This window comes from Microbacterium sp. MAH-37, from assembly GCF_009758255.1.
Taxonomy (GTDB): domain Bacteria; phylum Actinomycetota; class Actinomycetes; order Actinomycetales; family Microbacteriaceae; genus Microbacterium.
This window is the reverse complement of the sequence record NZ_WSEN01000008.1, coordinates 343,013-393,638: the sequence shown is the minus strand read 5'-3', so window position 1 is coordinate 393,638 and position 50,626 is coordinate 343,013. Positions and strand designations below refer to the sequence as shown.

The 50,626-nt window shown below is 70.6% G+C and carries 38 protein-coding genes, 1 tRNA gene and 2 pseudogenes (1 of these 41 only partly in view); 19 read left to right on the top strand and 22 right to left on the bottom strand.

Annotated elements, in window-relative coordinates; all coding sequences use genetic code 11:
• Positions 1-57: 57 nt before the first annotated feature.
• The 4 genes from GON06_RS12180 to GON06_RS12165 form a co-directional block, all read right to left on the bottom strand.
• On the bottom strand, positions 58-420 hold the full coding sequence (locus tag GON06_RS12180) for a GntR family transcriptional regulator (RefSeq protein WP_157312542.1): 363 nt from the start codon (positions 418-420) through the stop codon (positions 58-60).
• A gap of 23 nt (positions 421-443) precedes the next feature.
• Positions 444-1,847, bottom strand: coding sequence for a rhamnulokinase (locus tag GON06_RS12175; RefSeq protein ID WP_157312541.1), 1,404 nt, complete (start codon positions 1,845-1,847; stop codon positions 444-446).
• 292 nt (positions 1,848-2,139) lie between these two features.
• Positions 2,140-4,176 carry a bifunctional aldolase/short-chain dehydrogenase gene (locus GON06_RS12170; RefSeq protein ID WP_157312540.1) on the bottom strand — a complete coding sequence of 679 codons (2,037 nt, stop codon included), beginning with the start codon at positions 4,174-4,176 and terminating at the stop codon, positions 2,140-2,142.
• Between the two features lie 90 nt (positions 4,177-4,266).
• Positions 4,267-5,262 carry a LacI family DNA-binding transcriptional regulator gene (locus GON06_RS12165; RefSeq protein ID WP_157312539.1) on the bottom strand — a complete coding sequence of 332 codons (996 nt, stop codon included), beginning with the start codon at positions 5,260-5,262 and terminating at the stop codon, positions 4,267-4,269.
• An 86-nt stretch (positions 5,263-5,348) separates the two neighbouring features.
• Between GON06_RS12165 and GON06_RS12160 the strand changes: the two genes are divergently transcribed.
• The 3 genes from GON06_RS12160 to GON06_RS12150 are packed head-to-tail and all read left to right on the top strand — an operon-like array spanning position 5,349 to position 8,292.
• A complete protein-coding gene (locus tag GON06_RS12160) occupies positions 5,349-6,476 on the top strand; it encodes a Gfo/Idh/MocA family protein (protein WP_157312538.1) in 1,128 nt (375 codons plus the stop codon).
• A complete protein-coding gene (locus GON06_RS12155; protein WP_332837473.1) occupies positions 6,473-7,213 on the top strand; it encodes a cupin domain-containing protein in 741 nt (246 codons plus the stop codon). Before GON06_RS12160 ends, GON06_RS12155 begins: the two co-directional genes overlap by 4 nt.
• Positions 7,210-8,292, top strand: coding sequence for a Gfo/Idh/MocA family protein (locus tag GON06_RS12150; protein ID WP_157312537.1), 1,083 nt, complete (start codon positions 7,210-7,212; stop codon positions 8,290-8,292). The genes GON06_RS12155 and GON06_RS12150 overlap by 4 nt, the downstream gene beginning before the upstream one ends.
• 66 nt (positions 8,293-8,358) lie before the next feature.
• On the opposite strand, the gene GON06_RS18995 is transcribed toward GON06_RS12150, so the two are convergent.
• From GON06_RS18995 to rhaI, 3 genes are read right to left on the bottom strand one after another with little or no spacing between them, the layout of a single operon-like run.
• Positions 8,359-9,999 carry an acyltransferase gene (locus GON06_RS18995; protein ID WP_157312536.1) on the bottom strand — a complete coding sequence of 547 codons (1,641 nt, stop codon included), beginning with the start codon at positions 9,997-9,999 and terminating at the stop codon, positions 8,359-8,361.
• 18 nt (positions 10,000-10,017) lie between these two features.
• A complete protein-coding gene (locus tag GON06_RS12140; RefSeq protein WP_157312535.1) occupies positions 10,018-10,869 on the bottom strand; it encodes an alpha/beta hydrolase in 852 nt (283 codons plus the stop codon).
• Complete coding sequence (rhaI, locus tag GON06_RS12135) at positions 10,866-12,029, bottom strand: L-rhamnose isomerase (RefSeq protein WP_157312592.1); 1,164 nt, start codon at positions 12,027-12,029, stop codon at positions 10,866-10,868. Before rhaI ends, GON06_RS12140 begins: the two co-directional genes overlap by 4 nt.
• Positions 12,030-12,115: 86 nt before the next feature.
• Between rhaI and GON06_RS12130 the strand changes: the two genes are divergently transcribed.
• Positions 12,116-13,090 (top strand): LacI family DNA-binding transcriptional regulator, encoded by a 975-nt coding sequence (locus GON06_RS12130; protein WP_332837472.1) that lies wholly within the window; start codon positions 12,116-12,118, stop codon positions 13,088-13,090.
• Positions 13,091-13,190: 100 nt separating this feature from the next.
• Here the strand turns inward: GON06_RS12130 and GON06_RS12125 are convergent, their stop codons facing one another.
• From GON06_RS12125 to GON06_RS12075, 12 genes and pseudogenes are all read right to left on the bottom strand, one after another.
• Positions 13,191-13,544: an L-rhamnose mutarotase gene (locus GON06_RS12125; protein ID WP_157312534.1), complete on the bottom strand. Its 354-nt coding sequence runs from the start codon at positions 13,542-13,544 to the stop codon at positions 13,191-13,193.
• Positions 13,545-14,513: 969 nt separating this feature from the next.
• A pseudogene (locus GON06_RS19170) lies at positions 14,514-16,430 on the bottom strand (rhamnogalacturonan lyase); the annotation flags it as partial.
• A gap of 555 nt (positions 16,431-16,985) precedes the next feature.
• Positions 16,986-19,910, bottom strand: a pseudogene (locus tag GON06_RS19165) (fibronectin type III domain-containing protein); the annotation flags it as partial.
• A 621-nt stretch (positions 19,911-20,531) separates the two neighbouring features.
• On the bottom strand, positions 20,532-22,829 hold the full coding sequence (locus GON06_RS12115) for a beta-galactosidase (RefSeq protein ID WP_157312533.1): 2,298 nt from the start codon (positions 22,827-22,829) through the stop codon (positions 20,532-20,534).
• A gap of 253 nt (positions 22,830-23,082) precedes the next feature.
• The gene (locus tag GON06_RS12110; RefSeq protein WP_157312532.1) at positions 23,083-24,054 is read right to left on the bottom strand and encodes a serine hydrolase domain-containing protein; all 972 of its coding nucleotides are present in this window, start codon (positions 24,052-24,054) and stop codon (positions 23,083-23,085) included.
• A 2-nt stretch (positions 24,055-24,056) separates the two neighbouring features.
• Positions 24,057-25,802: a glycoside hydrolase family 35 protein gene (locus GON06_RS12105; RefSeq protein ID WP_157312531.1), complete on the bottom strand. Its 1,746-nt coding sequence runs from the start codon at positions 25,800-25,802 to the stop codon at positions 24,057-24,059.
• A gap of 139 nt (positions 25,803-25,941) precedes the next feature.
• The gene (locus GON06_RS12100) at positions 25,942-26,637 is read right to left on the bottom strand and encodes a rhamnogalacturonan acetylesterase (RefSeq protein ID WP_157312530.1); all 696 of its coding nucleotides are present in this window, start codon (positions 26,635-26,637) and stop codon (positions 25,942-25,944) included.
• On the bottom strand, positions 26,634-28,082 hold the full coding sequence (locus tag GON06_RS12095; RefSeq protein ID WP_157312529.1) for an aldehyde dehydrogenase (NADP(+)): 1,449 nt from the start codon (positions 28,080-28,082) through the stop codon (positions 26,634-26,636). The genes GON06_RS12100 and GON06_RS12095 overlap by 4 nt, the downstream gene beginning before the upstream one ends.
• 115 nt (positions 28,083-28,197) lie before the next feature.
• Positions 28,198-29,340 carry a mandelate racemase/muconate lactonizing enzyme family protein gene (locus GON06_RS12090; RefSeq protein WP_157312528.1) on the bottom strand — a complete coding sequence of 381 codons (1,143 nt, stop codon included), beginning with the start codon at positions 29,338-29,340 and terminating at the stop codon, positions 28,198-28,200.
• Between the two features lie 227 nt (positions 29,341-29,567).
• On the bottom strand, positions 29,568-30,467 hold the full coding sequence (locus GON06_RS12085) for a 5-dehydro-4-deoxyglucarate dehydratase (RefSeq protein ID WP_157312527.1): 900 nt from the start codon (positions 30,465-30,467) through the stop codon (positions 29,568-29,570).
• Positions 30,468-30,510: 43 nt separating this feature from the next.
• Positions 30,511-31,446, bottom strand: coding sequence for an NAD-dependent epimerase/dehydratase family protein (locus GON06_RS12080; protein WP_157312526.1), 936 nt, complete (start codon positions 31,444-31,446; stop codon positions 30,511-30,513).
• Positions 31,443-32,780, bottom strand: a complete 1,338-nt coding sequence (locus GON06_RS12075; RefSeq protein ID WP_157312525.1) for a Gfo/Idh/MocA family protein — start codon at positions 32,778-32,780, stop codon at positions 31,443-31,445. The genes GON06_RS12080 and GON06_RS12075 overlap by 4 nt, the downstream gene beginning before the upstream one ends.
• A 267-nt stretch (positions 32,781-33,047) precedes the next feature.
• Between GON06_RS12075 and GON06_RS12070 the strand changes: the two genes are divergently transcribed.
• The 5 genes from GON06_RS12070 to GON06_RS12050 are packed head-to-tail and all read left to right on the top strand — an operon-like array spanning position 33,048 to position 38,295.
• Positions 33,048-34,343 (top strand): ABC transporter substrate-binding protein, encoded by a 1,296-nt coding sequence (locus tag GON06_RS12070; protein ID WP_157312524.1) that lies wholly within the window; start codon positions 33,048-33,050, stop codon positions 34,341-34,343.
• A 60-nt stretch (positions 34,344-34,403) separates the two neighbouring features.
• Complete coding sequence (locus GON06_RS12065; protein WP_332837470.1) at positions 34,404-35,399, top strand: carbohydrate ABC transporter permease; 996 nt, start codon at positions 34,404-34,406, stop codon at positions 35,397-35,399.
• Complete coding sequence (locus GON06_RS12060) at positions 35,396-36,319, top strand: carbohydrate ABC transporter permease (RefSeq protein WP_157312523.1); 924 nt, start codon at positions 35,396-35,398, stop codon at positions 36,317-36,319. The genes GON06_RS12065 and GON06_RS12060 overlap by 4 nt, the downstream gene beginning before the upstream one ends.
• Positions 36,320-36,321: 2 nt before the next feature.
• Positions 36,322-36,969 (top strand): hypothetical protein, encoded by a 648-nt coding sequence (locus tag GON06_RS12055; protein WP_157312522.1) that lies wholly within the window; start codon positions 36,322-36,324, stop codon positions 36,967-36,969.
• 39 nt (positions 36,970-37,008) lie between these two features.
• A complete protein-coding gene (locus GON06_RS12050) occupies positions 37,009-38,295 on the top strand; it encodes an ABC transporter substrate-binding protein (protein WP_157312521.1) in 1,287 nt (428 codons plus the stop codon).
• Positions 38,296-38,643: 348 nt separating this feature from the next.
• Here the strand turns inward: GON06_RS12050 and GON06_RS12045 are convergent, their stop codons facing one another.
• Complete coding sequence (locus tag GON06_RS12045) at positions 38,644-39,645, bottom strand: LacI family DNA-binding transcriptional regulator (protein WP_157312520.1); 1,002 nt, start codon at positions 39,643-39,645, stop codon at positions 38,644-38,646.
• 71 nt (positions 39,646-39,716) lie between these two features.
• On the opposite strand from GON06_RS12045, the gene GON06_RS12040 reads away from it, so the two are divergent.
• A complete protein-coding gene (locus GON06_RS12040; RefSeq protein WP_232528430.1) occupies positions 39,717-40,757 on the top strand; it encodes a M24 family metallopeptidase in 1,041 nt (346 codons plus the stop codon).
• Positions 40,758-41,013: 256 nt separating this feature from the next.
• Here the strand turns inward: GON06_RS12040 and GON06_RS12035 are convergent, their stop codons facing one another.
• Entirely contained in the window at positions 41,014-42,942 is a 1,929-nt protein-coding gene (locus GON06_RS12035) for a DUF6807 family protein (RefSeq protein WP_157312519.1), read from the bottom strand.
• Positions 42,943-43,051: 109 nt separating this feature from the next.
• Between GON06_RS12035 and GON06_RS12030 the strand changes: the two genes are divergently transcribed.
• The 6 genes from GON06_RS12030 (at position 43,052) to GON06_RS12005 (ending at position 48,629) form a co-directional block, all read left to right on the top strand.
• Positions 43,052-43,143 (top strand) — tRNA-Ser (locus GON06_RS12030).
• A 136-nt stretch (positions 43,144-43,279) separates the two neighbouring features.
• The gene (locus GON06_RS12025; protein ID WP_157312518.1) at positions 43,280-43,576 is read left to right on the top strand and encodes a hypothetical protein; all 297 of its coding nucleotides are present in this window, start codon (positions 43,280-43,282) and stop codon (positions 43,574-43,576) included.
• Between the two features lie 64 nt (positions 43,577-43,640).
• Positions 43,641-45,941: a glycosyl hydrolase family 95 catalytic domain-containing protein gene (locus GON06_RS12020; RefSeq protein ID WP_157312517.1), complete on the top strand. Its 2,301-nt coding sequence runs from the start codon at positions 43,641-43,643 to the stop codon at positions 45,939-45,941.
• Entirely contained in the window at positions 45,938-46,648 is a 711-nt protein-coding gene (locus GON06_RS12015; protein ID WP_332837469.1) for a lysophospholipid acyltransferase family protein, read from the top strand. Before GON06_RS12020 ends, GON06_RS12015 begins: the two co-directional genes overlap by 4 nt.
• Positions 46,649-47,137: 489 nt before the next feature.
• The gene (locus tag GON06_RS12010; protein ID WP_116242632.1) at positions 47,138-47,341 is read left to right on the top strand and encodes a cold-shock protein; all 204 of its coding nucleotides are present in this window, start codon (positions 47,138-47,140) and stop codon (positions 47,339-47,341) included.
• Positions 47,342-47,519: 178 nt separating this feature from the next.
• Complete coding sequence (locus tag GON06_RS12005) at positions 47,520-48,629, top strand: fatty acid desaturase family protein (protein WP_332837475.1); 1,110 nt, start codon at positions 47,520-47,522, stop codon at positions 48,627-48,629.
• Between the two features lie 15 nt (positions 48,630-48,644).
• Here GON06_RS12005 and GON06_RS12000 read toward each other — a convergent pair whose 3' ends face one another.
• A complete protein-coding gene (locus tag GON06_RS12000) occupies positions 48,645-49,298 on the bottom strand; it encodes a TetR/AcrR family transcriptional regulator (RefSeq protein ID WP_157312516.1) in 654 nt (217 codons plus the stop codon).
• A gap of 65 nt (positions 49,299-49,363) precedes the next feature.
• Here GON06_RS12000 and GON06_RS11995 point away from each other — a divergent pair, with 65 nt between their 5' ends.
• The 3 genes from GON06_RS11995 to GON06_RS11985 all read left to right on the top strand — a co-directional run.
• Entirely contained in the window at positions 49,364-49,759 is a 396-nt protein-coding gene (locus GON06_RS11995) for a DUF1761 domain-containing protein (protein ID WP_157312515.1), read from the top strand.
• A 27-nt stretch (positions 49,760-49,786) separates the two neighbouring features.
• Positions 49,787-50,077: a DUF1905 domain-containing protein gene (locus GON06_RS11990; protein ID WP_157312514.1), complete on the top strand. Its 291-nt coding sequence runs from the start codon at positions 49,787-49,789 to the stop codon at positions 50,075-50,077.
• Positions 50,078-50,143: 66 nt separating this feature from the next.
• Positions 50,144-50,626, top strand: the start of a protein-coding gene (locus tag GON06_RS11985; protein WP_157312513.1) for a helix-turn-helix transcriptional regulator. Its footprint extends 612 nt past the window's final position; only the first 483 of its 1,095 coding nucleotides appear in the window; it begins with the start codon at positions 50,144-50,146; the stop codon falls past the right edge of the window.

The following is a 50,626-nucleotide window of genomic DNA, read 5'->3' as shown; positions in this document are numbered from 1 at the left end:
CGCGCTCGAAGGCTCAACACCCATCCAACGCGTTCACAACCTCACGGGGAAGAACAGCTAGACCCGGCCCACGTACCCCGGGATCTCCGCGCGGTCCACGCCGAGCGCATCGACTGCGGCGACGTACTCGCGCGTGAGTTCCAGCATCCGCTGGTGGCGGTGCGGCGCATCCAGGCGCGGCGCCACCACCGTACCGCCTCGTCCCCGCGTCTCGACGAAGCCGTCGGACTCGAGCTCACGGTAGCTGCGCGCCACCGTGTTGGCGGCGAGGCCCAGCGACGCCGCCAGGGTACGGACCGGTGGCAGCTTCGTGCCCGGCCGCAGCGCACCGCTCGCGATCCGCTCGCGCAGGCCCTCGCGGAGCTGCTCGAACGGCGGAGTCGCCGACCGGGTGTCGGTGACGATGTCGAGCTCAGGCATGGGGACCTCCTGAAGCGACGGTATCAGCGCGGGTCGTAGCGGCGCGGACGGTGCGTGCGGGCGACGAGGTCGCGCAGGCCCTCGAGCGCTGCGGGGGCGGCGCCGGCCGCCCGCGCCTGCACAAGCACGTTGCCCAGTGCGGTCGCCTCGACCGGTCCCGCGAGCACCGGGAGCGCTGCGCGATCTGCTGTCACCTGGCAGAGCAGGTCGTTCAGCGAGCCGCCGCCGACCAGCTGGATCGCGTCCACGCGCCGACCGGTCAGTTCTGTGGCCGTGGCGACGGCGTCGGCGAATGCCGCGGCGATCGACTCGACGATCGTGCGCACCAGCGCCGGCCGGTCCCGCGGCACCGGGCGCCCGGCCGCTCTCAGCACGGCGGCGATGCGATCCGGCATCCCGCCCGGTGCTGCGAGGCTCGGGTCGTTCGCGTCGAACAGGGGGAGCGCGTCATCGACGGATGCCGCCTGCGCGAGCAGGGAAGGCAGGTCGATCGGTGCGCCGTCCTCCGCCTCCCAGGCCCGCACGCTCTCGCTGAGCAGCCAGAGACCCGTCACGTTGTGCAGGAAGCGGATGCGGCGGTCGACGCCGAGCTCGTTGGTGAAGTTCGCGGCACGAGCGGCGTAGGTCACGACGGGCGCGTCGAGCTCCAGCCCGACCAATCCCCATGTGCCGCACGAGATGTAGGCCGATGACGGCGAGGGCAGGGGCGCCGCGACGACCGCGGACGCGGTGTCGTGCGAGCCGACCGCGACGACGGGCAGGTCCGCGCCGACCCGCGCGGCGACTGAGGGCACCAGATGCCCGGTCACCGTCCCGGCATCGACGAGCGGCGGCAGGATGCCGGGATCCACGCCGATCTGCTCGGCGAGATCGCGGTCCCACTCCCCGGTGCGCACCGAGAGCAGTCCGGTCGTGGAGGCGTTCGTGCGCTCGGCGACCCGGGCCCCCGTGAGCAGGAAGGCGAGCAGATCGGGGATCAGCAGTGCGGTGTCGGCCTCCGGCGTCCGCTCGTTTGCAGCGAACTGGTACAGCGTGTTGAACGGGAGGAACTGCAGGCCGTTGCGGGCGTACAGGTCCTCGAACGGGACGACCGCGTGCACCTTCGCGACGCCGCGCGCGGTGCGCGCGTCGCGGTAGTGGAACGGCTCGGCCAGCAGCTCGCCGTCTCGGAGCAGGCCGTAGTCGACCGCCCACGAGTCGATGCCGATGCTCTCGATCTCCGGCTCGCGCCGCACCGCCTCGGCGAGACCGTCGAGGACGTGTTCGAGCAGGACGCCGAAGTCCCAGTGCAGGCCGTCTTCGCGCTGCACGGGCCCGTTCGGGAACCGTGCGACCTGCTCGAGCTCGAGCACGTCGGCGTCGACACGGCCGATCATGACCCGGCCGCTCGTCGCCCCGAGATCGACGGCGGCGAAGGCCCGGATCATCGCTGGTGTCCTACGTCTCGTCGCTGCGGGTCTCCGGGTCCTGAGCGAGCGGAGCGAGACGAAGGGCGCTCAGGAGCCGGATGCGGGGAGCGTGGAGCCGGATGCGCGGCGTGGTTCCCGGATCCTGAGCGAGCGGAGCGAGCGCCGTGCTGAGCGAGCGAAGCGAGTCGAAGTGACGAAGGGCGGTGGCGTCCTTCGTCTCGTCGCTGCGGGTCTCCGGGTCCTGAGCGAGCGGAGCGAGACGAAGGGCGCTCAGGAGCCGGGTGGGATGGCCGAGCCGGTACGGCGGCGCTCATCGGAGGAACGCGGCGGCGACGCCGGAGTCGACCGGGATGTGCAGTCCGGTGGTGCGCGACAGCTCGGGGCCGGTGAGCACGTACACGGCGTCTGCGACGTTCTCGGGAACGACCTCGCGCTTGAGGATGGTGCGGTTGGCGTAGAACTGGCCGAGGTCCTCCTCGGCGACGCCGTAGGTAGCGGCGCGGTTCGCACCCCAGCCGCTGGCGAAGATGCCCGAGCCGCGGACGACGCCGTCGGGGTTGATGCCGTTCACGCGCACGCCGTGCTCGCCCAGCTCGACCGCCAGCAGTCGCACCTGGTGCGCCTGGTCGGCCTTGGTCGCCGAGTAGGCGATGTTGTTCGGGCCGGCGAAGACGGAGTTCTTCGAGGAGATGTAGATGATGTCGCCGCCGAGCTTCTGGTCGATGAGCACGCGCGCGGCGGCTTTGGAGACGAGGAACGAGCCCTTCGCCATGACGTCGTGCTGCAGGTCCCAGTCCTTCTCGGTGGTCTCCAGCAGCGGCTTGGACAGTGAGAGTCCGGCGTTGTTCACGACCAGGTCCACGCCCCCGAAGGCCAGCACCGCCTCGTCGAGCGCCGCCTGCACGGCATCCGCGTCGGCGACGTTCGCGGCGACGCCGATCGCGACGTCCGCGTTCCCGAGTTCGGATGCCGCGGCCTGCGCCTTCTCGAGATCGAGGTCGGCGACCACGACGCAGGCGCCCTCGGAGGCGAGGCGGGTGGCGATGGCCTTGCCGATGCCGGATGCGGCGCCGGTGACGAGGGCGACCCGGCCCTGGTGCGACTTCGGCTTCGGCATCCGCTGCAGCTTGGCCTCCTCCAGCGCCCAGTACTCGATGCGGAACTTCTCGGCATCCGAGATCGGCGCGTAGCTGGAGAGCGCCTCGGCGCCGCGCATCACATTGATGGCGTTGACGTAGAACTCGCCCGCGACCCGCGCGGTCTGCTTGTTCGCGCCGTAGGAGAACATGCCCACGCCGGGGATGAGGACGATCAGCGGATCGGCGCCGCGGATCGCAGGGGAGTCGGCCGTCGCATGCGCGTCGTAGTAGGCCTGGTAGTCGGCGCGGTACTCGGCGTGCAGCTCGTGCAGGCGCGCGATCTGCTCCTCGAGCGACGCCGTGGCGGGCAGGTCGAGGATGAGGGGCTTCACCTTCGTGCGCAGGAAGTGGTCAGGGCAGCTCGTACCGAGAGCCGCGAGCGCGGGAGCCTTCTCGGATGCCAGGAACTCCAGCACCGCGCCGGAGTCGGTGAAGTGCCCGAGCATCGGCTTGTCGGTCGACGCGATGCCGCGGATCGTCGGGGCGAGGGCGGCTGCACGTGCGCGCCGTTCCGCCGACGGCAGGGCCTCGTAGCCGGCGCGCACACCGCCGAACGGCTGCTCCGCTCCGTTCGACGCGATGTAGGCGGCGGCGGTGTCGATGATCCACAGCGAGTTCGCCTCGGCCTCGTCGCTCGTGTCGCCCCAGGCGGTGATGCCGTGACCGCCCAGGATGCAGCCGACGGCCTGCGGGTTCTGCTTCTTGATCTCCGCGATGTCGAGCCCGAGCTGGAAGCCGGGGCGGCGCCACGGCACCCACACGACCTTCTCGTCGAAGATGGCCGTCGTGAGCGCCTCGCCGTCGACGGCCGTGGCGATCGCGATGCCGCTGTCGGGGTGCAGGTGGTCCACGTGCGCGGCATCCACCAGACCGTGCATGGCGGTGTCGATCGACGGGGCGGCCCCGCCCTTGCCGTGCAGGCAGTAGTCGAAGGCGGCGACCATCTCATCCTCGCGGTCCACGCCGGGGTAGACGTCGACGAGCGCGCGCATGCGGTCCAGACGCAGCACCGCGAGACCGGGCTCGGTGAGCGTGCCCAGGTCGCCTCCGGAGCCCTTGACCCACAGCAGCTCGACGGGCTGTCCGGTGACCGGGTCGGTCTCAGCGCCCTTCGCCGAGGTGTTGCCGCCGGCGTAGTTCGTGTTCTTCGGGTCGGCGCCGAGGCGGTTCGAGCGCGCGATCAGGGCGGCGGCGGTGGGGTTGGTCATGACAGCTCCGTCGATCTCTCTTGAAGAGTGCGAGTTATGAATCGTTTCAAGAATACGGCGGACGGACGCCGGAATGCAAGACCCCTCAGGTCAGGGTGTCGGGCCGCCGGGGGCCGCCGTCGACTCCCGCCACTGGATCGCGTGCAGATCGGCGGGCCGCGACGGTGCCTCCTCGCCGCGCACGGCCGCGATGAGTCGCTGCATCGAGTAGGCGCCGAGGCGCTCCCGGTCCTGGGTGACGCTGGTGAGCGAGGGGGAGAGGAACGCGCTCTGCGGGTGGTCGTCCCAGCCGGTGATGCTCATGTCGTCGGGCAGGGTCCAACCGCGACGAAGGGCGGCCCGGATCGCACCGGTGGCTATCACGTCGTTCGCCGCGATCAGCGCGAGCGGCCGTGCGTCGTCGGGGAGGGCGGCGACGGCCATCTCGCCGGATCCGCCGCCCCAGTCGCCGTCGACGACGCCGAGCGAGGTCAGGCCGAGTCTTTCGACGGTCGCCCGATAGGCGTCGCGGCGTGCCCGCGCCGACGGGAAACGCGGGTCGCCGGCGACGTGCAGGAAGCGGCGATGCCCCAGGGTGGCGAGCCGTTCCATCAGGGTGACGATCGGCTGCGCATCGGCGAACTCGCCGGCCGCGTGCATCTCGTCGTCGAACTCGCCGACGGCGAGGATCGCGGGGGCGTCGGCGGGGGAGTCCGCCGTCGGCAGCGGCGTGAAGGCGAGCACCCCCTCGTACTGCCCCGAGTCGCGCACCTCGGCGACGCGCTCCGCGCGGGCGGCCGGTTCCTGGGGCAGGCTCACGACCTCGACGACGTACCCGGCTTCCTCCGCTGCGGCTGCGGCGCCGGGGATCAGGGAGAGAGGGATGGCGCTGGCGATCGGCACGACGATCGCCAGCCGCCCGGTGCGCCGGGTGCGCATGGCGCGCGCGGCGAGGTTCGGCCGATAGCCGAGATCGGATGCCGCGCGCAGCACCTTGTCTCGCGTGGCATCCGAGATGCCGGCGCGGCCGGTGAACACGAACGAGACCGTCGACTGCGAGACGCCCGCCGCCCGGGCGACGTCGTGGCTGGTGGGGCGCTCGCCCATCGGCATCCTCCTCTTGACGGACTCGGGATCTGTCCGCCATGCTATCCATACGATTTAGTAATACGTAGTAGTGGATGGAGGAGACCATGCTCAGGATCGGGATCATCGGCACGGGCGGGATCGCGGACGCGCACATCAGCGGCTACCGCGCCTTCCCCGAGCAGTGCGAGATCGTGGCGCTCGCCGACGTGCTGCCGGGCCGCGCCGCGCAGAAGGCCGAGGCGTTCGGCCTCGCCGCCGCGGCATACGACGACCCGGCGGCGATGATCGCCGAGGCCGGACTCGACGTGGTGAGCATCTGCACGCCGCCCTCGACGCACGCCGCGCTCGCGATCGCCGCACTGGATGCCGGCATCCATGTGCTGGTCGAGAAGCCGATGGCGCCCTCGCTCGAGGAGTGCGACGCGATGCTCGCGGCGCAGGAGCGCTCGGGTCGCATCCTCTCCGTCGTCGCGCAGAACCGGTTCCGCGACGACCTCGCCACGCTCAAGCACGTCGTGGACTCGGGGCTGCTCGGCTCGATCTCGCACGTGCGCGTGGACTCCGCGTGGTGGCGCGGGCTGCCCTACTACGACCTGTGGTGGCGCGGCACCTGGGAGAAGGAGGGCGGCGGCTGCACGCTGAACCACGCCATCCACCACATCGACCTGCTGCTCTGGCTGCTCGGCCGGCCCACCGAGATCACGGCGATGCTCGCCAACACCCAGCACGACAACGCCGAGGTCGAGGACCTGTCGGTGGCCGTGCTGCGCTACGACGACGGACTCGCCCAGCTGACCAGTTCGGTGGTGCACCACGGCGAGGAGCAGGAGATCGTGATCCAGGGCGCGAACGCCCGCATCTCGCAGCCCTGGAAGGTCGCAGCCGAGCGGTCCGCCCCGAACGGCTTCCCGGTGCCGGGCGGCGACGTCGATGTGGTCGCACGCATCGAGGCGCTGGTCGCGGAGCGCGAGCCGCTCGCGCACCTCGGCCACGAGGGGCAGATCGGCGATCTGCTCACCGCGATCCGCGACGGGCGAGCACCGATCGCTGACGGGCAGGACGGCCGCAACGCTGTCGAGGTCGTCGCCGCGATCTACCAGGCCGGGTTCGAACGGCGTCATGTCGCGCTGCCGCTCTCGTCGGCGGACCCGTACTACCGGGCGGGACAGCTCGTGGAGAACGCACCGCACTTCCACGAGAAGCAGCGCTCCCTGATCGAGGCCGCGTCGTGAGCGCCACGAGTTTCCCCGGCGGCACCTCGGTGTCGCACCTGGACGTGTACGCCGACGCTGCGGGCGACGGCGTGTGCGGCGGCAGCCCGCACCTGCATCTCGTCTCGACGGAGGCGTACCTCGTCGTCTCGGGCGAGGGAGCGCTGCAGACCATCGACGGCGAGGGATACCGCGAGACCCCGCTCACCGCAGGGTCGGTCGTGTGGTTCACCCCGGGCACCATCCACCGTGCGGTGAACCTCGGCGACCTGCGCGTGGTCGTGCTGATGAGCAACGCCGGACTGCCCGAGGCCGGCGATGCCGTGATGACCTTCCCGGCCGAGATCGTGGCGGATGCCGCGGCCTACGCCTCAGCCGTGTCATTGGGCGCCCCGGAGGAGCATGCCGAGCGTGCGGCGCGACGCCGCGACCTCGCGGTCGCCGGATTCGAGACCCTGCGCGACGCCGTGCGCGCCGGCGACCGGGCGCCGCTGGAGGCCTTCCACGCAGCGGCGGGTGCGCTCGTCCGAGAGCGCGCGGCGGAGTGGGTCGACCTGGTCAGCGCCGGACCGCTCGCCCAGGCGCAGGAGTCCCTGTCGCGGGCATCCGCCGTCGCCGTCGGCGATGTCTCCCACCTCTCGTCCGCCCGCGTGCACGAGGCGACCGCCTCGGCCGGCGAGCGGCGCTTCGGAATGTGCGGCCGCCTCCGCACCTACGACGTCACAGATGTTCCCACTGATCAGGAGTCCTCACGATGACCTTCACCTTCGACCCCCTTCCCACTCCTGTCGTGGGGCCCGGCGAGTTCGTCTTCGCCGCCGTCGGTCTCGATCACGGGCACATCTTCGGCATGGTCGAGGGGCTGATCGGCGCCGGTGGGACGCTCTCGCTCGTGCACGACTCCGATCCCGAGCGGGCGGCCGCATTCGCCGCGCGCTATCCGGGTGCGCGGGTCGCGGCATCCGAGCACGAGGTGCTCGACGACCCCGATGTGCGGCTGGTCGCCAGCGCGTCGATCGCGGGCGACCGTGCACCGCTCGGCGTGCGGGTGCTCGACGCGGGCAAGGACTTCTTCGGCGACAAGCCCGCCATCACGAGCTCCGCTCAGCTCGCCGCCGCGCGCGCGGCCGTGGAGCGCACTGGCGGGATCTTCGCGGTCTACTACGGTGAGCGACTCCACTCCGAGGCCGCGCTGCTCGCCGGCCAGCTCATCGACCAGGGCGCGATCGGGCGAGTGCTGCAGGTCGCCTCCTTCGGGCCGCACCGCGTCGGCACCGGTCGGCCGGACTGGTTCTTCGAGCCCGACCGCTACGGCGGCATCCTCTGCGACATCGGCAGCCACAACTTCGAGCAGATGCTGCACTTCACGGGCGCAACCGGCGGTGAGATCGTCAGCGCGACCGTCGCCAACTACGCGCATCCCGAGACGCCGGGTCTGCAGGACTTCGGCGACGCCCACGTCGTGCTCGACAACGGCACCACCGGGTACGTCCGCGTGGACTGGTTCACCCCCGACGGACTCGGCATGTGGGGCGACGGGCGCACGCTCATCCTCGGCACCGACGGATACATCGAGCTGCGCAAGTACATCGACATCACCACCGACAACGGGGGCGACCAGGTTCTGATGGTGAACCAGGACGGCCAGTACCGGTTCGACGCCGCAGGGAAGACCGGGGCGCCGTTCTTCGGCCGGCTGATCCGCGACAGCCTGGACCGCACCGAGACCGCGATGACACAGGCGCACGCGTTCATGGCCGCGGAGCTGAGCATCCAGGCGCAGGAGCAGGCGCGGGTGCTGGCGGGAGCGCCGGAGGCGGTGGCATCCGCCCACTGAGCGCATCACGCGAGGACAGGACGGATACCAGGATCGTCCTGTCCTCGTGTGCGGGGGCGAAGAGCTTCAGCGCCCCACGGCGGTGATGTCGATCAACGGCTCGGGACGGTGCACGCCGCGAGGGCGGTAGCCCAGCTCTGCGGAGAGTCCCAGGTGGTCGGCCAGCAGCCAGGTGATCGCCGACCACATCTCGGTGCCCTGCAGCCCTGCGACGCCGTCGGGGCCGTCGCTGAGCGGGGCGAACGCGAAGCCCTGCCCGTCGCGCCACTGCTTCAGTGCGCGCGCGAGCTGTGCACGAGCCCAGGCCTCACCCTCGGCGCGCCGGTGACCGGTCTGCTTCGCGGCGAGCCAGAGCGGATGGATGACGTCGAGGATGTTGCAGGCCGTGTACCCGTCCGGCGTCTCGAGCATCGGATCCGCGGCGTGCGCCAGCACCGTGTCGATCGTCGCTTCGGGGTGCGGCAGCGGCACGCCGAACTGCGCGTACGCGCCGCGGGTCAGCCGGTAGAAGCCGTTCACGGCCTGCAGCCGCAGCGCGCCGGAATCGACCCGCCCCCACATTCCCGTCCCGGGATCCGCGTGCGCGGTGAGCCAGCCCAGCATCCCGAAGTACGGACCGAAGCCGCCGTCGGCGAGGCGATCGCCGTGGTCGGCGACGGTGAGCGCACAGGCGGTCGCGAGGTGGTCGACGGCCGCACCGTCGCCCCACGCGCCGTCGCTCCAGCCGCGCTGTCCGAGTGCGGCGGCCGCGGCGTCGCCGCTCAGGGACTGCACGGCGGCGATCGGATGCGGGATCGCGCCGCCGAGCAGGCGGATCGCGTAGCCCACGCTCAGCACGTGATAACCGGGGTCGGTGCCGCTGTCGGCCGGGTCGAACAGGCCCGTCTCCGGATCCTGCAGCGCCGTCAGTCGGCCGAGAAGTTCGCCGGCCTCGAACCCGGGCGGTGGACCGCCGAGGAACAGGTCTGCGATCTCGACCGCGTCGCACCAGGGGCGCACGGCCGTGGCATCCGTCTCCGCTGACGCCGAGGGACGGTCGACGAAGCCGCCGTCCTCGAGGCACCGGGTGAGCACGGCGGGCGCCTGCGCGCGGGCCGTGTCGCCGAAGGCGCGCAGCGCCGTACGCAGGTCGTCATCGCTCTCGCCGGGAGCGGCTCCGCGCCGGTCGCGGATGATCCGCGCCGGATTGCCCGCGGCCACCGCCCAGTCCGGCACGTCCTTCGTCACCACCGCTCCGGCGCCGATGACGACGTGGTCGCCGATCGCGACGCCGTCGAGGATCGTCACGCCCGAGCCGATCCAGACGTCGTCGCCGATCGTGATCCCCTTGGCCCAGGTGCCCTGCGTGAACACCGGGGAATCCGTCTCCATGCGGTGGTTGAAGCCCAGGATCGAGGTGTGGGCGCCGATCCGCACGCCGTCGCCCATCGCGACCTCGCCCCGCACCACGGCGAACGGGTTCACCGTGCAGTCCGCGCCGATCCTCAGGTCGCCGGTGAGGTACGCGAGCGCGGCGACGTAGCTGCGGTCGCCGATGACCAGGCTGTCGCAGAAGACGGCGGCGTTCGAGGCGATCATGACACCCTCGCCGAAGGTCGCGCCGTGCGTCGCCAGCTCGCGCTGACGCGCGCGCTGCGCCTCGCCCTCATCGGATGCCGGATCGTACTCCCAGGGCAGGAAGTCCAGCCGCTGCGGGGTCTCGGCCATCACATGAGTCCTCGCGGCTCAGGCGACGAGGGCGGCGATGCGGGTGGCGAAGCGCTCGATCGTGAGGCCGGCGGCATCCTCCTCGGGACGATTGAGGTGGCCGTGGCGGGTGCCGATCTCGGTGTGCACCTGGACGTCGCGGCCGGCATCCTTCAATGTCGCGGCGAACTGCTCGCCCGACGGTCGCAGCCCGTCGACCTCGCTGTTGACGATGATGGTCGGCGGGAAGTCCGCGAGCTCGGATGCCGTGGCGAGGCCGGGAACCGCCGGCAGCGGCGCGTTCTCGACGGGGCCACCGAGGTAGTTCTCATACATGTTGAGGATCACGTCCGGCGGGAATCCGCCGCGATCCGCGTCGGCGTCGAGCACCGCGAGGGTCTCCGCGGACGGCTCGCCCTGGATCGCGTGCAGCGTCGGGTAGGCGAGCACCGCGAGCGCGACGCCCTCGTCGGTGCCGGCGAGGCGCAGCGCAGCGCCGGTCGCGAGATTCGCGCCCGCGCTCGCGCCGCCGACGGCGATCGCGTCGGGGCGGATGCCGAGATCGCCGGCGTGCGCGCGCATCCAGCGGATGGCGCTGACCATGTCGTCGGAGCCGGCCGGGTAGATGTGGCCGGGCTCTTCCTTCACGCCGGGGTGGAAGTCCTCCGGCTTCGGCGCGAGCCGGTAGTCCACCGAGACGACCGTCGTGCCCCGGGCGGCGAGCTGCTGGGCGACCCAGTCGCCCTCGGGCATGTCGATGTCACCGAACAGGAAACCCCCGCCGTGCGCCCAGACGAGTCCGGTGCCGTTCGGATCCGTGGCCGGATAGACGCGCACGAGCCCGTCGGCGGCGAGGTAGGGCGCGGTGGATTCCGCAGTGAGGTCGCTCATGCACCCCATCCTGCCTGAACTCCGCCGACGCGATCGGCCGCGATGCGCTGCTGATAGCCGGATGCCGCATACGCGGCCATCGGGTCGGCGGGCAGCCCGCGCGACTCGCGCCACTGGGCCAGGGCCGGACGGACGTCGGTGTAGAACGCGTCCATGAACACGGCGTTCGCGGCCAGCACGTCATTCGCGGTCTGCGCGGCGGCAAGGGCATCGCGATCCACGAGCAGGGCCCGAGCGGTCATCTCCTGCACGTTCAGCACCGAGCGGATCTGACCGGGGATCTTGTCCTCGATGTTGTGGCACTGGTCGAGCATGAAGGCGACGTCGGGGTTGTTCAGTCCGCCGCCGCGGACCACCTCGAACAGGATGCGGAACAGCTGGAACGGGTCGGCCGCGCCGACGATCAGGTCGTCGTCGGCGTAGAAGCGCGAGTTGAAGTCGAACGAGCCCAGTTTGCCCAGGCGCAGCAGCTGCATGACGATGAACTCGATGTTGGTGCCGGGGGCGTGGTGGCCGGTGTCCAGGCACACCATGGCCTTGTCGCCGAGGGCGCTTACCTGCGCGTAGCTCGTCCCCCAGTCGGGAACGTCGGTGTGGTAGAACGCCGGCTCGAAGAACTTGTACTCCAGCACCAGGCGCTGATCGTCGCCGAGGCGCGCGTAGATCTGCTGCAGCGAGTCCTGCAGGCGGTCCTGGCGGGCGCGCATGTCGTTCTGGCCGGGGTAGTTCGACCCCTCGGCGAGCCAGATCTTCAGATCACGCGATCCGCTGGCGTGCATCACGTCGATGCAGGCGAAGTGGTGGTCGATCGCCTTCTGCCGGATCTCGTCGTCCTCGTGCGTCAGCGCGCCGAACTTGTAGTCCTCGTCCTGGAAGGTGTTCGAGTTGATGGTGCCCAGTGCGACGCCGTGGTCCTCGGCGTGCTTCCGCAGGTCGTCGAAGTCGCACATGTCCCACGGGATGTGCAGGGCGACCGTCGGCGCCAGTGCGGTGTATGCGTGCACCTGCGCGGCATCCGCGATCTTCTCGAACGGGTCGCGCGGCGTGCCGGGCGTGCCGAACACGCGGAAGCGGGTGCCGGAGTTGCCGAAGGCCCACGAGGGGAGCTCGATCGCCTGGCGTTCCAGCGCGGTGCGGATGTCGGGGGACAGCTCTGTCATCATCACTCGATCCATGAATCGTTTCATAAAAGCTGATTCGAGGATAGGATGCCCCTGATGATCTCGTCAAGCTCCGGGGGTGCGCAGTGGTCAGCGTGAAGGACGTCGCGGCCGCGGCGCAGGTGTCGGTCGGCACCGTGTCGAACGTGCTCAACCGGCCCGACCGCGTCGCACCGGGCACCGTCGAGCGGGTGCGCCGCGCCATCGACGAGCTCGGCTTCGTGCGCAACGACGCCGCCCGCCAGCTGCGCGCCGGCCGCAGCCGCAGCCTCGGGCTCATCGTGCACGACCTGGCCAACCCGTTCTTCGCCGCGATCGCCCGCAGCGCCGAGGCGCGCGCCGCGCAGGAGGGGCTCTCCCTGCTCGTGGCCGGCAGCGACGGCGACGCCGAGCGCGAGGCGCGCTACCTGTCGCTGTTCGCCGAGCAGCGCGCCTCCGGAGTGCTCGTGGCACCGATCGGCGGCGAGGAGGCGATCATCGAGCACCTCGAGCACAGCGGCATCCCCGCCGTGCTCGTCGACCGCGACGCCGAGACCGCAGCGCTGTCGTCGGTGTCCGTCGACGACGTCGAGGGCGGCAGGCTCGCCGTGGCGCACCTGATCGCCCAGGGGCGAGGCCGCATCGCCTTCGCCGGCGGCCCGGATGCGGTGCATCAGGTGCGCGATCGTCATCTCGGCGCGCAGGCCGCGGTCGCGGCATCCGGTGCCACGCTCGAGCGCCTGCCCAGCCCGACCCTGACCGTCGAGGACGGCCGCCGGATCGGTGAGGACCTGCTCGCGCGCCCTGCCGCCGAGCGGCCGGACGGCGTGTTCGCTGCGAACGACCTGGTCGCCCTCGGACTGATCCAGTCGCTCGTGATGTCGGGCAGTGTGCGGATGCCGCAGGACATGGCGCTGGTCGGCTACGACGACATCGACTTCGCGCCGGCCGCCGTCGTGCCGCTCACCTCGGTGCGTCAGCCGGCCGTCGACATCGGCGCCAGTGCGGTGGAGCTGCTGCTCGGCGGCGAGCCGCGCCACGTGCGATTCGTGCCCGAGCTCGTGCTGCGCGCGTCGGCGTGAGTGCTGTCGTCTCTGTCGCGTCGGTTCGCCGACTGAACCGGCTGCCGACGAGTGCACCACCTATTGACGTCCACAGGTGGTGCACTCGTCGCGAGGTGGTTCACTCAGCGGGATCTGGTGCACCCGCGGCGAGCTGATCGGCGACGTTGAAGACCTCCGTGAGCCGCACGGCGGCCTGGTCCGGGCGGCCCTCCAGGCCGACGAAGAAGCGCGCCATCTCGGCCTCCCACCGCGAGGCGACCTCGGATGCCGCGAGGTACGCCTGCGCGGCATCGTCGTCGTCGGTCTCGTAGTAGCCGACCAGGCGACCGCCGTCGGCCAGGAACAGCGAGTAGTTCCGCCGTCCGGATGCCGCGATCTCGGCGAGCATCTCCGGCCAGACCGGGGAGTGCCGCTCCAGGTACTCGTCGAGCAGTTCGGGGCGGACCTGCAGTTCGAAGCAGACGCGGGTCATGGGGCTCCTTCTTCCGGGGTGTCTCTCATCATGCATCCGGATCGCAGTTCGTCCCGCTCTCGCGACCGGAGAGCGGGACGAACTGCGACCTGAGCGGGGTCAGCGCACGGTCACCGTGACCGGCTTGGACTTCGTGGCGCCGGCGGCGTTCACCAGCTCCGCGACGTACACGTACGAACCGGGCGCGCGACCGGTGACCTGGGTCACCGCGTGCTGGGCGTTCGGCGAGGCGGCGACGAGCTGCTGCTCGTCGATCAGCTCGCCGTTCTCGTACAGCCGGTACGTCTGGCCGTTCGTGCCCCACCACAGGTCGGTCGATACCGCGTAGGATCCGTCCCTGTCCTTGTTGTCGTGGCTCACGACGGGCACCGCAGGCGCGGCATCCTTCACGACCACCGTGACCGACGACGTCTGCGTGACGCCGGCGGCATTGATGAGCTCACCGGTGTACTCGTACGTGCCGTTGGCCAGCCCCGACACCTGCACGGTCGCGGTCTGCGCGTTCGGCGAGTCCGGAGTCAGCGGCTTCGAGGAGATCAGCTCGCCGTTCTGGTAGAGCCGGAACAACGATCCGTTGGTGCCCCACCACAGGTTCATCGTGACGTCGTACACGCCGTCGGAGAGGCCGTTCGCCCATCCGCTGGTGGTCGACAGCACCGCCCGGCCCGGAGCCGTCTTCGAGCCGTCGTCGACGATCACGGTCACCTCGGCACTCGCCCTCGTGACCAGCCCCGCGTGGTTGACCGCGTTGACCGTGACCGTGTGCACCCCGGCGAGCCCGTCGAGGTCGATCGCGGCATCCGGCGACACCGGGGTGCCATCGAAGGTCACGTCGAGGTTGCGCACACCGGACTCCGGGTCGGCCGCCGTGATGCCGAGTTGCAGCGTCGCGGAGTCGGCCAGCACCGAGCCGTCCTCTGGCAGGCCGGACACGACCGGAGCGGACTCGTCCGCCGAGCCGGTGGGGGAGCCGGTGACCGCGATGTGCGGGGCGGCCGGCATCTCCATGCCCTCTCCGAGGAAGAAGCTCGTCTGGGTGGGCTGGTTGTAGCCGGTGTTCTGCCATGCGACCGACAGCCGGTAGACCGGGTCGTGCATCAGCGTGCGGATGCGCAGATCGGTCTCATCGGTCGTGGAGTAGATGCGCAGCTCGGAGGAGTCCTCCGAACGCCACGCGATCTCCTCGCGCCAGTCGCCGAACAGATCGGCCTGCAGGTTCGGGTTGCCCTTCGTGTCGTTGTTCGACAGGGCCCCGTCGGCCTTCAGGATCACGTCGGACTGCTCGGTCTCCCAGTTCCACTTCGACACCGTCGGCACGCCCGTGCGGGTCGTCTCGTCGAAGTCGTGGTCGACGATCTCGCGGAGCGGATCGCCGTCGAACCAGGCGAGGAAGTTCGCCGCCGGGATCTTCTCGGAGATCAGCTCGCCGGTCGACGACTTCAGCTGGCCGACGGGGGAGTTCCACGCGGCGTCGCCGCCGATGGCCCACCCCTCGGCCCCCTCGTACCGCGGATCGATGTCGCCGGATGCGGCACGGCCGGTGTCCTTCGTCGCGGGGATCGACCACAGCACCTCGCCCGTGCGGGCGTCGCGCATCGTGGCCCCGCGGTTGCCGGAGGCGTGCATCTCCTCGTGGGCGGCGAACACCTCGAGGCCCGGTCGTGACGGCACGAGATCGGAAACGTGCAGCGCGTCGCCATGGCCGAGTCCGGTCGAGTACAGCAGCTCGCCGTCGTCGTCCACCGTGGCCGAGCCGTACACGATCTCGTCCTTGCCGTCGCCGTCCACGTCGGCCACCGACAGGTTGTGGTTGCCCATCCCGTAGAAGCCCTCGTTGCCCGCGTCGTTCGAGTCGAGCACCCAGCGCTGCATCAGCTTCGTGCCGTCGAAGTCGTACGCGGCCATCACCGCGCGGGTGTAGTACCCGCGGCTGAAGATCGCGCTCGGGTGCTCTCCGTCGAGATACGCAGTGGCGGCGAGGAACCGGTCGACCCGATTGCCGTAGGTGTCACCCCAGGCGCCGACATCGCCCCGCGGGGGCACGTAGTCGATCGTGTCGATCGCCTTGCCGGTGAGCCCGTCGAACACCGAGAGGTACTCGGGGCCGGTGAGCACGTAACCGGAGCTGTTGCGGTGGTCGGCGCTGGCGTTGCCGATCGGCTGCCCGGTGCCGTCGATGGTGCCGTCTCCGGTCTTCATCATGACCTCGGCGCGGCCGTCGCCGTCGTAGTCGAACACCTGGAACTGCGTGTAGTGCGCGCCGGCGCGGATGTTCACGCCGAGGTCGATCCGCCACAGCCGGGTGCCGTCGAGACGGTAGGCGTCGAGGTACACGTTGCCGGTGTAGCCCGCCTGCGAGTTGTCCTTCGAGCGGGACGGATCCCACTTCACGATCAGCTCGTACTGGCCGTCCCCGTCGACGTCTCCGACGCTGGTGTCGTTGGCGCGGTAGGTGTACGGCTGGCCGTCCTTCGTGTAGGCGTCGGCCGGCTTGTCCAGAGGCACGGACAGGTAGTCCCCGTCCTGCGGCGTGAACTCCTTCGTCTCGGTGGTCTCCTTGCCGTCCAGCACCTTGGTGATGAAGTACACGGATGCCGCATCGCCGGTCTTGTCGAGGTAGTTCGTCGAGTCCGTGATGGGCTTGTCGGTCAGTCGCTTGCCGTCGCGGTAGACGTGGAACGCCGCCGCATCCGGGTCGGTGCCCAGCATCCTCCATGAGATCAGGTTGCCGTCATCCGTCTTCACCGCCAGCGGTGCGCGGTCGAGGTACTCGGCCTGCCGCTGCAGCACGGTCGCGGCATCCGTCTTCAGCTGCGCGGATGCCGCGCCGGCGCCGCCGGCGTTCACTGCGACGACCGTGTAGAAGTACGGGATGGTGGTCAGCACGTCGGTGTCCGTGTAGTGGTTGCCGGTGGCGATGCCGACCAGGTCGCCCTGCTCGCCCTTCACCTCGGAGCGGAACACCAGGTCGTACAGCGCCGTGGACGGCTGAGCCCAGGAGATCTCGATCTCGCGCTTCTCCAGCCGCTCGACCGCGAGAGCGGTCGGGGCCGCAGGCACGGCGACATCCGGGTCGACGAACGAGACCTCGACCGCCTTCGACGGCACCGACTCCAGGCCGGTCTGGTCGACGGCCGTCACGGAGTAGGTGTAGTCGAGGCCGACGCGGGCGCCGGTGTCGGCGAACGACGGCTCGGTCGCGGTGCCGACGAGCACCGGCTTCGCGTCGAACGCGGACTTCCGATACACGTTCCAGCTGACGCCGGACTCGGTGTCCCAACCGAGCTGGACCTTCGGAGCTGTGGGGTCGGCGTCGATATCGGTCGCCTTCAGCCCGGTGGGTCCGAGCAGGATCGGTGTCACCTCGAGACCGTTGAGCCGGGTGCCGGCCGCGGGGCCGTAGACGCGCACGTTCAGCTGCCCGTCGGTGACCAGCACCGGACCGCGCACCGACTCGTTGACGGAGCCCTTGCCGGCGTTGCCGCTGCCGAAGGCACGGCCCTCCAGATCGAAACTCGTCTTCGTCGAGCCGATCCAGTCGCCCGAGTAGGTCTTCACCGAGTACGTGCCGTTCGGCACGTCGAGCAGGAACTCGCTCGAGTCACCCGGCAGCACGAAGTCGCGCTGCAGGTCGTCGGCCGCGTCGCCGCGGTCGCGTCCGGCGTTCGCCGGCAGCGGGGTGGCGAAGCCGAACCCGGTCTCCTTCGTGTACCCGTCATCCGGGTTCACCTCGGTGTACCCGGCCATCAGCGGGTTGCCGGCGAGCTGGAAGTCGAACTTCCACTTCGCCTGCTTGGTGGTGAAGGTCACGGCATCCGACGGGGCGGAGTCGCCGCGGCCGTTGGTCGCGATCACCCGGTACCGGTAGGCGGTGCCCTCCGCCAGGCCCTGCACGATCGCGGAGTTCTGGGTGGTCGTGGTGACCAGGCTCCAGGTCTGCTCCGGGTCGGCGACGGCCTGCCGCTGGATCTTGTAGATGTCGGCAGTGGCGGATGCCTGCCACTGCAGCACGGCCCCGGCGTTCGAGATCGATCCGGCGACCAGCTGCTGCGGTGCGTCCGGAACGGCGGCCGGCGGCTCGATGTCCGTCACCTTCGTGGCGAGCGGGTCGGCGAGGTCGACGACGTCCTGCGCGATCAGGCGGGCCATCTGGATGGCGCCGTACTCCTGGAAGTGCGTGTCGTCCTGCGTGCCGGAGGGGCGGTTCGGGAAGATGCCCGGGTCGACCCAGAGGAACACGGCCTTGGCCGCCTCCGGACCGATCTCATCGAGGTAGGCGCGGCTGGAGGCCGAAAGATCGACCAGGAGCACGTTCTCCTCGACGGCGAGCTCCTTCATCTTCTCGACGTACTCGGGGAAGCTCACGTTCGCGAGCCCGGTCTCGGCGTTGAAGCTGCGCCGCGAGACCGGGGTGACCAGCACCGGGGTGGCGCCGCGCTGGCGCGCGCCGTTCACGTAGGTGCGCAGGTACTCCTTGTAGTCCGCCGGGCTGGCGTACCGGTCGTCCACACCCTGGGTGGCGTCGTTGTGCCCGAACTGGGTGAACAGGTAGTCGCCGGGGCGGATGCCGCGCAGGATGTCGTCGAGCCGGCCCTGAGTGATGAAGTTCTTCGAGGAGCGGCCGCCGATCGCCTGGTTGCTGAAGGCGATGTCGTCGGCGAAGAACCGGTCGATCATCTGGCCCCAGCCCGCCTGCGGGGCGTAGGCGGCGGCGTCGTAGGTCTGCACGGTCGAGTCGCCGGCGATGTAGACCGTCGGGATGGCGCCGGCGAGTCGCTTCGGCTGGCGGATGACGGTGAGCGCGTCGAGGGCGGCGGCGTCGCCGGTGACGGCCAGCGTGAGGCGTCCGTCGACGAGGGCGATCGGGAACGCCATCTCGAGGTGCTCGCCGGCGGGCTTGTCGGTGGCCTGCACCTTGGCGATGCCCTCCGCCGTGATGGCGATGTTCGTGGCGGCGGAGTCGTCGCCCGCGATCAGCTGCACGGTGTAGTCGCCGGCGCCCAGCTGCACCTCGAAGGTGCCGCCCTGCGCGGCGACGAAGTCGGACCGCAGCGGGTCGTCGCCACCCCGGTCGACATCGGCGGGGGACGCGGTGGGCGCGGTGCTGAAGCCGTAGCCCCAGGCATCGTCGAACGCGGTGCTCGAGAGCACCGGGAGGGCGCCGTCGGCCACGGCGCCCGGGCCGAAGTCGAAGGTCACGGAGTCGCCGGCCGGCAGCGGTGCGGGGGCCGTGTAGACCGCGGAGGTGACGGTTTCGGAGGCGGGGGAGGTGCCGGCGGCGTTGCGTGCCAGCACGCGGTACGACCACTGCAGGGACGTGTCTGCGGCATCCGTGTATGCCGGGGTGGTGACCGTCGCGATGTCGGCGAAGGCGCCGTCGGCGCCCGCGCGCTGCACGACGTACTCGTCGGCGTTCGGCGTGAGCGACCAGGTCAGTGCGACCCCGGAGTCGGTGACGCGGGCGACGGCGAGGTCGGCGGGGGCGGCGGGGATCTCGAGCTTCGGGATGACGCCGCTGAGCACCTGCTCGGCGCGAGGGGAGACGCGGTCGTAGGCGCTGACCGCCTCGACCGTGTACGCGTACGAGCCGCCCGCGGCGACGTCCTTGTCGGAGTACGTCGTGCCGTCGGTCTCGGCGATCTGCGTGAAGTCGCCGGCTGCGCCGTCGGTCACCGGCGCGCGCAGCACGCGGTAGGTCGCGGCGGCGTCGGATGCCGTCCAGCCGAGGTCCACGGTGTTCCAGGCGACGCGGGTGACGGCGAGACCGGCGGGAGCGGCCGGTGTCACCGGCGCGACGACCAGGCCGTTCACGTAGGCGCCGAGCCCGCTGCCGGTGAAGCCCACGTTCAGCTGGCCGTCGGTGACGACGACGCGGAAGGTCTGCGTGGTGGTGGCCGCCTTGTCTGTGGTCATGCGCGGCTGCGCGGTGCCCTCGAGTGACATCGTGGCGTTCGTGCCGGAGGTGCCGGCGAGTGCATCGCCGATCGACACGGTCACGTCGTACTCGCCGGTGGCGACGTCATCGATCGTGAAGGCCCAGTCGGTGCCGGCGACGAAATCCTCGGCGACGGGGTCGGCGGGCGTGCGGTTGCCGGTGCGGTCGCGGTCGAACAGCGTGACGCCGTCGGGGGCGGTGATGCCCCAGCCGATCTCGGCGGTGTACAGCGAGGTCGTGAGCACCTGCTGGTAGCCCTCGGCGACGGGGCTGGTCTTCGTCCCGAAGTCGAAGCGCCACTCCTCCGGTGCCGCGGCGGCGGCGGGGAAGGCCGTCAGCGCGGTGCCTATCACGGCGGTGGTGGCGACCAGGGCGAAGGCGCGGATGCCGCGCCGCCGCCGTTCTGGTCTGGGGGTTCGGTCGGGGTGCATGGACAGGTCCACGGTTCCTCCTCGGACAGCACTGGCAAGGGAGTCGGCCCGCTCCGCATCGCTGCGGGGCGGGCTCGGAACCGGGGCGCGTACGGACTCGGCCGCGGTGTGCGCGGACTGGAAAACGTATTCCTGTCCGCGTCGTGACCGATCCTGGCACGGTGCGGGAGCGACGCGCAAGAAGAAGTTGTTACGTTTCAATCTCGGCGGCTTGGTGCTAGGGTCTGGATCGGTAATCGTTTACCCGCCGCGGGCGCGGCGCCCCCAGACCCCCGCCGCCGGGACGAATACGGACCGTTCCGGCGGCGGGTCCATGGCGCGCCGGTCAGGTGCGGCGAGGCGCGCGGCGCGGCGGTCAGCCGCGGTGCCGGTCAGCCGTGGTGCCGGTCAGCCGCGGGTCGGTTGCGTCCAGGTCGCAGTTTCCGTCGCTTTCCCGTGCTGAGAGCGACGCGTATTGCGACCTGGACTGCTGGGGCGCGGGTGGTCCGCTCTCAGCTCGCTGTCTCCCTCTGCTGCGGTCGCACTGGTTGCGGGTGCGCGGCACAGCAGACCCGCAACCAGTGAGACCGGAAGCGACGAGTATTGCGATCAGGTCGTGCCCGGCGTGGCCCGTGCCGCGCCTCAGCCCACGGGCATCCATTCGCCTCGCGTGCGCAGCGTCACAGCCGTGACCGCGCAGAGCGCGGCGTCGGATGCCTGCAGTGCAGCGCGAGCGGACGGCGGCAGCCAGACCGTGCTGCGTGCGGACAGCGGCAGCACGTGCAGCGCGACGCGGCTGTCCGGAATGGCTCCGACGTCGCGGAGCGACACCGACCAGCGGGTGCCGTCCCAGTAACGGTCGTCGACAGTTCTGCCGTCCACGCGCAGCTGACCGACGTCGCCGGCCCAGTCGATGTCGAGCACCGCATCACCAGACCAGTCGCCGAGGTCGAGAGTGAAGACGGCGGCGAGGTCGTCGAAGACCTCGGGGGCGGGTGCGCGATGCCGCGCGCCTCCGAAACCGTAGTCGGCCGGTGGCGCACCGCCGTCCCGCATCCGCCGGATCTCGACGTGCCGGGGCGGGTCGGATGCCGGCACCGGCAACTCCTGCCAGCCGGCATCCGGGTCGAAGCGTCGCAGTCGCGATGCGTCGCGGACGCGCACATCGCGGCCGTCCCAGGTCAGCTGCCCGTCGCAGTCCCAGAGGGTGTCGCCCAGCAGCCAGGCATCCGTCGCGTCTGCCAGCAGCAGCACGGTCGCGGAGCCGATCCGGTGGATGCCGGGCTCGATCACCCGCGGGGGCTCGTCATCGATCGCGATCTCGGCGGGGATGCCGGGATCGGCGATCAGCACGAGGACGTCGCCCGGCAGCAGGGCATACGCCGACGCCGTCGCCCAGCGCAGTCTGGTCCACCCGAGCCGCAGCCCGATCGGCCATCGTGCGAGCGTGCCCGGCGGGATGTCGACGGGCCGCGACGGCAGCACGATCGTCCCACCGCCCTCCCCCTGGGGGATGTCCCTGTTTGCCGTATCCGGCGTGCTGATGCGACCAATTGCGACATTCCCCGGGAGCGGGGACGCGAGCTTCACCTGCAGCTGCACGTCGCGCACGGGGGAGACCTGCTCATGCGGGCGGTGGTGCGAGATCACCACGAACCCGGACTCGCCGTCGGAGCGCAGCGCCCAGCGCAGCGTCTCGAGGTCGTCGGCGTCGCGGGGACGGTCATCGGGCAGCGACGACGACATGCCGCCCAGCTGCGCCCCGAACGACGCCAGGAACGCGTGCTGCGCACGTAGCTCCGCGGCGGACGGATGCAGGTCGCCGGACTCTCCGATCGGGGCGTGGAAGTCGTAGCCCCACTCGGGCAGATCGTTCGGATACCCGGTGTCCTGGGTCTCCTGCATCCGCAGCACCGGGTTCCGGCCGCCGGCGAACATGTAGTAGCCCTGCCAGGCCGAGCCGTTGCCGATCTTCACATGCGCGAGTGCGGCGACGTCGCGCGCGGACAGCACGGGACGGCGGTGATAGGCCGCGGCCATGCCGGAGCCGAGCTCGCAGGTCGCGGGCGGGAAGCCGTGCAGCTCGGCGGTGCCGGAGGATGCCGCGAACCCCTGTGACGCGCGCACATCGGCGCCGACGCCGGGGTCGTCCCACTCGTGCGAGGGCAGGAAGTGCGCGCGGAACGACGGGTCCCAGTCGTCTCCCGGGTCGGCCCAGAAGCCGTCGGCGTAGCCGCCGAACAGCGGCACCACCTCGCCCGCCGGCAGCTGTGCGCCGCCCCAGGCGGTCGCGGTCCACAGGGGTGCCGACATCCCGGCCTCGCGCGCGAGCCTCTTGAGGGTGACGAGGTGCTCCGGCCGGTCGTAGAGCTCGTTCTCGAGCTGGATCGCCACGATCGGGCCACCGGGGCGTGCCCGTCCGTCCAGCGCCGCGGCGAGCTGCCCGAACCACTCGCGCACCAGTTCCAGATAGGCCGGGTCGTCGCTGCGGTGCTGCACGGGCTGTTGCTGCACCCAGTCCGGGAAGCCACCGTTGCGCGACTCACCGTGCGCCCACGGGCCGATGCGCAGCACGAGCTCGAGTCCGGCATCCGCGACCTCGTCGACGAACGCGCCCACGTCGAGCGCGCCGTCGAAGCGCGCCTCGCCGCGGGCGGTGGAGTGGTGATTCCAGAACACGTACGTCGAGGCGAGCGTGACGCCCGCAGCGCGCAGCTGTCCCAGCCGCTCGGCCCAGCGCTCGCGTGGCATCCGGCTGAAATGCAGCTCGCCAGAGACCGGCACGAACGGCACGCCGTCGCGCAGCACGGCGCGGTCGGTGAGCGCGAGTCCGCGGGCGGCATCGCCGGGCGCCGGCAGCGCACTCGGCACGGCCGGGCCGGCGAAGGGACGATGCGTCACGGTCAGGATGCCGGTGGGGCAGCTGCTCTCGATGGTCATTCCGCCCGCTCCGTCTTCACTGCGCCGCCCTCAGGTCGCACTTCGTTCCGCTTCCGGGCGCTCGGCGCGGGACGTACTGCGACCCGAGTAGGGAGCGCACGCTCGAAGCGGGCCGAACTGCGACGTGAGCGGATCGTGCCCGCCGCCGAGCAGCCGCTCGTCGCGCACCGCGCTCGCCGCATCCGTCCGCCGAGCGAACCGGATGCCGCCGACCGAACTCCCTGCCGACGTCGCTCGAGGCGCGCCGCGCCACTCACAGCGCCGCCACGATCGCGTTGTCGAGCTGGTCGGCGTCGATGCCGGGTCGCTGCGCCTGCGCGGTCAGCAGCACCCAGCACACGCCAGCGGTCGGATGCACCCAGAACTCCGTGCCCGACCAGCCGCCGTGCCCGTACACGTCGCGGTCGATCAGCCCCGGCGCACGCGTGCGCAGGTTGAACGTGAAGCCCCAGTCCTGGCCGCGCTCGGCGAGGTAGGGCTCCAGCCGCGGGATGTCGCCGGTGAGCGGACGTCGCATCATCGCCAGCGTCGACGGCGACAGGATGCCGGGCTCGCCCCGCCCGATGCGCAGCAGATCGCTTCCCACGGCCAGCAGGTCGGCGGCGGTGCCGGCGAGACCGGCGCCGGGCGCCCGCGTGGCGAGGAACCGGTCGAGGTCGACGCCCGCGGCCGCCGCGTCCCGGATCGGCACGTACTGCTCCGGATCGAGCGTCAGCCCGCCGGCGCCGACCTCTCCCGCCCACTCGCGCACGCCGGCATCCCAGCTGTGACCTGTCGCATGCTCGATCAGCGCGGCGACGCCCTCGAACGCCAGAGTGGAGTAGCGCGACGCGGCACCGGCGACGAAGTCGCGGCCTCGGGTGAGCAGCTCGGTGCGCAGCGGCACGGCCGTGTCGAGGTCGGGCTCGGAGATGCCGGAGGTGTGCGAAACCAGGTGCCACAGCCGCACGACGTCGTCGCGGTTGGCGCCGAACTCCGGCAGGGCGTCGGTCAGCGGCGTGTTCGGCGTCAGCAGCCCCCGCTCGATCGCCCGTGCGGCGGTGATGCCGGTGAGCACCTTCGTGATGGAGAACAGCAGGAACGAGTCATCCACGCTCACGTCGCCGACTGCGTCGAGCGCGACGACACCGTCCGCCGTGGCCACGCCCAGCACAGCGTGCGGCAGCCGGTCGGCGTCCACGTGCCTGCGCACCCAGTCGAACGCGGCGTCGAATTCGGAGGCCATGGTCACTCCACCTCGTGACCGAGATCCGGTCGCGCGACGAACCGCACGGTCGGGTCGGTCATGGTCTCCAGCTCGACGACGATCACCTCGTTCGTCCCTGCCCTGGTCGCCGGTCCCGGCACGAACAGGGTGCGCTGCGGCCCCCGGCGCCAGTAGCGGCCCAGGAAGAACCCGTTAACCCAGGCGTATCCCTTGCCCCAGCCCGCGGTGTCGAGGAACAGGTCCGCCGGGGCGTCGAGATCGAAGGATGCCCGAAGGCCCGCGGGCCCGGCGACGCGGGCGCCGGCCGGCTCGGCCGCGGCATCCGACACCGCCTGCGTGAGCGCAGGAACGTCGAACGTCCGCACCCGCCAGGGGCCGGGCAGAGGCTCGCCGTCCAGCATCGGGGCGCCGATCAGGCCCTTCGCCTCACCGAGCTTGTGGTCGTAGTTCACCCGGCCGGTCTCCTCGACCAGCATCCGCAGTTCGGCGCCGGCGGGGATCGCGAGCGACAGATCGCCGATCGTGCGCTGCAGGATGCCGGCGGCGCGGTCGTCGACCGCGACCCAGGCGTAGTCGCGCACTTCGGCGTCGAGCACGCCGGCCGTGCCAGGCAGCGCGGCCGAATACTCAGCGAGCACCAGGTCGGAGCCGAGCTCGTCGAAGGTCGGCGGCGTGTCGAAGAGGCCGCGATCGGTCGCGACGGCCTCCAGTGGGTCGCCCGTCGTGAGCAGCGGAACCGTCAGCTCCGGGGCCTCCGCCGGCTCCGGCAGCGGCTCGTCGGGCACCGGCGCATGCTTCGCGATCACGTCGCGGAACGCGCGGAACTTCTCGGTCACGTCACCTGACTCGGTGATCGGGGCGTCGTAGTCGTAGCTCGTCACCATCGGCAGGTAGCGGCCGGAGTCGTTCGCCCCGTTCGTCAGACCGAAGTTCGTGCCGCCGTGCACCATGTAGATGTTCACGGATGCCCCGGCCTCCAGCAGCCGGTCGAGGTCGGCGGCGCTGTCGGCGAAGGTCGTGGTGTGGTGCTTCTCGCCCCAGTGGTCGAACCAGCCGCACCAGAACTCCATGCACATCAGCGGGCCCGTCGGCTGGTGCTCGCGCAGGGTGGCGAGGCGTTCGTCGACACGCGATCCGAACGATCCGGTCTTGTGCAGCTCGGGGTGCGCGCCGTTCTCGAGCATGTGCGGGATCGGCTGGTCGACCTGTGTGAGCGGCACGGTGATGCCCTTCTCGCGCGTGACGCGGATGAGCTCGGACAGGTACTCCTTGTCGCTGCCGTAGGCGCCGTACTCGTTCTCGATCTGCACCAGGATGACGCTGCCACCGCGGTCGATCTGCCGCGGCGCGACGATCGCGTTGACCCTCTCGAGGTACGGGATGACCTCGGCGAGGTAGCGCGGATCGCTGCTGCGCAGTCGCATGCCCGCGCTGGTCAGCCAGGTGGGAAGGCCGCCGTTGTGCCACTCCGCGCAGATGTACGGACCGGGACGCACGATGGCGTGCATGCCCTCCTCGGCGATGAGATCGAGGAAGCGGCCGAGGTCGACGTCGCCGTCCTCGCGCCACTGGCCCTTCACCGGTTCGTGGGCGTTCCAGGCGACGTACGTCTCGATCGCGTTCAGCCCCATCAGGCGGGCTTTGCGGATGCGGTCGCGCCACTGCTCGGGGTGGATCCGCGGGTAGTGCATCGCGCCGGAGATGATGCGGTGCGGCTGCCCGTCGAGCAGGAAATCGGTCTCGCCGATGGCGAAGCGGGAGGTCATGGCGTCAGCCTACCGGGAAGCGCTTTCCCGAGTCGACCCTCTCGCGGGTGGCGGACCGATCTGCAGATGGCGGCAGAGATGGCGGCGTGTTCGCCGCCATCCGTCGGATCGTCCGCCAGGTGCAAGGGCACGCGCAACCTTACGGTGCGGGTGCGGGTGCCGATACAGCTGCGCCGGCGCCGCGGGGCGGCGCGTCGCCGTCGCGACGCTCGATCGCGCGCAGCGAGCGGGCGACGAACGCCGCCACGCGTCGTGCGCCCTCGAACCGGAAGTGCGTGTCATCGGCGAGACCGTCGGGCCAGGCCTCCGTCTCGCCGGGCGCGTAGTGCGACAGCAGCAGAGCGGATGCCGCATCCCCGAGGTCCTCGTACAGCCAGGTCGTGAACACCGTGAGGTCGATCAGCGGCGCGTCCAGCTCATGCGCGAGGTCGCGGACCGCGTTCGGATAGTCGCCGTGACTCGGTACGACGTGGTCGCCGTCGAACCAGCGCCGCTCGACCGAGGTGCACAGCACCGCCGTCGCCCCGCGTTCCCGGGTTTCGGTGACGAAGCCGCGCAGCCGGTCGATGTACCCGCCGCGCGAGGCGAGGAGCTCCGGATGCTTCTGATCGTTGTGCCCGAACTGGATCACGACGGTGTCGCCGGGAACGACCTCGTCGATCAGGCGCCCCCACGAACCGGACTCGATGAATGTCTCGGTGGTGGCCCCGCCGAAGGCGAGGTTGCGCACCGGCGCGTCGACGAACGCGTCGAGGGCGTGCCCCCACCCCGACATAGGCTCCTCGCTCGGCTTCATCGGAGCGACGGTCGAGTCGCCGGCGAGGTGGTACGTCATCGGGATGCCGCCGGCACGATGAGCACGCCGTTGCGGCGGTGCGGCAGCCGGGCGAGCGACTCGTCGCGCAGCTCCGGAGGCAGCAGCCGCGCCGGGGCGTCCTGGAACACGACCGGCCGAAGGAACCGGCGGATGGCGGTTGCTCCCACAGAGGTGTGCAGCGAGGTGGTCGCCGGCCACGGGCCGCCGTGCTGCTGCGACCAGGTGACGGCGACGCCGGTCGGCCATCCCGAGAACAGCACGCGCCCGGCGCGCGACTGCAGCAGCTCGAGCGTCTCGCCCACCTCGTCGGATGCCTCAGCGTGCAACGTCGCGGTGAGGCTGCCCGGCACCGCGCGCAGCGCTGCGTGCAGCTCGGCCTCGTCGGCATATCGCACCAGCAGCGTGGCGGGGCCGAAGACCTCCTCGAGCAGCACCTGCGGGCGGGCGGCGACAGCCGCGGCATCCGTCGACAGCACGACCGGCCGAGCGCCGTCGGCTGTCTCCGCGCCATAGCCGACGACGGCGACGGACGGGTCGGAGGTCAGCGCGCCGACCCCCGCCGGGAAGGCATCGGTGATCCGCTCGGTGAGCAGCGGGCCGCCGGAGGTATCGGCCGCGGCTGCCGCGAGGGATGCCTCGAATCCGGCATCCGCCGGCACGAAGACCACGCCGGGCTTGGTGCAGAACTGCCCGCTGCCGAGGGTGAACGAGGCGGCGAGGCCGGCCGCCAGCTCCGCGCCGCGCGCGGCGACGGCGGCAGGGGTCAGCACGACCGGGTTGATCGAGCCGAGCTCCCCGTAGAACGGGATGGGGTCCGGTCGCCCGACCGCCAGGTCGAACAGGGCGCGGCCGCCGGTCAGCGATCCGGTGAAGCCAGCGGCCTGCACGACCGGATGCTGCACGAGCGCGTTCCCGGCATCGCGGCCCTCCACCAGAGCGAGCGAGCCGGCCGGAGCGCCCGCCGCGCGCAGCGACTCGGCGGCGATCGCGGCCGTGCGGCGGGACAGCTCCGGGTGCCCGGAGTGCGCCTTCACGATCACCGGGTTGCCCGCCGCGAGTGCCGAGGCCGTGTCGCCGCCGCACACCGAGAACGCGAACGGGAAGTTCGAGGCCGAGAACACCGCGACGGGGCCTACGCCGGTGAGCAGCCGGCGCAGCTCGGGGCGCGCTGCCGCAGCATCCGCGTCGTCGACGGTCAGCTCGAGGTACGAGCCCTCTTCGACGACCGTCGCGAACAGGCGGAGCTGCCCGGTGGTACGGGCGACCTCGCCGCGCAGCCGCGTCTCGCCGAGCCGGGTCTCGCGGTCGGCGATCGGCACGAGCTCGTCGGCCGCGGCGTCGAGGCCGTCCGCGATCGCCCGCAGCCAGGCCGCGCGCGTGTCGGCCGCGGAGGTGCGCCAGACCGGAGCAGCGGCGGATGCTGCCGCGACGAGTGCTTCGAGTTCTTCGGGAGTCGTGGTCATGAGGAGGGGAGTCCTTTCAATGTGCGGAGGAGGCCGGGTCCTGAGCGAGCGCAGCGAGACGAAGGGACGAAGGGTCTGAGGTGGGCGTCCTTCGTCTCGTCGCTGCGCTCCTCGCTCAGGAGCCGGGGGAGGAGAGCCGCGCGTCGGGGGTGGGCGCCGGGCTCGCACGGAACCGCATTCCGAGTCCGGCGTGCGGCATCTCGGTCAGCCGCCCGTCCGCGATGCGCACGGGCGAGGGGGCGTTCAAGGCGCCGAGAGTTCCGAACCCGGCATCCTCCACGTCCTCGACCAGTACGTCGGTCTCGAGCGTCATGGCGAGCTGCCCAGACAGTTCGGGCAGCAGGTGGGGGTGCAGCGCCGCGCCGTGCGCTGTGGCGAGTGAGGCGATCTCGAGGAACGGGGTGATGCCGCCCACTCGCACGATGTTCGGCTGCACGATCTGCGCCGCTCCTGCGCGCAGGAAGTCGGCGAACCTGTACACGGTGTGAAGGTTCTCTCCGACCGCGATCGGCACCCCGCTGGATGCCTGGAGCCGGCGCGCGAGCTCGGCGTGCCCCGCGAGATCGTCGGCCCGCAGCGGCTCTTCGATCCAGGCGGGATCGGCGGCGGCGAGCACCTCCATCGACGCCGTCGCGCGCTCCAGCGACCAGCGCTGGTTGGCGTCGATCATCAGCTCGCGGCCCGCGCCGAGCACGGAGCGCACGGCCATCAGCCGGTCGAGGTCCTCGGCGACATCCGGCTTGCCGACCTTCACCTTCACGGCGTCGAAGCCGGCATCCACCCAGCGCCGCACCTGCGCGACGAGCTCGTCCTGCGTGTAGTGCAGGTTCACTCCGCTGCCGTAGGAGCGCACCGAGGAGCGCCGGGTGCCGAGCAGGCCGGACACCGCCAGGCCCTCGGCGCGTGCCGCAGCATCCCACAGAGCCAGGTCGAGACCGGCCAGCGCGATCGTCGTGATCCCGCCACCGCCCGCCTCGTGCAGGTGCTCCCACGCCGGCTGCCAGATCTCGGCGGGCACGGCGCTGCGCCCGACCGCGAAATCGGTGATGTCGTGCTCGAGCAGAGCGAGCACTGCCTCGGCGCCGATCTGCGGCGTCCAGGAGAACCCCCAGCCCTCGGCGCCGTCATCGCGTACGACGTGCGTGGCGATCACGCCGACCGAGGTCACGTCCGCCGCCCAGGGCCGCGTCAGCGGCACCCGGATCAGCCGGGCCTCGAAGCGCCCGATCCGGTGACCTTCTCCCGGCTCCGGTCTCAACGGTTGCGGGTGTGCGGGGGCCGAACCCGCATCCGTTGGGACCGGAGCTGTGGGGGAGGCCCTCTCCCCACTTTGTTCCGGTCTCGATCGTTGCGGGTGTGCGGGGGCCGAACCCGCAACGGTTGGGACCGGAGCTGCCAGGGTCACCGGATCACCCGCAACCGCCCCGACCGGAGCAGTGGGGGTGCCGGGAGAACCCGCATCGGTTGAGACCGGAGCCTCGGGGGTCACAAGAGCGCCCGCCCCGCAGCGAGGATGTCCGCCAGCCGAGCCTCCTGCACCGGGGTCGGATCGACCAGTGGCGCCCGCACGCCGCCCACCGGCATCCCGCCGAGGCGCAGCCCGGCCTTGATCAGCGAGACGCCGAAACCGGGGGTCTCGTCGCGCAGCGCGACGAGCGGAGTGTAGAAGCCGTCGAGCAGCTGCAGGCGGCGGTCCTCGTCGCCGGCGGTGTAGGCGTCGTAGTACGCCTTCGCGACCTCGGGGATCATCGCGAACGCCGCCGACGAGTAAAGCGGGATGCCGAGGCCGCGGTATGCGGCCTGGGTCAGCTCCGCGGTGAGCAGGCCGTTGAAGAACGCGAAGTCGTCGCGGCCTTCTGCGCGCACCGCGCGCACGATGCGCTGCGCGGCGTCGATGTCGCCGGTGCCGTCCTTGAACCCGACCACCTTCGGGTTACGCGCGAGGCGTCGCATCGACTTGGCCGTGAACTGGGCGTTGGCGCGGTGATACACGATCACCGGTAGATCGGATGCGGCGGCGATCCGCTCCACGTACGCGATCAGCCCGGACTGAGGGGCGCCGACCAGGTACGGAGGCAGCACGAGCAGGCCGTCGGCTCCGGCATCCGCCGCGCTGCGCGCGACCTCGACGGCGTGGCCGAGGGGACCGCCGGCGCCGGCGATGACGGGCACCCGGCCGGCCACCGCATCGACCGCGGTGCGCACGACGAGGCCGGACTCGGCGGCGGATAGGGCATGGAACTCGCCGGTGCCGCAGGCAGGGAACACGCCGCCCGCACCGTGCTCGACACCGGACGACACGTGCGCGTCGAGCAGCTCGGGGTCGATCCGGTCGTCCCGGTCGAACGGGGTGACGGGGAAGAACAGGATGCCGGAGAAGTTCATTGTCAGATTCCTTCGATCAGTGTTCCGGTCGCAGAATCCGTCGTCATGGACGCGCGGAAGCGACGATTTCTGCGACCGGAGCGGGCAGCTCGGTGCGCCAGGAGCGGGACGGGGACCAGCCGAGCAGGCGGCGGGCCTTCGCGTTCGAGAACGCGGGAGCGGTGCCGGTGAGCACGGCGGCGGCCCGCTCGGTGCCCGGAAAGTACTGCGGCACGAGGTCCGCCAGGGGTTCTCGGGCGAGCGCGTCGTCGGCTCCGACGAAGAAGGTCTCGGCGTTCGGGACGTCGCCCACTGCCATTGCGTCGAGCAGCCGGTCGCAGAAGTCCGCCACATCCCGCGCGTCGACGTAGTTGAACACCGCCGGCGCGGAGAGCGACGGATCATCCAGGCGTTCCCGCACGGTGTGCCCCTGCTGGGTCGGCGCGCCCGCCCACTCCTCGGGAGCGATCACGTAGCAGGGACGGAACGACGCGAACCGGACCGCGTCGCCGGTCTGACGCGCGTACATCTGGACGGCCTGCTCGATGACCAGCTTCGACAGCGCGTACGCGTTCCACGGCCGCGGAGGCGTGTCCTCGTCGAGCGGGAAGCGTACCGGCGCCCAGCCGGAGGGGGCGCCGTAGCCGAGCACGGTCGGGCTGGAGGCCGCGACGATGCGCCCGATGCCGGCATCCACCGCCCCGCCCAGCACGGATGCCGCAAGGCCCGCGTTGGTCCGAAGGATGACGTCCTCGGGCGCACTGAACGGCACCGCGATCGCGGCGAGGTGGATCAGCGCGTCGGCGCGCGCGTCTCGCAGGGCGGATGCCGCGGCATCCGCATCGGACAGGTCGATGTCGACCGCGTCGACGCCGTCCCGTGCGAAACCCGCGGGATGCGCGCGGTCGAGCGAGACGATCTCGTTGCCGGCGTCCGCCAGACCAGAGACCAGGCTGCGACCGAGGCGGCCTGCTCCGCCGGTGACGACGATACGGGTCATGCCCGCGCCCCCGCCAGCATCCGGATGCCGAGGTCGGCGACGAGCACCGGCATCCCGGTCTCGAGCGAACGGTTGCCGGCGATGCCGACGGCGATCGACTGCACGCCGTCGGTCCAGTCGGCAGGCCGCGCCAGCGGGTCGTCGCCGGGACCGACGAACACATCGGACAGCAGCAGTGCGTCCCCGCCGCCGTGGCCCCCGACGGAGTTCACGATCGGCACCTCGAAGGCCTCCTGCCAGTGCCGCTGCACGAGCAGGCGCTCGCTGTGCGGACGCAGCGAAGTGCTGTCGCCGGCTTCGAGAGCGCTCGGGTCGACGACCGGATGCAGGCCGTCGTCGACGAGCACGGCGCCGCGCTCGACGACTTCGAGCTCTGCCCGGCCGAGGGTGCCGTTCACGGCGACGCGGTAGCCCTCCCACGGGGAGTGCGCGTTCAGCGAGTACGACATCGTGGCGCCGGACGCGTAGTCCACGATCAGAGCGAGGTTGTCCTCGATGGTGATGCCCTCACTGAACACGTCGAGATCGCGCACGTAGCCGTCGTGCTGCTCGGCGTCGAGGTACAGCGTCTTCAGCCGCTCGTCGTCTCGGAGGTCGAGCTCGAACGCGTCGTGCGCCCCCTCGTGCGTGCCGCGAATCGGACGAGCTCCGAGCCCGCGGGCGGCGGCGTTCTCCGCGCCGTAGAACCGCAGGCCGCCCGAGGCGTAGACCCGTCGCGGCGCGGAGTGGATCCACCAGTTGACCAGGTCGAAGTGATGGCTGGCCTTGTGCACCAGCAGGCCTCCGGAGTTGGCCTTGTCGCGGTGCCACCGGCGGAAGTAGTCGGCGCCGTGGTTGGTGTCGAGCATCCACGAGAAGTCGACCGAGGTGACCTCGCCGATCGTGCCGTCCTGGATCACCTGGCGCAGTGCGCTGTTGCGCGGCGAGTAGCGGTAGTTGAACGTGAGCACGACGCTGCGGCCGGTGCGCTCGACGGCGTCCTCGATCGCGGCGGCGCTGGGAGCGTCGATCGTGAGCGGCTTCTCGACGACGACGTCGGCGCCGGCGTCGAGAGCCCGGACGATGAGGCCGGCGTGGGTGCTGTCCTTCGAGCTGATGATGACGCGGTCGACGCGCTCGTCCCGGATCATCCGCTCCAGGTCGTCCGGCGTCCACAGCGACGGGCGCGGTGCACCGGATGCGGCCACGTTGTCGGCGTGGAAGGCGGCACGTGCGGGGTTCGGCTCGCAGATCGCGACGAGCTCGGCACGGTCGGCGTAGGTGCCGGTGATCGCGCCGACATACATCTGCGCGCGGTGTCCGGCGCCGATCAGCGCGTAGCGGGTGCGGGTCATGACTGCTCCGTCCATGATGCTGAGGAAACGTTTTCTGAGCGTAGCACGAACCGGGAGCCGGCGTGCGGGGGGCGAGTATCGACCCCGTAGAATCGGCCGTGAGGAAAACGTTGTAGAACTGCCGCGAACTTCCCCTTGCGAAACGTTTCAATTTTGGGCTATTCTCACTGGGAAGCGCTTTCCTCGCACCAGGGGACGCGCACCGGCAAACACAGACATCGTCGTCAGGTATCCCGATCTGACGAAGAAGTCACAGAGAGGACAAGGATGTTCAGCAAGAAGCGTTTGACGGCCACTGTGGCCGTCGCCGCCGGCGCGGCACTCGTGCTGGCCGGATGCTCGGGCGGCGGTGCCAGCGATGCCAAGCCCACCTACAACCCCGACGAGAAGGTCACGCTGACCTTCGCCTTCTGGGGCAACGACGTCCGTGCCGACCTGTACAACCAGGCGTTCGAGGCGTTCAACGAGGAGTACCCGAACATCAAGGTCAACTCGACCTTCCTGGACTTCCCGAGCTTCTGGGAGAAGCGTCAGACCGAGGCGGCCGGCGGCAACCTGCCGGACGTCATGCAGTTCGACTACTCCTACTTGCGGCAGTACTCCGAGAACGGTCTGCTGCTCGACCTCGACCCGTACATCGGCAACATCATCGAGAAGGACCCGCTCCCGGAGAACATCCTCAAGATCGGCGTCGTCGACGACACCACCTACGCGATCCCGACCTCGACCAACGCCTGGGGCATGTTCACGAACCCCAAGCTGCTCGAGACCGCGGGCGTCGAGGACTTCGCCGGCGGCAGCTGGGACGACTACACCGACTGGATGAAGAGCGTCACCGATGCCAGCGGCGGCGCGTTCTGGGGCGGCACGGACTACACCGGCCGCATCCAGAACTTCGAGGTGCAGCAGCGCGCCAAGGGCGAGGACCTGTTCACCGAAGACGGCAAGGCCAACTTCACTGAGGACGACCTGAAGGCGTTCTGGGAACAAGGGCAGCCGATCCGCGACGGCATCGGCATCCCCGCGAAGAAGGTGGAGGAGCTCAAGCCGCTCAGCGGGTTCGACAGCGCCAACACGGCCAGCGAGCTGACCTGGGACAACTTCGGCGCCGGCTATCTGGCCAACCTGGGCGAGGGCTACACCGAGCTCAACCTGATCGAGCCCCCGGTCACAGAAGAAGGGGCGAAGGACCTGTACCTGAAGCCCTCGATGCTGCACACGATCTCGGCCAAGACCAAGCACCCCGAGGCCGCGGCCACGCTGGTCAACTTCCTGATCAACTCGCCCGAGTCGGGCAAGATCTTCGGCACCAACCGCGGTCTGCCGGCGTCGGAGACGGCGCTCGCCGCGGCCGACCTCGACCCGGTCGCGCAGCAGATCAAGGACTACGAGGCCTCGATCAAGGACCGCCTCGGCGACGCCCCGCCGGTGCCGATCAACGGTTACGGCACCCTCGAGCAGAAGTTCCTCGAGATCGGTCAGGAGCTGGGCTTCGGCACCATCAGCGTCGATGACGCGGTGAAGCAGTTCTTCTCCGAGATGGACGTCGTCCTCAATCAGTGAGAGCCCGCCGGGCCGGAGCGCGCCTCCGGCCCGGCGCACCACTCCCAGGAAGGAGTCGTCGTGAGCACGACAGCGACGAGAGTCATCGTCACCGATACCCCTGCGAAGCGCGGGATGCTGCGCAGCCGTCGCCCCGAGGCACCGTACTCGCGCCCCGGTCAGCGGGCGCGCTCGCGCCGCGAGACCGCCGCCGGCTACGCGTTCCTGACGCCGTGGCTGATCGGGTTCTTCGGCCTGACCGCACTGCCGATGGTGTACTCGCTGTACCTGTCGTTCACGCGGTACAACATCTTCCAGCCGCCGAAGTGGATCGGCTTCGACAACTACATCCGGCTGTTCACGAACGACCCGGTGTTCATCCAGTCCGCCGAGATCACGCTCGTGTACGTGTTCGTGGGCACGCCGATCACGCTGGCCGCGGCGCTGGGCGTGGCAATGCTGCTGAACTACCGCGACAAGGGCTCCGGCTTCTTCCGGTCCGCGTTCTACGCCCCGTCGCTGATCGGCGGCTCGGTGTCGGTCGCGATCGTGTGGCGGGCGATGTTCTCCACCGACGGTCCGGTCGACAACGGCCTGAGCTTCCTCGGCATCGACATCGGCGGATGGATCGGCAACCCGGCGATGATCCTGCCGATGATGATCCTGCTGCACGTGTGGCAATTCGGATCGACCATGGTCATCTTCCTCGCCGGACTCAAGCAGATCCCGAAGGAGCTGTACGAGGCGGCCGAGATGGACGGCGCAGGTCCCTGGCAGCGCTTCCGCGCCGTGACGATCCCGATGCTGTCACCGGTGATGTTCTTCAACCTGCTGCTCGGCCTGATCGGCGCGTTCCAGGTGTTCGCCTCGGCGTACATCATCTCCAACGGCACCGGCGGCCCCGCGGGCATGACGAACTTCATCACCGTCTACATGTACAAGCGCGGGTTCTCCGACGGGCAGATGGGCTACGCCGCAGCGATCGCCTGGGTCCTGCTCGTGGTCGTGGCCATCATCGCCGCCATCCTTTTCCGCACCCAGAAGTCGTGGGTCCACTACGCAGGAGACGACCGATGACCTCCGCATCCTTCTCCGAGGGAACCCTCGAGACCTTCGAGCAGCAGATCACGCCCGCGCCGGCCAAGCGCCGCCGCACCAAACGCGGCACCTGGCAGACCGTCGTCTGGTTCGCGGTGCTGCTGATCCTCACCGCCGTGGTGCTGTACCCGCTGCTGTGGCTGTTCTTCTCCACGTTCAAGCCGAACTCGGAGTTCGGCCAGAACACCGGCCTGATCCCGGAGAACTGGTACTTCGGCAACTACTCGAAGGTGATGGAGGGCATCGCCGGTGTGCCGATGTGGCGGTTCTTCCTGAACTCGCTGATCCTGTCGGTCGCCGCCGTGATCGGCACCGTGTTCTCGTCGGCGCTGGCCGCCTACGCGTTCGCGCGGATCCGGTTCAAGGGCCTGGGCATCTTCTTCGCCGCGATGATCGGCACGCTGCTGCTGCCGTTCCACGTCGTGATCATCCCGCAGTACATCATCTTCAACAAGCTCGGCTGGATCGACACCTTCATCCCGCTGATCCTGCCGAAGTTCCTCGCCACCGGCGCGTTCTTCGTGTTCCTGATGGTGCAGTTCATGCGGCAGATGCCGCGCGACATGGACGAGGCCGCGCGCATCGACGGCGCCGGTCACCTGCGGATCTTCTGGGCGATCATCCTGCCGCTGATCAAGCCGGCCCTGATCACCTGCGCGATCTTCGCGTTCATCTGGGAGTGGAACGACTTCCTCGGCCCGCTGCTCTACCTGACCAGCCCCGAGAACTATCCGCTGCCGATCGCCCTGCGCCTCTACAACGATGCCTCCTCCGGTGGCGCCGACTACGGCGCCACGGTGACCGCGTCGTTCGTCGCCCTCGTCCCGGTGCTGCTGTTCTTCATCGTGTTCCAGCGCTTCCTCGTCGACGGCGTCGCCACCCAGGGACTGAAGGGCTGACCATGTCGCGCGCTTCGAGGGCCGCCGCCCGGGACTCGCGCTCCGGCGCGGGCCCCACGGTCGCGGGCGCCGAGCCCGGTCCGAACCCGGGCGCGACCGCGAAGTTCGGGCTGTTCGGCGAAGTGCTCGCGGTCGGGCTGCTGATCACCGCGGCCAGCGTCGCCGTGATCACCCTGCCGATCGCGCTCGCCGCGGGCGTACGGCATCTGCGCCGGTTCGTCTCGGCCGAGGACTCCCGTGCGGGGCTGTTCTGGGCCGATGTGCGGCGCGGCATCCTGCCGAGCCTTCCGCTCGGCATCGGCGCGGTGCTGCTCGCAGCGGTGCTGCTGATCGACATCGACCTGGCCGGCTCCGGCGCGCTGCCCGGCGGCCCGGTGGTCGCGGCGGTCGGCTGGGCCGGACTCGCGGCACTCGTCACCGGCATCCTGCTGGTCGCCGGCGCGTGGGAACCGGATGCCGGGTGGCGGGCCGCGCTGCGCGCGGTGCCAGCCCGCGCCGCCGCCGACCCTGCGGGCACGGCCTACCTGCTGGCGACCGGCGTCTTCGTCGGCGTCGTGACGTGGATGCTGGTGCCGCTGTTCATCCCCGCGATCGGATGCGCCGCCCTGGCCGTCGTCGCGATCCCCGCGCGGCGCCGCCGCACCGCCTGAATCTCCGCTCCACACATCTGACGAAAGGTCATTCCCCTCATGAGTGCGCCCTCTTTCCGCCGCCGGCTGCTCGCCGGCGCCGCTGCCGCCGTCGTCGGCGGGCTGGTGCTGTCCGGCTGCGCCGGCAGTGAGCCCGCTGCCGAGTTCGACCCCGACGCCAAGGTCACCCTGAGCTTCGCGTTCTGGGGCAACGACGACCGCGCCGCCCGTTACAACGACCTGATCGCGGCCTTCAACGAGGAGCATCCGAACATCAAGGTCAACGTCAGCTTCACCGACTACCCCAGCTACTGGGAGAAGCGGGCGACCGAGGCGGCCGGTGGCGGTCTGCCGGACGTGTTCCAGTTCTCGGACAGCTACCTGCGCCAGTATGCCGAGCCCGGGTACGTGCTCGACCTCGACACTGAGAAGGACTACATCGACTTCTCGACCTTCGAGGACTCGCTGCTGGGCACCGGACGACTCGACGGCACCCAGTACTCGCTGCCGACCGGATACAGCATGTGGGCGAACTTCGTGAACGACGACCTGCTCGCGAAGTACGGCGTCGAGGCTCTTGAGGGCGGCACCAGCCCGGCGGAGTTCGACGACTGGATGGCCGGCTTCACCGAGGCATCCGGCGGCGCCGTATACGGCGGAACGGACTACACGCAGCGCATCCAGGGATTCGAGCTGTCGCTGCGCGCCCACGGCAAGAACCTGTACACCGACGACGGCGAGCTCGGCTTCTCGAAGGACGAGCTGCGCGACTACTGGAACAGCGGGGCGAAGCTGCGTGACGGCGTCGCCGTGCCGCAGCAGAAGCTGGAGGAGATCAGCCCGAAGTCCGGCATGGGCGCGCAGCTCACGGCGACCGAGATGAGCTGGAGCAACTTCCTGGGCGGGTACCTCGCCGACTCCGGTGCGAAGTCCATCTCGATCATCGCGCCGCCGACCGACAAGGCCGGGTCGAAGGACCTGTACCAGCAGGGCGGACTGCAGGTCGCGATCTCGGCCAAGACCAAGCATCCCGAGGCCGCGGCGATCTTCCTGGACTACGTCGTGAACAGCAAGGAGGCCGGCAAGATCTTCGGCACCACGCTGGGCTTCCCCGCGTCGTCCAGCAAGCTCGCCGGCACGACGCTCGAGGGCGTCGACAAGCAGGTCGCCGACTACATCGCGTCGGTGTCGGACCGCGTCGGCGAGGCGCCGCCGGTGCCGGTGATCGGGTACGGATCGCTGGAGCAGAAGTTCTGGGACCTCGGCAAGGAGATCGGCCTGGGGACCGTCTCGGTGGATGATGCCGTCGAGCAGTTCTTCGCGGAGGCGGACGTCGTCCTGCAGTAGCGGCCGGCCGCCACTCCGGTCGCAGTTCGCCCCGCTTCGCCGGGGCCTGAGCCGCTCGGGTTGCAGTTGGTCACGCTCTGGGCGCGCTGGAGCGGGGCGAACTGCGACCTGGGCGAGGGTAGCGCACCGAGACCGGGGCAGACTGCGACCTGGGGGCTGGGCAGTCGGGGGACTGCAGCATGCGGGCCTGCTCGGGTCGCAGTTCGTCTCGGCAGGCCTGGGCTTCCGGTGCTCGGGTCGCAGTTGTTCACGCTCTGGACGCGCTGGAGCGGGACGAACTGCGACCCGAGCGAGCGTGGCGCACCGATACCGGGGCAGACTGCGACCTGAGGGCCGTCACCGGGCCGGTCAGACGTGCGGGGGAGCGGTGCTCCCTCGCACGACGAGCCGCGGCGAGAGCTGCTGGAACGGCGTCGGCTCCTCGTCCTGCAGCAGCGCCTGCATCGCCTGCCAGGCGCGCTCGCCGAGTTCGGATGCCGGCACGGCAGCCGTCGTCAACGGCGGCGAGGTGTAGGCGGCGAAGAGGATGTCGTCGAAGCCGACGATCGACAGCTGCTCCGGCACCCGGATGCCGCGCGTGGTGAGCTCGGACAGCAGGCCCATCGCGACCAGGTCGTTGAACGCGAGCACGGCAGTCGCGCCGGAGTCGAGCACCCCGTCAGCCGCGGCCGTGCCGCTGTCGAAGCCCACGCCGGCGGGCAGCTCGTCGATCACGAGGTCGTCATGATCGGCGAGAGCCCGGGCGATCGCCTCCTGCCGGGCCACGTGCGAGGCGCTGCGCGTCGAGCCTGCGAGGTACAGCAGGTGCCGGTGCCCCTCGGCGACGAGATGCTCGATCAGCTCGCGCAGCGCAGCGCCGTAGTCCGCGGCGACGACGGGGGCGCCGTCCTGCACGCCGCGGTTGATCACGACGACGGGGGAGAGCGGGGGAAGCAGCGCCGTGAGCTCGTCCTGTGGCATGCGCGGCGAGCACAGGATGACGCCGTCGGTGCGGCGGCGGGTGGTGCCGGCGAGGGCGCGCTCCTCGGCGAGATCCTCCACCGAGTCCGCGATGAGCACGTGATAGCCATCCAGCGTCGCGGCCCGGCTGAGCCCGCGCAGGATCGCCTGGAACGTCGGGTTCTCCAGGTCGGGGATGACGACGGCGACGGTCTGCGTGCGGCCGAGGACGAGGCTGCGTGCGACGGGGTTCGCGGTGTAGCCGAGCTCCTCCGCGGCGGCGAGCACGCGCGCGGCGAGCGCGGGGTCGACGGTCGGATTGCCGTTCATCGCGCGCGACACCGTCGACAGCGAGACGCCGGCCAGCTTCGCGACATCGGTGATGCCCGCTCGTTTGGATGCGCCCGTCATGCTCCCCCGTCCGTGTGTGCTCTCCGAGAGTACGCCATACTGATCAGAAAACGTTTTATCGGAGGTGCGGCATGGCGGGTTCCCCAGTGGACAGGCAGCGGAAGCAGGAGCGCCTCGCTCGGGTGCGCGCGGCGGCGGAGGGGTCGCTGCTGCTGACCTCGCACGAGGCGATCTCCTGGTATCTCGAGGGAGTCCGCACGCACGTCTCGCTCGCGGGACCGCCGGTCCTCGCCGTCCGCGCCGCGGACGACGGCGACACGCTCTTCGTCGCGGCCAACGAGGCCGACCGGCTCATCGCCGAGGAACTGCTGCCGGAGGACGCCGCGCGTGTGGTGCGCGTGCCCTGGCAGGTGCCTCCGACCGTCGCGGCGGCCCAGGCCGGTGGCATCGCCGAGGACGTCGTCGCCGCGCCGCTGCGCGCCGCCAGGGCGACGCTGCTGCCCGCTGAGCGCGAGCGCTATCGGATGCTGGGTCGCGAGACCGCCGAGGTGCTCACCGATGTGCTGGGTGGCTCCGACCCCGTGCAGTCGGAGCGGGCACTCGCCGGTGCATTGTCCGGTGCGCTCGCAGCCCGCGGCATCGATCCGCTGGTCGTGCTCGTCGCCGGTGGGGGGAGGATCGGATACCGGCATCCGCTGCCCACGGCCGGGCCGCTCGGCGAGCGCGCGATGGTGGTCGTGTGCGGGCGCCGGCACGGCCTCATCGCGAACGCGACCCGTTGGGTGGGCGAGTCCGGAGTCGATGATGAGCGCGTGCTCGCGGTGGAGCGCGCCTTCCTGGATGCCTCGGTGCCGGGCATCCGGCTGAACGATGTGCTCGCCGCGGGGGCGCGCGGCTACGCCGCACACGGCTTCGACGCGGAGGAGTGGCTGCGGCACCACCAGGGCGGGCCGACCGGATACGCCGGCCGCGACCCGCGCGCGACGGAGGGCACTGAGGACGTGCTGGTCGACGGACAGGCCTTCGCGTGGAATCCGACCGTGCCCGGTGGCAAGGTCGAGGACACGATGGTGCGTGACGGTGCCGGCTGGGAGGTGCTCACGACCGACGACCGCTGGCCCGCGGTCGAGTACGCCGGGCTGCTGCGCCCGGTCGCGATGCCGTTCCGGTGACCCGACCCCCTCTGGGTCGCTGGGCCCGTCGAAGCGTCCCCGCGCACGCTCGGAGTTCTGCAACATCGCGGACGGAAGCGCGTCAGAGCATCCGGGATTCTGCCGTTCTCCGGAATTCTGTCGCCGGAAGTCACAGGTCAGAGCCGGGAGAGTGGCCGCGGTCGGCGGGGCGTGCATCCGGAGGTGGGCAACATCGCGGAGCAGTCCGCGCCGGAGCATCCGCGATTCTGCGGATCTCCGAGAACCTGCCGGCGGATCAGCCCGCGAGCATCCGCTCGACGGATGCCGCATCCCGCCGCCCGTCGGCGACCAGGCCGCGGAAGGAGCGGGTGAGCGACTCGCCGCCGGCGAGCTGCACGGGGCTGTCCCAGGCCAGCGCCGACCCGATGCCGGGGTAGTCGTCGACGCGCACGAACCACGGGTCGGCCGCGGTCGCGGCATCCGCCGGGGCGAGCGCCACGGTCGCCTCGCCGTCGGCGAAACGCGCGGCGAACGACACCCAGGGCGCGATCGCGCCGTGCACGGATGCTTCGCCCGAGGCATCCGGGGTGCGCACCTCGACGTCGGTGGCCGGCGCGAGCCGCCAGGCGAGGCCGCCGTATCCGCCGCCTACGCGCCCGTGGGAGCCAGGGCTGCCCAGTTCGATCGCCTGCGCGCCCGCGCGCAGCGTCGTCGTGAACAGGAACGTCCAGGCGTCGTCCTCGGGCGACACCGCGAGGGAGGTGTCCTCGATCAGCGCGACCGAGCCGTCGGGCCGGCGCCATTCGGCGGTGCGGGTGAACCCGTCGTCCGTGTGCTCGAATGACGTGGTGACGATCCGGCCGTGGTCGTCGAGCCAGCGGTAGCCCTCGTCGCGGACGTAGGTGGGTCCGCCCCAGAAGTTCACGTCGCCGGCGTGCTGGATGCCGAACGACAGCCCGAGGTGCCAGTCGTGGTCGGCGGGGTGGGCGTCGGTGACGCGGATGTCGCCGAGCGTGCGGATCGGGTGCAGGAAGGGCCGCGGGCTGGAGGTGGAGGTCACGGTCGATCCGTCGTCGCACACGGCGATCACGTTCCCGTCGAGTCTGAGGTCGGCGACCGCCGCGGATGCCGCAGCCGGAGCGAACGGCGCGTGCAGCTCGCTGAACAGCGCGCCGCTGCGCGCGGCCCGCTCCACCCAGAAGGCGGCGTCGCGCACGGCGGCCACGCGCTCCTGGCCCTCGCCGACCTCGTCGATCTGCGCGGTCGGGATCGCGACGGGGTCGGGCGCGGTGCGCACGGCTTCGAGCACCTCCATGTAGGCGCCGCTGTCGACCAGCGCCGACGAGAGCGGGATGCCTGTGGCGCGGTGGTCGAGCAGCTCCTCGAACAGGTCGGTGCGTCCGGTCTGCCGGACGGCGCCGTCGGCCTCGGTCAGAGTGTCCTCGGTGTACGAGAAGACGACATCGCGGGCAGGGGTGCGCACCTCGATGAGCGGCGCGCTGGACACGGCGGATGCCAGGGTGAGTCCGCCCGAGATCACGCGGCCGTCCTGCAGGGTGATGCGGACGGCGGAGGTGTCGTCGGCCTGGATGTCCGCGGCGTGCAGAAGCTCGAGCTCGACGCGTGCGATGTCCTCACGGCGGCGCGCGCCGGCGATGCGCAGGGCGGTGGCGATGGCGTGCGAGAGCGCGTTGGTGAGCACGCCGTCGGTGACCGGCGCGCCGTTCAGGACGCGATGGCCGGCCCACGCGGAGCGCGTCCAGTACGCGGCGTCTCGGGTCCAGGCTCCCCAGGTGGCGACGGATGTCGCGGTGCCGAGCCCTGCGAGCTCGGTGAGCGCGTGCGATCCCATGCTCTGGAAGCCGATCTGCACCGCGCGTCCGGTGCGCTGCTGCAGGTCGAGCAGCGCGGTGAACTGCTCCATCGTCGCCACCGGCGGCTTCTCGAGGTAGAGGTCGGCGCCGTGCTCGAGTGCGGCGGACGCCAGCGGGAAGTGCGTGCCGGTCGGGGTGGCGACGATGACGATGTCCGGACGGATGCCAGACGCGAAGGCCTCGTCAAGGCTCGGCCAGTGCGGAGCATCCGCACCGTAGCCGCTCTCGGGTGCGCCGGCCGGGTCGACCAGGCCGATCAGGCGGACGCGGTCCTGCAGTCGGTCGAGGTTGCGCAGGTGCACGGCACCGAAGCCGCGGGCGCCGACGAGCAGCACGGTGGGAGTGGTCATGTTCTCATCGTATTGGAAAGCGCTTCCCCGAGGGAAGAGGAGCGGGATTCGGTGTGAAGGTGCAGAGCAGTTATGATGGACGGACGTGCGCAGCCGAGGCTTCGCATGTGGAGACGTCGCATAGTCAGGCCTAGTGCACCACCCTGCTAAGGTGGAGTCCCCTCACGGGGACCGAGGGTTCAAATCCCTCCGTCTCCGCCAATGCGAAACGGCCCCAGGACGAAGTCCAGGGGCCGTTTCGCGTTAGCGGAGAGCGCCGACGGGATCGCGAAGGACTCGAGGTTCCCCGCACCGCCGAGGGTTGCGCCGCCAGCGCGGCGAGTGGTCGGATGGTCGGATGATCGACCTGGTGGCCTGGCTCGGAGTCTTCGCCGGTGGTGCCGTCTTCTATCAGTCCGCGAAGGTCGTCAGCGCGGCGAACGCCGGCCGGCCTCTCCCATACTGGCGAAAGCCTGAGGTCACCCCTCGAGCGGCGATCGTCTTGCGAGTCGTGGGAATCGCGCTCGTGACCGCATCCGCGACCTTTCTCGTGCCTGCCCTGGGATACTGGGCGATCGCGGTCCTGGTCATGGCGCTGCTGCCGGCCCTTGTCGCCATTCCGCTGCATAACCGAAGCGTCTCCGCCGACGACTAGCGCGCGGTTGAAGAACCAGCCCGGTCGCCCCGTCTTCCAACCACTCACCCGAGAAGGAGCCTCGATGACCAGACTCGAGTACGACCGGCCTGCGACGGACTGGCTGGAGTGCCTTCCGCTCGGCAACGGCTCTCTCGGCGCGATGATCGACGGCGGAGTCGACCGGCTTGTGGTGCGGCTCAACCACGAGGCGGGCTGGTCGGGCAGCCCTGAGTCCGAGGCGCGCGGCGTGGGAGTGACACCGGAGGACGCGGCTGCGGCGCTCGCCGCCTCGCGAGAGGCGCTTCGGCGGTCCGACGCGGTCGCCGCAGCAGAGGCGCTTCTGCCGATCCAGGCGAGGTACAGCCAGGCGTTCCTGCCGATCGGCAGTCTCATCGTGCGGCGCTCCGCGACCGCGGGGGAATACCGCCGAAGCCTCGACCTGGCGACCTCGATCCACGAGATGTCCACGACGGACCTCACCGAGTGCACCGTCGTGTCGGCGCCGCTCGGCGTGCTGGCCATCGAGACCTCGGTGCGCCCCACGATCGAGTTGGAGACGGAACTGGCCGAGATCGGTCGCTCATCAGCGCCGGACGGGATCGAGCTGCTGGTGCGATTCCCGTCGGATGTCGCCCCCGCGCACGAGGCGGGCTTCGCCGCGGCCGAGTGGGACGAGACCGAGGGCGCGGCCCTGCGCGGCGTGATCCTCGCGAGGGCGCAACCCAGCGACGGCGGCTGGCTCATCCTGCTGGCAGCGGAGACCACCTTCGAAGGCTTCGGCGGGCCACTCGGTTCCCTGGCCGCGGCGAGGGAACGCGCTCGTCGACGGATCGATGCGGCGGTGAGCACCCCGGCTGAGGAGATCTTCCGCGCCGCGTCGGCGGAGCATGCGCGGCTCTTCGACCGCGCGCGTCTGCGCTTCGACGCACCCGTCGCCCCGGCCGCACTGATCCCCGATCGCCTGGCATCCGCGTTCGCCGATCCCGAGCATCCGCTCGCTGCGGACCCCGGACTCGGCGCCCTGCTCTTCGACGTCGGCCGGTATCTGCTGATCTGCTCGTCGCGCCCCGGCGGCGTGCCCGCGACGCTGCAGGGCATCTGGAACGACTCGATGCGACCGCCGTGGAGCAGCAACTACACGATCAACATCAACACCCAGATGAACTACTGGTCAGCGCACTCGACCAACCTGTCCGAGGCGGCCGGCCCGCTCTTCGACTTCGTCGAAGGCCTCTCAGCGAAGGGGCAGGACACCGCCCGGCGCCTGTACGGCGCGGGCGGCTGGACCGCCCACCACAACTCGGACATCTGGCTGTTCTCGTCGCCGGTCGGTGCAGGCGCCGGCGATGCCCGCTGGGTGCACTGGCCGATGGCCGCACCCTGGTTGGTCCGTTCCCTCTGGGATGCCGTGGAGTTCGGTGCCGCGGATGCCGATGAGTTGCGGCGTCTCTGGCCCATCGCGCGCGGTGCGGCGGAGTTCGTGCTCGACTGGCAGCACCGGGACGGCCAGGGGTGGTCCACCTCGCCGTCGACCTCGCCGGAGAACACCTATCTCGACGACGACGGACGCGAGGTGGCGCTGGACACCGTGACGGCGATGGACCTGCAGCTGATCCGCGATCTGCTCGGTATCGTGCGGAGACTGGCCGATCTCGTCGACGCGGGCGATGACGAGATCGTCCGGCGTGCGGGGGTGCGGCTCGAGGAACTGCCTGCTGACCCGGCCGTCACGGCCGACGGCATCATCCGGGAGTGGGCCGAGGATCGGCGCGAAGCCGATCCGCAGCACCGGCACGTGAGCTCGCTCTACGGCCTGTATCCGGGAGACGGCCGGTGGTCCGAGGATGCGCTCCAGGCTGCGGTCCGCGCCCTGGAGCGGCGCGGCGACGACTCCACCGGATGGTCGCTGGTCTGGAAGCTGTACCTCTGGGCGCGCCTGCGACGCGCGGACAAGGTGTCGGATCTGCTCGCTCTCGTCTTCCGTGAGGCAGGGGAGCGCGGCGAGGCCGGCGGCCTGTACCCGAACATGTTCGCCGCGCATCCGCCGTTCCAGATCGACGCGAACCTCGGCTTTCCGGGTGCGCTCGCCGAATGCCTGCTGCAGAGTCACGACGGCATCGAGCTTCTGCCGGCCGTTCCGCGTCAGCTGGCATCCGGCTCGGCATCCGGTCTGCGGGCGCGGCCCGGGGTCGATGTCGATCTCACGTGGGCCGGGGGTGAGCTCATCGAGGCGACACTGCGTTCCGCTGAACCGGTGACGGTCGTGGTCCGCTACGGCGGAGAGGCGACCGAAGTCCGGATCGACGGCGAGACGAGGATCCGTCCCGCGGACTTCCGGGTCGGCGAAGACCTCGCGGCCGATCCGGATAGGTTAACGAGGTGACCGCCCCCGCCCCGCAGACCTCTGCCACCGTCCCGCGTCCGGGCGCCGTCTACTTCATCGGACGGGTGATCCTGCGGCCGCTGTTCTGGGTCATGTACCGTCCGCGCATCGTCGGCCGGGGGAACGTGCCCGAGCGCGGGGCGGTGCTGTTGGTGAGCAATCACCTCTCTTCGCTCGACACCCTCATCATCCCCACATCCGCGATCCGGCCCGTGCAGTTCCTCATCAAGGCGTCGTACTTCGCGGGGCCCGGGCTGCTCGGGCGGTTCAAGCGTTGGTTCTTCAGCTCGATCGGCGGTGTCCCGGTGCGCCGGGCGACCGGCCGGGACGCGCGAGCCGCACTCGATGCGGGCAGCAGCATCCTGCGCGCCGGGAGCGTGTTCGCGGTGTTCCCGGAGGGCACCCGCTCCCGTGACGGGAAGCTGCACGACGGACACGGCGGTGCCGCCTGGATGGCGCGCGACACCCGCTCGGCGGTGGTGCCGGTCGGGTTGATCGGCACCGGCTCCGTGAAGCCCCTGAGCCATCTGCTACCGGGGAGGCCGCGCGTCGAGGTCCGTTTCGGCGAGCCCCTCGACCTGACTGATCTCGAGAACGTGCCGGACGGCAGGGCCCGCCGTGAGATCACCGAGCGCATGATGGCCGCCATCGCGCGCCTGAGCGGGCAGGAGCGCTCCGGAAGCGTGAATGCGACGTCGCGGGACTGATTCCCAGCCGGCACCTGCTAGTGTGAGATGTTCACCGGGAACGGGAGTGTCACATCCTCCTCGCCCCAGCGTCGCCCCTTTCACGGGCCCTCCGCGCACATAACGCGCCCCACCGACTTCCTCCCGCGACTGCCCCAAAGATGGCGCGGATCGCGAATCACTGAAAGACTGTTACACATCTTCACCTCTGCAGCACCCGCTCCGGCGCTCTCGTGGCGCCAGGCCGATCATGACGTTCACGTCGCCACACGCGACGGTGAGTACGCCGGCCATGTCGTCATCGACTCCGACGACCACGTTCTCGTCTACGGGCCCATCGGCCAGCGCCTCGCGGCATCCGCTTCTCTGGATGCTGCGCGCAGTGCGCTCGAGGCCCACACGACCCCTGCGGCGGACCACCTGTCCGCGCAGCTCCATACCCCGCGCCGGCGTCGCCGACGCGGTTTCACGGATCACTCCCGTGGTCCCAGACAACGAAGGAATGACGTCATGGCCACTGGCACCGTCAAATGGTTCAACGCAGACAAGGGCTTCGGCTTCATCGCTCCGGACGACGGCTCCGCCGACCTTTTCGCGCACTTCAGCGCGATCCAGGGCAACGGATACCGCAGCCTGGACGAGAACCAGAAGGTGGAGTTCGACGCAGAGCAGGGCCCCAAGGGCATGCAGGCGGCGAACATCCGTCCCCTCTGATCTCCGATCACTGACGCGAACGGGCGGTCGGACCTCGGTCCGGCCGCCCGTTCCGCATGTCGGGATCCATGCAGGTTGCGGCATGTGCACCCGCGTACTGTGAGGGGAAGCGATCGGCAGCCGCCTTTGGCTTCGTCCCGATCGTTCCCGACGGTCGGCCACACCTAAGGCGCCGATCATCTCCATTGCACCCACCGTCGCACCCGCGACACTCGGACCCATCCGTCAGACCTACGCGCGTGTGGAGGACTTCCCGCCGATCACCCGTGCCTATTCGCACGTCTCGCAGGTCGTCCGCGAGACCGGTCTGCTGCGTCGAGCCCCCTGGTTCTACGCCGCGGTCGGTGCGGCCATCGCCCTCGCCTTCGGCGGTGCGATCACCGGCTTCATCCTGTTCGGCGACAGCTGGTTCCAATTGCTTATCGCCGGAGCGCTGGGCGTGCTGTTCACCCAGGTCGCGTTCCTCGCGCACGAGGCCGCGCACCGGCAGATCCTGGCAACAGGTCCCGCGAACGACCGGCTGGCGCGCGTGCTCGCCTCGTTCGTCGGCATCAGCTACTCGTGGTGGGACTCCAAGCACAGCAGACACCACGCCAACCCGAACCGCGTCGGCAAGGACCCCGACATCGAGGTCGACACGATCTCGTTCCTCGACGAGGATGCCGCGCAGGCGAGGGGCCTTCGGCGCCTGATCACCCGCAAGCAGGGCTGGCTGTTCTTCCCTCTGCTCACGCTCGAGGGGGTCAACCTGCACGTGCTGAGCTTCCGGCACCTCGCCGCTCGGGGCGAGGTCAAGGGTCGCTGGCCCGAGATCGGCATGATCGCGGCGCGGTTCGCGCTGGTCCTGACGCCGATCTTCCTGCTGCTTCCGCTGGGCATGGCGTTCGCCTTCGTCGGAGTGATGCTCGCCGTCTTCGGCGTGTACATGGGGGCGTCCTTCGCCCCCAACCACAAGGGGATGCCGGTCATCGACCGCGACGCGAAGCTGGACTTCTTCTCGAAGCAGGTGCGCACGTCGCGCAACATCCGGGGCGGCTGGTGGGCGACCTGGCTGATGGGCGGCCTGAACTACCAGGTCGAGCACCACCTGTTCCCGAGCATGGCCAGGCCGCACCTCGCGCAGGCGAGGGAGATCGTCCGGGAGTACTGCCAGGTGAACGACGTGCCGTACACGGAGACCTCGCTCTGGCGCTCCTACGCCATCGTCATCGACTACCTGAACCGCGTCGGCCTCGCCGCCCGCGACCCCTTCGACTGCCCGATGGTCTCGGAGTTCCGGCGGGCCTGAGCCCGGCCGTGGTGGTCAGGGCGCGTAGCGCGCCAGGAACGTCTCCACGGCGTCGTCGGCGATCGCCGTCAGCCCGGCTGCGGTCGGGCGCTCCGCGCCCCCGGTCAGGGTGATGCGGTCGAGCGGCGCCGCGAGCACCAGCCAGGTGAACTGCTGGGCGGCTGTCGCGGCATCCGCGATCTTCAGGCTCCCGCGCAGACCGAGCTCGGCGAGTGCGTCGGCGAGCAGTGCCTGGTTCCGCTCCCAGCTGAGTCGCACGTAGTCGGCTGCGACGTCGGGCAGCCGCTCCGCCTCGGCGATCACCAGGCCCCGCATCCGCACGACGGGCGTGCTGAGCACCCCGGCGTGCAGCACGTCGGCGAGTTCGCGCAGGCCTGCCCGCACGTCCGGTGCGGTGCGCAGGCGATCGAGGTGGGGGCGCATCGCGTCGCGCCCGCGCTCGACCCAGTCCGCGACGACGGCGGCGAACAGCTCCTCCTTCGACGCGAAGCGGCGGTACAGGGTCTGCTTCGAGATACGGGCGGATGCCGCGACGGCGTCCATCGTGGCCGCCGCGAAGCCCTCATCGAGGAAGACCTCGCGCGCGGCAGACAGCAGATCCGCGCCGTCGAGCCCACCGGGGCGTCCGCGACGACGCGGCGGTCCGGCATCGGTGGTGTTCGACATCATCCTCAAATAGTACTGGACAGTACGCAAATGTCGGGTATAGCGTACTGTCCAGTACTAAAAGGGAGATGATCCTCATGATCGCTATCGGCATCGCTGTCGCGACCATCGCGGCTTTCGTGCTCAGCACGGTCTACTACATGCTCGCCACCCCGCTCGAGCAGCGGGCCGCGGCAGGGAGGGCGATCGAGCGCGATCGCCCAGGACCCTTGAAGATCGTCGCCGAGCTCGTGCGCACCGCCGTGCTCGCGTCCGGCTTCTCCTGGGTCGCCGCGCAGGCCGGGATGCTCGATCTGCCGGGCTCGCTGCTGCTCGCGCTGGTGCTGTGGCTCGCGTTTCCCGTCGTGCTGCTCGCAGGCTCGGTCGGCTGGGACCGCGCGCCGATGCCGACGGCCGTCCTGCACGGCGGGGACTGGCTGCTGAAGCTGCTGCTCATCGCGGTGGTCATCGGGCTGCTGCACTGAATCATCGGAAGAGGAGAGAGCACGGACATGGATGCGAAGAAGGCAGGACCGATCGACGTGACCTTCACGGCGCCCCTGGTCACGAGCACGGCGAAGGGCGGGTGGACATACGTGCAGATGGACGGCTCCGCCGAGTTCTTCGGCACACGCGGGCTGGTCAAGGTGACCGGGACCGTCGACGGTGAGCCCTTCCAGGGATCGTTCATGGCGCTCGGCGACGGGACGCACAAGCTGCCGATCACCGCCGCGGTGCGCCGGCGCATCGGCAAGGGGACCGGCGACTCCGTCACCGTGCATCTGACCGAGCGGCGAGTCTGACCAGATCTCCGGATCTCCGTGACCTCACGGATGACGCGCGGGCGTCCGGGGAGGACACTGGAGCGCATGGTCGTGGGGTCGGCCGCGGTCGCGGACGTGAGGGACGGCATCGAGCGGATGTCGCGGTCGCGCCTGCCCGCGAGCGAGTTCCTCACCGAGGCGGCTGAGGCCCTGTCACGCGCGGTGCCCTCCGTCGCGGCCTGCGTGGCGACGCTCGACCCCGCCACCGCCATCGTCACCGGCGTGACGAAGCGGGGCGTCCTCGCCGGGCGCAACGAGTCCGACGTGCACTGGGCGCGGATCGAGTATGGCGGGGACGATCCCACTGCGGTGCGCACAATGGTTGCCCGACGACGCACCGCGATCGGGGTGGATCACGAGTTCGGCGGTGCCGCTGAGCGCTCGATGCGGATGGCGGAACTGCTCATGCCGGTCTTCGGCTTCACCGACGAGGCACGCGTCGTGTTCACCGACCGGGCTGGCGCGTGGGGCGCGATCTCGATGTTCCGGGGCTCGGACGACCGCGTGTTCGACGAGGAGGATCTCGCC

What these genes read in the sequence shown, in the direction of transcription:
- GON06_RS12075 (WP_157312525.1), bottom strand. Translation starts at nt 32,780, where the DNA reads ATGACCCGCACCCGCTACGCGCTGATCGGCGCCGGACACCGCGCGCAG.
- GON06_RS12125 (WP_157312534.1), bottom strand. Translation starts at nt 13,544, where the DNA reads ATGACCCGCGTCTGCTTCGAACTGCAGGTCCGCCCCGAACTGCTCGAC.
- GON06_RS12070 (WP_157312524.1), top strand. Translation starts at nt 33,048, where the DNA reads ATGTTCAGCAAGAAGCGTTTGACGGCCACTGTGGCCGTCGCCGCCGGC.
- GON06_RS12060 (WP_157312523.1), top strand. Translation starts at nt 35,396, where the DNA reads ATGACCTCCGCATCCTTCTCCGAGGGAACCCTCGAGACCTTCGAGCAG.
- GON06_RS18995 (WP_157312536.1), bottom strand. Translation starts at nt 9,999, where the DNA reads ATGGCCGAGACCCCGCAGCGGCTGGACTTCCTGCCCTGGGAGTACGAT.
- GON06_RS12150 (WP_157312537.1), top strand. Translation starts at nt 7,210, where the DNA reads ATGACCTTCACCTTCGACCCCCTTCCCACTCCTGTCGTGGGGCCCGGC.
- GON06_RS12010 (WP_116242632.1), top strand. Translation starts at nt 47,138, where the DNA reads ATGGCCACTGGCACCGTCAAATGGTTCAACGCAGACAAGGGCTTCGGC.
- GON06_RS12140 (WP_157312535.1), bottom strand. Translation starts at nt 10,869, where the DNA reads ATGAGCGACCTCACTGCGGAATCCACCGCGCCCTACCTCGCCGCCGAC.
- GON06_RS12020 (WP_157312517.1), top strand. Translation starts at nt 43,641, where the DNA reads ATGACCAGACTCGAGTACGACCGGCCTGCGACGGACTGGCTGGAGTGC.
- GON06_RS12175 (WP_157312541.1), bottom strand. Translation starts at nt 1,847, where the DNA reads ATGATCCGGGCCTTCGCCGCCGTCGATCTCGGGGCGACGAGCGGCCGG.
- GON06_RS12110 (WP_157312532.1), bottom strand. Translation starts at nt 24,054, where the DNA reads ATGGCCTCCGAATTCGACGCCGCGTTCGACTGGGTGCGCAGGCACGTG.
- rhaI (WP_157312592.1), bottom strand. Translation starts at nt 12,029, where the DNA reads ATGACAGAGCTGTCCCCCGACATCCGCACCGCGCTGGAACGCCAGGCG.
- GON06_RS12170 (WP_157312540.1), bottom strand. Translation starts at nt 4,176, where the DNA reads ATGACCAACCCCACCGCCGCCGCCCTGATCGCGCGCTCGAACCGCCTC.
- GON06_RS12045 (WP_157312520.1), bottom strand. Translation starts at nt 39,645, where the DNA reads ATGACGGGCGCATCCAAACGAGCGGGCATCACCGATGTCGCGAAGCTG.
- GON06_RS12105 (WP_157312531.1), bottom strand. Translation starts at nt 25,802, where the DNA reads ATGACCTCCCGCTTCGCCATCGGCGAGACCGATTTCCTGCTCGACGGG.
- GON06_RS12050 (WP_157312521.1), top strand. Translation starts at nt 37,009, where the DNA reads ATGAGTGCGCCCTCTTTCCGCCGCCGGCTGCTCGCCGGCGCCGCTGCC.
- GON06_RS12180 (WP_157312542.1), bottom strand. Translation starts at nt 420, where the DNA reads ATGCCTGAGCTCGACATCGTCACCGACACCCGGTCGGCGACTCCGCCG.
- GON06_RS12160 (WP_157312538.1), top strand. Translation starts at nt 5,349, where the DNA reads ATGCTCAGGATCGGGATCATCGGCACGGGCGGGATCGCGGACGCGCAC.
- GON06_RS12080 (WP_157312526.1), bottom strand. Translation starts at nt 31,446, where the DNA reads ATGACCCGTATCGTCGTCACCGGCGGAGCAGGCCGCCTCGGTCGCAGC.
- GON06_RS12085 (WP_157312527.1), bottom strand. Translation starts at nt 30,467, where the DNA reads ATGAACTTCTCCGGCATCCTGTTCTTCCCCGTCACCCCGTTCGACCGG.
- GON06_RS12095 (WP_157312529.1), bottom strand. Translation starts at nt 28,082, where the DNA reads ATGACCACGACTCCCGAAGAACTCGAAGCACTCGTCGCGGCAGCATCC.
- GON06_RS11995 (WP_157312515.1), top strand. Translation starts at nt 49,364, where the DNA reads ATGATCCTCATGATCGCTATCGGCATCGCTGTCGCGACCATCGCGGCT.
- GON06_RS12040 (WP_232528430.1), top strand. Translation starts at nt 39,717, where the DNA reads ATGGCGGGTTCCCCAGTGGACAGGCAGCGGAAGCAGGAGCGCCTCGCT.
- GON06_RS12115 (WP_157312533.1), bottom strand. Translation starts at nt 22,829, where the DNA reads ATGACCATCGAGAGCAGCTGCCCCACCGGCATCCTGACCGTGACGCAT.
- GON06_RS12025 (WP_157312518.1), top strand. Translation starts at nt 43,280, where the DNA reads ATGATCGACCTGGTGGCCTGGCTCGGAGTCTTCGCCGGTGGTGCCGTC.
- GON06_RS12055 (WP_157312522.1), top strand. Translation starts at nt 36,322, where the DNA reads ATGTCGCGCGCTTCGAGGGCCGCCGCCCGGGACTCGCGCTCCGGCGCG.
- GON06_RS12035 (WP_157312519.1), bottom strand. Translation starts at nt 42,942, where the DNA reads ATGACCACTCCCACCGTGCTGCTCGTCGGCGCCCGCGGCTTCGGTGCC.
- GON06_RS12100 (WP_157312530.1), bottom strand. Translation starts at nt 26,637, where the DNA reads ATGACGTACCACCTCGCCGGCGACTCGACCGTCGCTCCGATGAAGCCG.
- GON06_RS11990 (WP_157312514.1), top strand. Translation starts at nt 49,787, where the DNA reads ATGGATGCGAAGAAGGCAGGACCGATCGACGTGACCTTCACGGCGCCC.
- GON06_RS12000 (WP_157312516.1), bottom strand. Translation starts at nt 49,298, where the DNA reads ATGATGTCGAACACCACCGATGCCGGACCGCCGCGTCGTCGCGGACGC.
- GON06_RS12165 (WP_157312539.1), bottom strand. Translation starts at nt 5,262, where the DNA reads ATGGGCGAGCGCCCCACCAGCCACGACGTCGCCCGGGCGGCGGGCGTC.